47 protein-coding genes (2 of these 47 running past the window's edge) are annotated in these 57,671 nt (G+C 46.7%); all 47 read right to left on the reverse strand.

Annotated features, from left to right (window positions below; all coding sequences use genetic code 11):
• Window positions 1–813, reverse strand: the 5' portion of a protein-coding gene (fliD, locus tag LDO05_RS16465) for a flagellar filament capping protein FliD (RefSeq protein WP_251376391.1). The gene continues 699 nt to the left of window position 1, outside the view; 813 of the gene's 1,512 nt are visible here — the first part of the coding sequence; its start codon is at window positions 811–813; its stop codon lies beyond the left edge, outside the window.
• Window positions 814–825: 12 nt separating this feature from the next.
• Entirely contained in the window at window positions 826–1,224 is a 399-nt protein-coding gene (locus LDO05_RS16470) for a flagellar protein FlaG (protein WP_251376392.1), read from the reverse strand.
• Between the two features lie 115 nt (window positions 1,225–1,339).
• Window positions 1,340–1,495, reverse strand: coding sequence for a flagellin (locus LDO05_RS16475; RefSeq protein WP_481857000.1), 156 nt, complete (start codon window positions 1,493–1,495; stop codon window positions 1,340–1,342).
• Window positions 1,496–1,565: 70 nt separating this feature from the next.
• On the reverse strand, window positions 1,566–2,354 hold the full coding sequence (locus tag LDO05_RS16480; protein WP_251376393.1) for an FkbM family methyltransferase: 789 nt from the start codon (window positions 2,352–2,354) through the stop codon (window positions 1,566–1,568).
• Between the two features lie 14 nt (window positions 2,355–2,368).
• Entirely contained in the window at window positions 2,369–3,844 is a 1,476-nt protein-coding gene (locus LDO05_RS16485) for an SGNH/GDSL hydrolase family protein (RefSeq protein WP_251376394.1), read from the reverse strand.
• 42 nt (window positions 3,845–3,886) lie between these two features.
• A complete protein-coding gene (locus tag LDO05_RS16490) occupies window positions 3,887–5,800 on the reverse strand; it encodes a glycosyltransferase family 2 protein (RefSeq protein WP_251376395.1) in 1,914 nt (637 codons plus the stop codon).
• Window positions 5,801–5,820: 20 nt separating this feature from the next.
• Window positions 5,821–7,704: a glycosyltransferase gene (locus LDO05_RS16495; RefSeq protein WP_251376396.1), complete on the reverse strand. Its 1,884-nt coding sequence runs from the start codon at window positions 7,702–7,704 to the stop codon at window positions 5,821–5,823.
• Window positions 7,705–7,831: 127 nt separating this feature from the next.
• A complete protein-coding gene (hag, locus tag LDO05_RS16500; protein WP_251376397.1) occupies window positions 7,832–8,728 on the reverse strand; it encodes a flagellin Hag in 897 nt (298 codons plus the stop codon).
• Window positions 8,729–8,954: 226 nt separating this feature from the next.
• Window positions 8,955–9,851 carry a flagellin Hag gene (hag, locus tag LDO05_RS16505; protein WP_251376398.1) on the reverse strand — a complete coding sequence of 299 codons (897 nt, stop codon included), beginning with the start codon at window positions 9,849–9,851 and terminating at the stop codon, window positions 8,955–8,957.
• A gap of 158 nt (window positions 9,852–10,009) precedes the next feature.
• Window positions 10,010–10,246: a carbon storage regulator CsrA gene (gene csrA, locus LDO05_RS16510; RefSeq protein ID WP_251378764.1), complete on the reverse strand. Its 237-nt coding sequence runs from the start codon at window positions 10,244–10,246 to the stop codon at window positions 10,010–10,012.
• A gap of 1 nt (window position 10,247) precedes the next feature.
• Window positions 10,248–10,700, reverse strand: a complete 453-nt coding sequence (gene fliW / locus LDO05_RS16515; RefSeq protein ID WP_251376399.1) for a flagellar assembly protein FliW — start codon at window positions 10,698–10,700, stop codon at window positions 10,248–10,250.
• Window positions 10,701–10,791: 91 nt separating this feature from the next.
• Window positions 10,792–11,352: a DUF6470 family protein gene (locus tag LDO05_RS16520; RefSeq protein ID WP_251376400.1), complete on the reverse strand. Its 561-nt coding sequence runs from the start codon at window positions 11,350–11,352 to the stop codon at window positions 10,792–10,794.
• Between the two features lie 17 nt (window positions 11,353–11,369).
• A complete protein-coding gene (gene flgL, locus LDO05_RS16525; RefSeq protein ID WP_251376401.1) occupies window positions 11,370–12,293 on the reverse strand; it encodes a flagellar hook-associated protein FlgL in 924 nt (307 codons plus the stop codon).
• 26 nt (window positions 12,294–12,319) lie between these two features.
• Entirely contained in the window at window positions 12,320–13,879 is a 1,560-nt protein-coding gene (gene flgK / locus LDO05_RS16530; protein WP_251376402.1) for a flagellar hook-associated protein FlgK, read from the reverse strand.
• Between the two features lie 26 nt (window positions 13,880–13,905).
• Entirely contained in the window at window positions 13,906–14,406 is a 501-nt protein-coding gene (locus LDO05_RS16535) for a flagellar protein FlgN (RefSeq protein WP_251376403.1), read from the reverse strand.
• Between the two features lie 109 nt (window positions 14,407–14,515).
• Complete coding sequence (gene flgM, locus LDO05_RS16540) at window positions 14,516–14,794, reverse strand: flagellar biosynthesis anti-sigma factor FlgM (RefSeq protein WP_251376404.1); 279 nt, start codon at window positions 14,792–14,794, stop codon at window positions 14,516–14,518.
• Between the two features lie 175 nt (window positions 14,795–14,969).
• Entirely contained in the window at window positions 14,970–15,383 is a 414-nt protein-coding gene (locus LDO05_RS16545; protein ID WP_251376405.1) for a TIGR03826 family flagellar region protein, read from the reverse strand.
• Between the two features lie 299 nt (window positions 15,384–15,682).
• Window positions 15,683–16,105 (reverse strand): hypothetical protein, encoded by a 423-nt coding sequence (locus tag LDO05_RS16550; protein WP_251376406.1) that lies wholly within the window; start codon window positions 16,103–16,105, stop codon window positions 15,683–15,685.
• Between the two features lie 364 nt (window positions 16,106–16,469).
• Window positions 16,470–17,024 (reverse strand): ComF family protein, encoded by a 555-nt coding sequence (locus tag LDO05_RS16555; protein WP_251376407.1) that lies wholly within the window; start codon window positions 17,022–17,024, stop codon window positions 16,470–16,472.
• A 468-nt stretch (window positions 17,025–17,492) separates the two neighbouring features.
• On the reverse strand, window positions 17,493–19,142 hold the full coding sequence (locus tag LDO05_RS16560) for a helicase-related protein (RefSeq protein WP_251376408.1): 1,650 nt from the start codon (window positions 19,140–19,142) through the stop codon (window positions 17,493–17,495).
• 290 nt (window positions 19,143–19,432) lie between these two features.
• The gene (locus LDO05_RS18865) at window positions 19,433–19,555 is read right to left on the reverse strand and encodes a hypothetical protein (RefSeq protein WP_276575521.1); all 123 of its coding nucleotides are present in this window, start codon (window positions 19,553–19,555) and stop codon (window positions 19,433–19,435) included.
• Between the two features lie 780 nt (window positions 19,556–20,335).
• Window positions 20,336–20,755, reverse strand: coding sequence for a hypothetical protein (locus LDO05_RS16565; RefSeq protein ID WP_251376409.1), 420 nt, complete (start codon window positions 20,753–20,755; stop codon window positions 20,336–20,338).
• 239 nt (window positions 20,756–20,994) lie between these two features.
• Window positions 20,995–21,723: a response regulator gene (locus tag LDO05_RS16570; protein ID WP_251376410.1), complete on the reverse strand. Its 729-nt coding sequence runs from the start codon at window positions 21,721–21,723 to the stop codon at window positions 20,995–20,997.
• Window position 21,724: 1 nt separating this feature from the next.
• Window positions 21,725–22,888, reverse strand: coding sequence for a sensor histidine kinase (locus LDO05_RS16575; protein ID WP_251376411.1), 1,164 nt, complete (start codon window positions 22,886–22,888; stop codon window positions 21,725–21,727).
• A gap of 49 nt (window positions 22,889–22,937) precedes the next feature.
• Entirely contained in the window at window positions 22,938–25,640 is a 2,703-nt protein-coding gene (locus LDO05_RS16580) for a stalk domain-containing protein (protein WP_251376412.1), read from the reverse strand.
• Window positions 25,641–25,919: 279 nt separating this feature from the next.
• A complete protein-coding gene (locus LDO05_RS16585; RefSeq protein WP_251376413.1) occupies window positions 25,920–29,576 on the reverse strand; it encodes a SwmB domain-containing protein in 3,657 nt (1,218 codons plus the stop codon).
• Window positions 29,577–29,852: 276 nt separating this feature from the next.
• Window positions 29,853–31,331, reverse strand: a complete 1,479-nt coding sequence (locus LDO05_RS16590; RefSeq protein WP_251376414.1) for an S-layer homology domain-containing protein — start codon at window positions 31,329–31,331, stop codon at window positions 29,853–29,855.
• Window positions 31,332–31,505: 174 nt separating this feature from the next.
• The gene (metK, locus tag LDO05_RS16595) at window positions 31,506–32,708 is read right to left on the reverse strand and encodes a methionine adenosyltransferase (RefSeq protein WP_127198401.1); all 1,203 of its coding nucleotides are present in this window, start codon (window positions 32,706–32,708) and stop codon (window positions 31,506–31,508) included.
• Between the two features lie 200 nt (window positions 32,709–32,908).
• Window positions 32,909–33,190, reverse strand: a complete 282-nt coding sequence (locus LDO05_RS16600) for an alpha/beta-type small acid-soluble spore protein (protein ID WP_251376415.1) — start codon at window positions 33,188–33,190, stop codon at window positions 32,909–32,911.
• 116 nt (window positions 33,191–33,306) lie between these two features.
• The gene (locus tag LDO05_RS16605) at window positions 33,307–33,837 is read right to left on the reverse strand and encodes a hypothetical protein (protein ID WP_251376416.1); all 531 of its coding nucleotides are present in this window, start codon (window positions 33,835–33,837) and stop codon (window positions 33,307–33,309) included.
• A 135-nt stretch (window positions 33,838–33,972) separates the two neighbouring features.
• The gene (locus LDO05_RS16610; RefSeq protein ID WP_251376417.1) at window positions 33,973–36,612 is read right to left on the reverse strand and encodes a DUF4832 domain-containing protein; all 2,640 of its coding nucleotides are present in this window, start codon (window positions 36,610–36,612) and stop codon (window positions 33,973–33,975) included.
• Between the two features lie 174 nt (window positions 36,613–36,786).
• Window positions 36,787–39,411, reverse strand: a complete 2,625-nt coding sequence (locus LDO05_RS16615; protein ID WP_251376418.1) for an S-layer homology domain-containing protein — start codon at window positions 39,409–39,411, stop codon at window positions 36,787–36,789.
• Window positions 39,412–39,912: 501 nt separating this feature from the next.
• Window positions 39,913–40,254 carry a hypothetical protein gene (locus LDO05_RS16620; RefSeq protein ID WP_251376419.1) on the reverse strand — a complete coding sequence of 114 codons (342 nt, stop codon included), beginning with the start codon at window positions 40,252–40,254 and terminating at the stop codon, window positions 39,913–39,915.
• 173 nt (window positions 40,255–40,427) lie between these two features.
• Entirely contained in the window at window positions 40,428–44,363 is a 3,936-nt protein-coding gene (locus LDO05_RS16625; protein WP_251376420.1) for an S-layer homology domain-containing protein, read from the reverse strand.
• Window positions 44,364–44,581: 218 nt separating this feature from the next.
• Complete coding sequence (locus tag LDO05_RS16630) at window positions 44,582–44,938, reverse strand: hypothetical protein (RefSeq protein WP_251376421.1); 357 nt, start codon at window positions 44,936–44,938, stop codon at window positions 44,582–44,584.
• Window positions 44,939–45,118: 180 nt separating this feature from the next.
• Window positions 45,119–46,243, reverse strand: coding sequence for a glycosyltransferase family 4 protein (locus tag LDO05_RS16635; protein ID WP_251376422.1), 1,125 nt, complete (start codon window positions 46,241–46,243; stop codon window positions 45,119–45,121).
• A 113-nt stretch (window positions 46,244–46,356) separates the two neighbouring features.
• A complete protein-coding gene (locus LDO05_RS16640) occupies window positions 46,357–47,115 on the reverse strand; it encodes a WecB/TagA/CpsF family glycosyltransferase (RefSeq protein ID WP_251376423.1) in 759 nt (252 codons plus the stop codon).
• Between the two features lie 6 nt (window positions 47,116–47,121).
• Window positions 47,122–48,258 carry a polysaccharide pyruvyl transferase CsaB gene (gene csaB, locus LDO05_RS16645; protein WP_251376424.1) on the reverse strand — a complete coding sequence of 379 codons (1,137 nt, stop codon included), beginning with the start codon at window positions 48,256–48,258 and terminating at the stop codon, window positions 47,122–47,124.
• Window positions 48,231–50,261 (reverse strand): DUF5693 family protein, encoded by a 2,031-nt coding sequence (locus LDO05_RS16650; protein ID WP_251376425.1) that lies wholly within the window; start codon window positions 50,259–50,261, stop codon window positions 48,231–48,233. Before LDO05_RS16650 ends, csaB begins: the two co-directional genes overlap by 28 nt.
• Window positions 50,262–50,380: 119 nt before the next feature.
• On the reverse strand, window positions 50,381–52,105 hold the full coding sequence (locus LDO05_RS16655; RefSeq protein WP_251376426.1) for a phospho-sugar mutase: 1,725 nt from the start codon (window positions 52,103–52,105) through the stop codon (window positions 50,381–50,383).
• A gap of 28 nt (window positions 52,106–52,133) precedes the next feature.
• Window positions 52,134–52,571: a 3-hydroxyacyl-ACP dehydratase FabZ gene (gene fabZ, locus LDO05_RS16660; RefSeq protein WP_251376427.1), complete on the reverse strand. Its 438-nt coding sequence runs from the start codon at window positions 52,569–52,571 to the stop codon at window positions 52,134–52,136.
• 511 nt (window positions 52,572–53,082) lie between these two features.
• Window positions 53,083–53,283 carry a DNA-directed RNA polymerase subunit beta gene (locus LDO05_RS16665; protein WP_251376428.1) on the reverse strand — a complete coding sequence of 67 codons (201 nt, stop codon included), beginning with the start codon at window positions 53,281–53,283 and terminating at the stop codon, window positions 53,083–53,085.
• Between the two features lie 12 nt (window positions 53,284–53,295).
• Entirely contained in the window at window positions 53,296–54,117 is an 822-nt protein-coding gene (locus tag LDO05_RS16670; protein ID WP_251376429.1) for a flagellar hook-basal body protein, read from the reverse strand.
• Between the two features lie 10 nt (window positions 54,118–54,127).
• Entirely contained in the window at window positions 54,128–55,003 is an 876-nt protein-coding gene (locus LDO05_RS16675) for a flagellar hook-basal body protein (RefSeq protein ID WP_251376430.1), read from the reverse strand.
• Window positions 55,004–55,569: 566 nt separating this feature from the next.
• Window positions 55,570–56,568, reverse strand: coding sequence for a rod shape-determining protein (gene mreB / locus LDO05_RS16680; RefSeq protein WP_251376431.1), 999 nt, complete (start codon window positions 56,566–56,568; stop codon window positions 55,570–55,572).
• A 315-nt stretch (window positions 56,569–56,883) separates the two neighbouring features.
• A complete protein-coding gene (spoIIID, locus tag LDO05_RS16685; protein ID WP_127198417.1) occupies window positions 56,884–57,168 on the reverse strand; it encodes a sporulation transcriptional regulator SpoIIID in 285 nt (94 codons plus the stop codon).
• A 159-nt stretch (window positions 57,169–57,327) separates the two neighbouring features.
• On the reverse strand, window positions 57,328–57,671 hold the 3' end of the coding sequence (locus LDO05_RS16690) for a M23 family metallopeptidase (RefSeq protein ID WP_251376432.1). It continues 400 nt past the right edge of the window; the window shows 344 of its 744 coding nt (coding positions 401–744); its start codon lies beyond the right edge, outside the window — the gene reads right to left on this strand; it ends in the stop codon at window positions 57,328–57,330.

The raw sequence follows: 57,671 nt of genomic DNA on the forward strand, positions 1-57,671 counted from the left end.
CGGGCCACCTGCTGTAGTAGTTCCCATCAGCGTCAGAACCACTCCATTAACCGTAAGCTTGTTCTCACTAGGTGTAAAAGTTTTGGCGACCCCATCCGAAGTTACCTTCACTTCCGCATTAGCTGCTTTAATGAAGTTATTAGTCGTGTCAGCAGTATTAATATGAATTAAATCAAGAAATGTACTGGACTTCACTGTTTTGTCGGCAGCTGTGAACTTAAGTTCATTGGCAGAGCCATAATCCTTGGCAGAAATAGAGAATTTTCCGCTAACCTCGTCAAAGGAGGCTGTCACATTCGCATCAGAGGAATTAATTCTTCCAAGAACTGCTGAGATCGTATCTGTTTTTGAGAACGTGATGGTCTTGTCATTAATATTAAGCTCATAGGTATCAGATACTGTTCCTGTAGCCAGTTGAGCCAAGGTTGTCGATAGGGTAGCCGTTGTACCAGGAGTGGTATCTGTTGTCTTCAGTCCCGCACCACTTGCAGTTTGCAAGGTCGATTTGGTAGCCATTTTGGACACTTCCACGGACATGGAAGCACTCGAGGCTGCTGCAGTGGCTAATGCTTTTACTGCAGAAGTGTTCCCCGTTACCGTTGAGGCCTGTGTATTCATCGCGGCTTGTTTGTTGAAATTACCTATCTTTGTTTTTGCATCAATGATCTTAATATTCAGATCACGGTAACTGTCCCTTGTCCATTGAAGAGTTGTTTTCTGCTGATTCAGCTTATCTAGCGGAGCACGCTGGGTTGCCATCAGACTCTTCACCATACTATCTATATCCATACCAGAAAATCCATTAATACGCATGCCTCAACCTCCTTATACTTTCTGGTCTATTAGGATACCTGCAATTTCCATCATTTTTGCAACTAGATCCAAAGTCTTCTCAGGAGGAATCTCCCTGATCAGTTCACCGGTATCCTTGTTCAATACTTTTACCATCACTTGATGAGTTTTCTCATGCACACTCATCTCCAGAGTAGTAGAAGGGCCTTCCAATGCTTTAACCGCTCTATCTATGGCGCGGATGAGTTGCTCATCTCCTACAGAAATAGGTACGCCTTGTTTCTCGAGTTTACTTAAATCGCTTCCGTTCTTTACAGCTTGTACCAGTTGATGACTCTGATTAGTGGGAGCATTATCGCTTGGTTGACTGACATTGCTAGTAGTTGTATTGCCGCCCACCGTATTTGTCGAAAAAGAGAACTGTAGGTTCATGTGACAACCTCCGATGGCATGTTTATTATTTTTATCGGTTACTATTCCCAGGATGTGAAGAGAAAGTTAGAAAAATAGCCCTAATCTCTTGGTTTTATTGAGACTAGGACTTCTTTTAGGGTAAATAAGTAACGCGAAATTGGAGAATTTTTTGCTTTTGCTGATTAGCTTGAGCGGCCTGCAGTAGGATACCTAATTTCATCGGATTCATCATTTCTTTGGCCATATCGGTGTCCCGGAGACGCGACTTAGAAGGACTTGTACTGTTCAAATTGATTTCTATAAAAAATAATGAAATAGAAAATTAGTTATTTGCATGCTTCTCCACTTAGTTTGGAACTTCAAGTGTTCTTCATCAAAACATAAGGATATCCCTCTTTGGCTATTAACTCCTCCACTTTTACACCTATTAAACTTCCCTCTTCTGAAAGTAGATAAAATTTTTTATTTAGTAAATCTAGTTCAAGAAGTAACTCTCTAAAGTCATTCCAATCACCCTGCATCATACTCTTATTTAATTCAAATACCAAATTATTAATTTTGTTACTTTTAATTAGGCACTCCATTCCCTTAAAGGCATGATACTCTCCACCCTCAATATCAATCTTTAGATAATCAATTCTTTCGACATTTGAAAACATTCTATCTAAAACAACCGTAGGAATTTTTATCTCTTCGATGTTATCCTTATAATGTTTTTTATACTCTTCACTATGGGAGTGAATAGAACTGTTCCCCATGTACCTTCTAGATAAAAAGAAAGATATGTCTTTTTCCTCAGAATAAACAGCAAGATTGAAGTGTTCCGTCCTATCGTGCAAATAATTAATAGATAAATTATCAACTAGGAAGTCATATATAAACTTATTTGCTTCAAAAGAATATACCTTCCCCTGGCTTCCAACCAGATACCCCAATAATACAGAGAAATATCCTATATTAGCACCTACATCAATAACAAGATCACCATGTTTAACATTTTGAACAAAATATTTTGTTAGAGGAGACTCTAATACTCCACTTATGATTAAATCCGGCGCTAAACTTAGATCGTTTGACGGTATAACTAACTTGCCTCCCCATGCAGGGGAAATGAGCATTTTTTGATCACCAATGTATGTGCCTTTCATACTGTACCCCCTAATTACATGAAATACTGCTCTTTTAGATAGCTTTTTAACATCGAAGTTAATTTCTTAGAACCTTGGCTATTTAAATGAGATACATCATAAAAATCCTGATCGATAAATTCTTCAGATGAGAAAAAGTCTAATATATCAATATCGTCCTCATTTCTGATATCGCTTATGAGCTCTTCAAATTCTGTTTTAATCCTCTTAGAGAAGTGTTCCTGGTAATACTTGCTAGTCGGACACACTAATAAAATCGGCTTTATATTGTGCCTTTTTAAGAGGCGAATCATTTCTGTTAATATTCTCTTATTTAACAAGACGGTATCAGGATAATTTTTATTGCTATCTATAAGTGCAATCTCCTTACCCTGTTTAATGTCTTCATCACTCATTACTCTGCTAACATAATTAGTCCACCAAGATTCTCCCTGTGTTCTGAGAATGTCATAGAGATTCTCAGCGAAATGGTCATTCATTATCTGAGAAAATCTGTTTTCAAAAGAATTGTAGTAAGGAGTCTTCTTTTCGTCCCCCTTACCAAAGATAGGAGAATATACTTCCAATCTATTTTTAAGTTTACTCTTAGACAAGTCATATTCAAAGCTATAATAACTTAATCCTATAAATACAAAGTCAACTTTTGTTTCATTTACTATCAACTTTATCCACTGATAATCATAATATAAATCTTGACTAGAAACTGCTAAGTTAACTATGTTATAAGGTAGCATTTCCTCCTTATCAACACCAACTTCAGCGTATGATAGCCCCGTAACAAAGCCGTTCAATTCACTTGGCTTATAGGAGTTAAAGTATTGATTAGCACGATACACTTCAAAGTCATAGCAATTATCAATAAACTCCTTAAGATCAATCGAACATTCTATCTTGTTAAAAAAACTTAAACTGTCAGTTTTAATGAGGTACGAGCCTGTAAATTGTTCAATATCAGAAGAATGAAGTACAGGAACATTGTCAATAAATCCTCCTTGGTGTTCTTCTTCATCAGAGATGTATGCCACAATACGGCCCCTATTGGAATTAATGAGGTTTTTGCTCTTTATAGAGATATAATTCAGGCCACTAATAAGAACACTTTTCAACCCGGTTTGGGCCTCTATATATTTGTCAAAGTCATTTCTAAAACTTACAAATAGCGGGACTAGTCGATCTACAAAATATGATTTAATTCTAGTAGCGTGGAGAGCCTCCGAATCATTATATGCCAGAATTATGCTTTCGAAAGTCTCTCCAATCTCCCCAAACAAATCGTTTAGCTTAGTAGAGTGAGTATCTGGTGAGAAACCAACGGATATTTCATTTAGCTTTACTAGCCCGCTAACTAATGTATTGACGTTAGAAATCATATTAGAAGAATACATATCCATAGTATTCAATTTGATTTCCCGTTGGAGGTGCAGCATAAGTAATAACATATCTAAAATTAACTGCTCTAAATCAAATAAACCTTTATTTCTTTCAAGCACTGCAATTACTCTCTCCCCACAATAAGTATATAAATATCTCCCCTAATCTTTCCAAAGAACAAGATTTGGAGTCTTGTCTAAAATTGACTCATAATGATTTGCTCTAAATTCCGTTTTGTCCACATCTAAAAGTTGATAACGTCTATACTTCTCTAAACGATCCTCTTCTCTGCTCCAACCTAAATGTTTAAGTTTAAGAGAAGAGAGCAGGTTTGGCCCAACTTCTAAAATATTCTTAGGAAACCGGCCACAATGCTGCTTTTCATCCAACCACTCATATTCTGTCTTCGGAGAGTATCGGGCAATGAATGGACGGTGAGTTTTATGAGCAAACCAATATTCGTCTTCACGATAATGCTCTTCATCCCACATATCAAACAGAGGGAAGCACATAGTACTGTATTGCTCGATTTCCGCTAACTCATGTATTTCAAACTGGAATTTATCTTCAAATATTTCATCAGCATCCACGTTAATGATCCAATCTGGTGCCTCTTCAATAGTTTCCTTCCATTGCTGCTCTCTAAGCTCTACTTCGTTGCTAAATTTGGAGGTTTTGTTACTGACTATTTTGTGAGGAATCCCTATTAATATATCCTTACATACTTTGGCGCTGTGGTCACTACTTCCATCGTCAATAATTACTGCGTTATCAATATACCCCAAATGACTCTCCAAAACACGCTTTAAAAACCTCGTTGATTCATTCTTCACCACCATGGACAGCGTTAGCTTAGGAGGCTTTCTATGATGTGGAAAGATTACATTATTGTTCAACACGGAAACAATACTAAATGAAAGAATAGAGTAAGCATTATCATTCTCTAAAACTTCACATGTGCAGCTATAATGATTCTCTTCCCTCTCACCCTGCTGCAGAATATAATTATGCAGCGTAAAGGTAACCTGGTGAGTCTTAGTCTGCTGATCATTGGACACATAAGACAAATTCTCGACATAAGCTTTTACCTTAACACGGTTGATCGAATTCTGCTCCTGTTGCTCCTTTAGTTGTCCTACCAATAAATCTCTGATTTCATCTGAAAACAATGGCTTCCAGTCTACAGAATAGCCTAATTTGTAATGAAAAGTGCCTAGAGCTGTAATTGCCTCTTCGACAAATTTTTCCACTTTCTGTTCTTCTGATTTATTATAAGAACTTTTGAATTTAGCAACACCAGCCAAATCACTGTCCCTGTAAATATGATAGGCCGGCAGGTGAGTATCTACATGTAGCTCGATGCCCAAGGCAGCAGCCCGTATGCAGAAATGCCGGTCTTCTCCCCAAAAAGAGACGTTTTTAATTTCTTTAAAATTCGCTCCCTTTTCTAGGGCAGTTCTATTTATTAATGTACATGCTCCAAGTCCTCCAACCTCATACACTCCAGGAACTCTTAGCTTCTGAACAAACCTTTCTTGACGGTATAGAGCTTCCTCTGGAGTTAATTGTTCATTACGGTGTTTGTAATACATGGTGTAGTGATCCTCAAGCCAGACCTGAGGAAGCTCTGGAAAGTCAGGTTGCCATTTGGTCCAGAACACTTCTGATATGATTTCTTTCTCTGCTTTCTTCAGCTGTTCTAACGTAAATGGATGCAGTACAATATCAGAGTCGATAAAGAATAAATAATCGTAATTGAACTCCAAGGCGATCTGTATAATCATATTTTTCAAATCAGCAACCTTCCATACCAGTTGCTCATTCCAAGAATGAGTGATTTCATTCCGATTATAGGTATCGAAGCTAGTATGCTTGTGAAGCATAACATTAGAGCAACTATTAGCAAATTGATTTAACAACTGACTGGACTGTACATTGTCATTGTCATCAATCAATAGGAAGCTGAGCTCTATCGTTTTTTGCTCTAGCTCTTTAAGAGACTGCAGAAACTCCTTAAGAATCTCAGGTTTTTGGCGAACAGGACTTCCAACAAGGACGCGTTTTTTATGATTCATTTTGATCTCCTCAATTCCAGTTATCTTTTCTTTAGAATCCAGTTGGCTAGTGGAAAGAGCCTTATTACTTCTTGCTTAATTTCGTTTGCACTCTCAAAGTCATTCATCTTTTGTAGTAAATCGTAGCTCCGTTCATAAGAACTATACTGAGAGGTTAAATTCAAAAGCTTGCTGTAGAACAACTGAGCGTCCTCAAGATATCCATTTCGATAACAAAGGTCTCCCAGAAGACGGAGAGTGTCGATGTTATTAGACTGTTCCTCAAAGATCTTGACTAACAGGTCTATAGCTATTTCGTCAAACCCATATTCGCTCAGCAACTTACAGAGCCTGAATTTGGTTTTAGTTTTTTGCTTCATTAATAATTCCGAAAAACTTTGAAATAGGTCAAATTCCCTTAACACAATAAGTTGACGTGCAGTTTCTAATAAAATATCTTCTAGTTGTGTTGAAATATGAGTTGGCTTCGTAATTTCTCCTAGAATAATCTGATTTATTATTTCCGCTTCCTTGTTGCTCAGATTTAGTAGTGATTTATTGGCCATGAATAAATCCGGATCTTTCAAAATAATAGATAGCAATAAAATATCCTGTCCACTTTCCTCAAATTTTTGATCTATTAGTGACCATAAATACCTTGAAAGTTCGTATTCCTTGGCATATAGCTTAGAGCTTGCTTCAATATGACTCTGGGCATTTATTTTATACTTGACCATATAGTGATTCAATAACGGGTGACGTAGACTGTAGAGTATATTAAACATAAACTGAAGATCTTCAATACTGCCCAAATGATACAATTGATCTACATTCTGCTGGACCTCTTCATTTGAGATATTAGCTTTAAGCGTGATCTCTAGGAACTTTTTAAAACCCGGCACAAAATTTCTTTTCAACTTTAAAACATTAACGATTTCATTATAGCTATCCGCTAAACGACCCTCTTGTTCATAGATATCGGACAACTGATAGTGAGCCATATACCCCCCGCTACCCTCAGTTACAGTGGAGCCTAGATCTCCCATCTGAATACATTCATAAAAACAATCAATAGCATCCTTATGATAGCCGGCTTCTGTGTATAACCTTCCCTGTATATATCTCATCTCAGTCTCTAGGGGGAAAACTTTAACCGCATCCTTTAGTATCTGGAGTCCTTCTTCAGGACGGTTCAGTTCTCCAAGACAATAAGCAAGTTTGGTAAGCAGTTCAGGCATGAAGATTCGACCATGACTTAGTGGATAAGCCCTTTTAAAGTACTCAATGGCCTTTTCATGCTTCTCAATTCCCAGATAAGTTTTGCCCATATTAAACAAGTTATAGGCTGTAGGATTCTCTTCAACTTCCTTAAGCATCAATGGAAGGTTTCTATTAAGCTTATCCTTCTCAATCATGGTTTCATCATTGTAACCAGAGTGATGAATCAGGGCCTGTCCCTGTCCTCCCTTGAAATTTAAAGAAGTCTCAGTTATATTTAAATGCTCATGTAATCTATTCTCATAGTACAGTCGACCATCATTTCTAAATAAACGTGCTGCTAGGTGAGAAAATGTCCGCCCTAGAGATACTTCATTCCTAATTTGAAGCAAATAATAGTCCAAATTTGTTTGCAAATCTGCTTGAAGGTCAGCCCTTACATCCAGGTACTCATCTGCATCCAGTATCAAAATATAGTCGGAACTTGCATACTTTATTGACTCATTTCGAGCCGCAGAGAAATCGTGCACCCATTCAAAATCATAGATTTGCTCGGTATATTGTCTTGCTATTTTCAATGTAGAATCACTGGAACCCGTATCTACAATAATGATTTCATTTACTTTATCTCTGACACTGTCCAAGCAGCGGGCAAGTACTTTTTCTTCATTCTTAACAATCATGCATAATGATATTGTTTTATTCATGACAGCTATCCTTTCTCTGTAAAGGCTCTTTGTATCTAATACATATATCGGAGTAAGATCAGCCATTTATTAGAAAATAACAATAACAAAAAAAGGAACCCCTTGGGGTTCCTTTTTACAACAATAATTAACGTAGCAGTTGCAATACGCCTTGCGGCTGCTGATTGGCTTGTGCCAGCATTGCTTGAGCTGCTTGAGCAAGAATGTTGTTCTTCGTTTGGCTCATCATTTCCTTCGCCATGTCTACATCACGAATACGGGATTCGGCTGCAGTCAGGTTCTCGGAAGAAGTATTGAGGTTATTAATTGTGTGCTCTAAACGGTTTTGGTAAGCACCCAGTTTAGCACGCTCTGTAGATACTGTCTCAATCGCTGTGTTAATTGTTGTGATTGCTGCATTAGCAGAAGCTTGAGTCGAAATACTGATACCACCAGTCACGGCAGCAGCAGTTGTGCCTGTAGCCGAAGCGTTACCGGCACCAGATGCACTTACACCCAATGTAGAGGAATCCATCGCTTTGATTTCTAAAGTGATGCTCTGTCCTGCGTTAGCACCAATGTGGAACGTAAGATTTGCAGAACTAGTTACGCCAGAACCTGATGCAGCTGAACCATCCAACAACTTCTTGGTGTTGAATTCAGTTGTATTCGAAATGCGAGTGATTTCTTTAGCGAGTTCATCCACTTCAGATTGAAGAGCGCCGCGGTCCTTATCTGTGTTCGTATCATTCGAGGATTGAACAGCTAGTTCACGCATACGTTGAAGGATGCTGTGAGTTTCGTTCAGTGCGCCTTCAGCTGTTTGGATCAAGGAGATACCATCTTGAGCATTCTTAGAAGCCATATCCAAACCGCGGATTTGTCCGCGCATTTTCTCGGAGATTGCAAGGCCAGCTGCGTCATCACCAGCACGGTTGATACGAAGACCGGAAGACAATTTCTCGATGGATTTATTAGTGTTACCTGTATTTACCGCCAGTTGACGGTGTGTGTTCAATGCTGCAATATTGTGATTGATAATCATGATTTATTTCCTCCCTGAAATATGTTATCCCACATCCATGTGGTTAGTTTATTTTAAGCTGCTTTTCAGGTCGGCCGCCCTTTAAAATAGCTCTTATTATATTTATCGACTAAGAAGTCATATTATTAATAGCTATATTAAAATTTTCCACAAGCTTTTCTAAATAATTTGGTAAAATTAAATCTAAAAAAGGACCCACCAGGGTCCTTTTTTAGAGAAGTAAATATTAACGAAGCAATTGCAGAACGCCTTGTGGCTGTTGGTTTGCTTGAGCCAACATTGCCTGAGCTGCTTGGGCCAAAATATTGTTCTTCGTCTGACTCATCATTTCTTTTGCCATGTCTACATCGCGAATACGAGATTCAGCTGCAGTCAGGTTCTCAGAAGAAGTGTTGAGGTTGTTAATTGTGTGTTCCAAACGGTTTTGGTATGCACCCAATTTAGCACGCTCTGTAGATACTGTTTCAATCGCAGTATTAATTGTTGTAATAGCGGCATTTGCAGAAGATTGTGTAGAGATACCAATACCTTCAACTGCTACTGCTCCACCAGCGACTGTAGCAGTTGCGTTCGCTGTTGACGCCCCAGCCACACCAAGTGTTTTAGCATCCATTGCACCAACAGAAAGAGTAATACTTTGATCCTTGTTAGCCCCGATATGGAATGTCAGGTTGGCTGCACCAGATACACCTGAGCTCACACTTGCAGAACCATCCAGCAATTTCTTAGTGTTGAACTCAGTCGTATTGGAGATACGAGTAATTTCTTTAGCCAATTCATCCACTTCGGATTGAAGAGCACCGCGGTCTTTATCTGTGTTCGTATCGTTCGCAGATTGAACAGCGAGTTCACGCATACGTTGAAGGATGCTGTGAGTTTCGTTAAGTGCACCCTCAGCTGTTTGGATCAAAGAGATACCATCTTGTGCGTTCTTGGAAGCCATGTCCAAACCGCGGATTTGTCCGCGCATTTTCTCGGAGATTGCCAGGCCCGCTGCGTCATCACCAGCACGGTTGATGCGAAGACCGGAAGACAATTTCTCGATGGACTTGTTAGTGTTACCTGTATTTACCGCCAACTGACGGTGTGTGTTCAATGCTGCAATATTGTGATTGATAATCATGATTTATTTCCTCCCTGAAATATGTTATCCCACGTCCATGTGGTATTTTTTCGGCTATTTCTTCAGGTCGGCCGCCCCTCAAAATAGCTTCTGTACTATATATCGACAATAAATCAAATGATTTAATAGCATTTGACCGTAATCCCTAAAAATTTTGGTTATTTCTGAGAATCATGTATCAGATTCTTCAATGCGCTTAGATCTTGTTCAATATTCCCCGCGGATTCCCTATTCGCTTCCTTAATCGACAAGTACACTTCCTTACGGAATATATCCACCTGCTTAGGGGCAGAGATTCCTATCCTTACAGTATCACCTTCTACACCGAGCACCGTAATCTCAATGTTATCCTGGATTACAATCGACTCACCCTTTTTGCGGGAAAGGACTAGCATATTACTCACCTTCCTTTTCAGGACTGGATTGGTTGATTCCTACTTGGCGTAAAGGGTGTCTTGTCTGATAATTGGTTTGGTGCAGCACAATCTGCTTACCAGTGTATTTCTCCGGATTAAGCACAATAGGAGCTAACAGGTTAATAGTAGACAGTTCAACCTGTTTATTTACCGTTAGGACGCACCACACTTCCACATTGGATTCAATATCCAGCTCTTCTTTCTCATTCTCAGCCAGCTCAAACTCATAATTCGGATAGAACAGAAAAGGATTAACTACAACGAATGCCAGTTCTTTGTCCTCTGTAGACTGCATATAAAAGAACGGATTGTCTCCCTGATCCACCAAAGCAAAGGACTTGCTATCCTCAAAACCTGGAATTCCTTTCTCGAAGCGGTAGACTTCATTTTCATTTATTTCAAGTTCGCCCCATGTAGCTGTTTGAATAATCACCTTAATTCCTCCTTAAAACTCATTTACCCTGATCATTTATAAAAAAAAGGTTATAGACGTAAAACCAACTCATCCATAACCTTAACTTATTTTATACAGCTCTATCAATTTCTGGAGGTATATACTGCACGGAAGGGTACTGCTGCATATAAATGTCCAGCTTCCCACGCATATACTCAATCTCCGGCTTATGGACCTCAACCTGGATGTCCACTCCACCTTTGTGATACTCAATTGAAGGCGGCGTTGTCTCAATCCGCACATCCACGTTATCCATAGAGGCAGGGCCCCGAAATTCAGGAAAAGACCTTGGCTTCCAATCCTGTCCATACACATTAGCTATTGTATTACCCGGCTTAAAAAACTCAGCCATTCGGTTCCCCTGCTCTACTCGGTTGGCTATTCCCTGCAAGTAAAGCTGCTGGATACCCGAATAAATACGTTGATTCATCTCCAAGTAGTTACCGCCGTCGTAGGCTGCCCGAGCTTTAGATTGGTCTATAGAAAGCTCAGGTTGATACTGGCGTATCTCCCATTCTCCCTTGCGTGTCTGAATGTTAAGATCGGCCTTCGGCTGGCTGATGGAGTAACTGCCTGGATCCGCGTCAATACTAATTAATCCGGGGGTCTGACGTATCTGCAGGATCTGCATAAATCAAACCTCCAATTCTATCTCAAAAAGTCCACTAGTGTTGGTTGAATAATCTTCGAGCCAGCAGACAGGGAAGCATTATAAATGTTCTCCTGAATTTTAGATTTCATGATTAATTCAGCATAATCCGCATCTTCAGTCTTCGCTTGAAGATCCGTTAGGTTGGTATTCAAATCACTTAATCTCTCCTGCATTAACTCAATCCGATTAGTCTTAGCACCGAGTTCAGCCCGAGCGGTAAGAACCGTCTCCATGCGGCTGTCAATCCTCTCAAGCTCAGCAGATATACCAGGGACATTTCCGGAGGCTAGAGCTGCAGACAAGTTGTTCATGATGTTGAAAATATTACTTGAATCCGTTCCTGTACCAAATACAGCTGTGCCTGTCATATTAATTGGCAGCTGCACACTATCACCAACACTAAAGTTAATCAGGCCCGTATCGGTAGTTAATGTGCCTAGACCGGATGTGTCCGAGGTGCCGTCAGCATTTTTAGGAAAATCATACGGCTTGCGATTAAAAGCTTCACCATTGAATATATATTTTCCGTTCAGCTTACTATTAGCGATATCAATCAGTTGCTCTTTTAACTGATTAACTTCTTTATTGATGCTGTCTAGAGCGGACTGCGGATTCGTACCCGTAGAAGCTTGAACCGTCAATTCACGAAGCTTATGAATAACATCTCCCGTCTGGTCAAGCACCGTGTCATTGAAATCCAGCCAAGACAGAGCACTATCTACATTCTTGGTGTACTGCTCATTCGAAGCAATCTCACCTCTGTAGCGAAGAGAGTAGGTTATACCCACTGGATCGTCTGAAGGCTTGTTCAGCTTGCGGCCTGTGGCCAGCTGATTCTGGGTGTTATTCATGGCTTGGGCGTTGCGATTCAAGTTGAGCATCAGCTGGGAACTCATCATATTTGAAGTGATTCTTAACATTAGCGGTAACCTCCTTTACTTAAGTATTATCTGCCTACTGTTCCTGTAGAGTTGATTAATTTATCCAGCAACTGGTCGAATGTTGTCATGAACCTCGCCGCTGCACTATATGCATGTTGAAATTTGATAAGATTCGACATTTCTTCGTCCAGTGATACACCGCTAACAGATTGGCGCTGACTTTCAACCTGTTGGACCAGAATGTCCGAATTCTGTACTTGACGCTGAGCTTCTTGTGACTGCACACCGAGCTGACCTACTGCAGAGTTGTAGAAGCCATCGATTGTAGCTGTCCGTGAACCGTCTACTGCAACAAAACCAGTCTGCTTCAGGTTAGACATCAATAGAGCAAGCCCATTGCTGCCCTTAACAACCGATTCACTTGCACCTGTGCCCTCTGTACGCATAGAAGTGGCAATCAAATTTTCGTTATCTGCGATTTTGGCATTTAGACTGATGTTAGCTGCTGTAATATCCCCGCCGCCTTTAGCTTCAAAGAAAGGCAGGCCGCCATTAGTGGTACCATCCATTGTATAGCCCAGCTGGTGCAGACCATTTAGACCTTTGACCGTGACTACGGTATCTTGGGTTACATTACGCCCGGTTACCCCATCGACGGTTACGCCTTCTGGAAGCACTGTTCCCTTGGGCAGGGTGATCTTGATGTCTCCATTGGCCAGAGTGTTCGCCAGGTTATCCAGCTGCTTCTGATAGTCCTTGACATAGTTCTCGCGTGAAGCGATCATGCCAAATACTTCTCCACCATTCAAGTTGCCGGAAGCATAAGCGGCCTCAAGGAACGCGCCTCTGTCATCTGGACCTGTTCCATCGACATCCACCTGGACCTGACTGCCTTCAACCAGATTCTGCCCGCCCATAGAGATGGTGTAGCCTTGATCTGTCTCCTGAACAGTAATGTTAATAATCTGAGACAGCTTATCCGTCAGCAGATCCCGCTGATCCCGAAGGTCATTAGCCTGATCGCCGAGCCCCTCTATGCGTTCAATGGACTGGTTGAGATCTGCAATCGAGGTCAGATAGTTCTGAACCTCGCTTGCTTTTACCCCGACGTTAGTCGTCAAATCCTGACTTAACTTGGTGAGCTGTCCGCTCATATAATTCATGGCATCGGTTAATGCCGCTGCATTCTCTTTGACAACTTTACGGGCTGAAGCGCTTTCCGGATCTTTACTAAGGTTAGACCAGGAGTTCCAGAAGTTATTAAGCACCTTGCTAATTCCGGTCTCGGAAGGCTCATTAAATATCCCTTCAAGCTTGTCCAGCGTATCTGCCTTGATATTCCAGCTTCCGCTTGCATTGTTCTCGCTGCGATACTGAGTATCGAGGAAGCCTTGCCTGATTCGCTCAATCGCTTGATACTCAACCCCGGCACCCAGCTGTCCTGGAGTATTGGAACGGTTAAGTCCGTAAGCTTCTATAGATAGGGAAGGCTTCATCTTCACCGTCTGGCGGGAGTATCCTTCTGTATTTGCGTTTGAAATGTTATGGCCTGTTGTATTTAACGCCGCTGTCTGGGTGAACAGACTTCGTTTGGCGGTTTCTATTGAATGAAATGTGGATGTCATGACCTTACTTCCTCCTCAAATGAGCCTTAGGCGCGTGTATCAAAAAGACCGGGGCGGCCGCGGCCGCCGCTCTTGTCAGCCGGATGCTGGTATGTCGCTGCCTGTTCAGGCTCACCGACCAGCAGATCAAGTGAGTAATCGAGAAAAGTAAGCGACTGCTCAATCAGCTTCTGATTCAAATCGTTCAGTTCCTTGAGTCTATACAGCGTATTAGAGAGCTTCTTCTGCATATCAAGCAACGCCTTCTTCTCTTCCGGGTCAAATACCAGCCTGGAGAGTTCTGTAATCGTTAGATTCAGCTGCGACTTGACGCCTCTCTCCTGCAGAAAGGCATAACATGCAGTTATGCGGGCATCTTCAAGCTTCTCAATCTGCTTGACGATCCGGGACTCCTGATTCAGAATCCCGATCAGCTCATCCACCTGGTTCTCCATGATGGCGTTCCGCTTCTTCTCAGCCCATTCCAGCATAGTTAAATGTGCATCTTCAAGCTGTCCCAGCGAGTCAATTAATGCCTGTAATGCCATGTTGCCCTCCTATACGTATGAACTAAAGTAATGAACACATGATTGTTGGTATTCACCTATGAACCATTAAGGACATTCACCCTTTAGTTCACTCCGTCTAGTTATAATTCTAAGATTTGAAATAGGGTGCCAGCTTCTCAGCAAGCTTATCGGCATCTACTTTATAAGTTCCAGCTGCCACCTGTGCCTTCAATTCCTGAATGCGCTGCGCCCGCTGCGGATCGGAAGCCTTCTCAGTTGCCTGAGCTTGCAAAAGCTCCTGTGCTGCGGTTGAAATAGATACTTCATCTTTGCGCTTAGTCTTGTTGTCAGTCAGCTGCCGCTGATTATCTAGTTGGCGTTGATACGAATTTATCGACCCAATTCGTCCGGTCTCGTTAATTTTCATAACCTACACCTCTCTTCTCAAAAATAAAAATACCGATAATCTCTACTAAGTTTATCGGCATCAAATGAAACATTTTTAATAGTTCCAGGGAATGAAGTTTGTCTGGTTCCTCGCTGTTAACAAGGTCACAGACAACATCATTATATTAGTTCCAAATGTACAAATAACTCGTTCTCTAGTCCTTACGAAGCCGATCCACTGCCCTGTAAGCGGAACTAGACGTGGACTGTCCTGATTCTCTAGCCACCGCTTCGTCCTTGGCCGCAGCCGTGAGATCCCGGGTCAATCGTGACCGGCAGCCATCACACATATTGCCATCCCGGATCAGAATCCCACACACTTCACAGGGGTACATCATATTCGGGTTATTCTCAACCGAGATCCTGCCCTCTTTGATAAACTTGGTAATCTGCTTGATAGACACCTCAGTTGCTTCAGAAAGCTGATGAATAGTTGACCCCTTATTCTCACGGAGAAATTTGAAACACCGTTCATATTCTTCTTCAATCGCCTTAATACAGGCTGAGCAAATATTCTTGAAGTTCTTGGCGTACAGCTTCCCGCAGCGAGGACAATTGTCTAAATTCATGGAAATTACCTCTTTCATTTCATTCTACTGTAAAATACCGTGCCTAACAAATTCCAAATAGTTCTACATCCTTATTTAATCTACAGATTACATTAAAGTTACAACTTACGTCTATGCCTATTCGCAAAAAGATAATAAAAAGGCCCTACCAGCATTTCCAGTAGGGTAAGCTGCTTCCCAAGTAAACCATTGGCTACTTCTTCAGCAAAAGTGTCGGATATAAAATATATCGGCAGAACGCCTCGATAATTAATGATATTAACATCAATTTTAAGCTAGATTTCAAAAATATGTGACATCTACAGTTCAATTTGTGTGTGTTCTTCTAATCTTTCAATGCGGCGAAGGATCTGATTAAGGTCTGTCTCCATTCCGGCAACATACCTGCGCTGAGAATGGAGCTCGTCACGGGTATGGTCGTATTGGTCTGTAAGGCGGTCTAACTTCTGATCCATGCGGGTCGTTGTTTTATCCATTTGTTCCATATTGTGCTCGATGCCGGTCATTCTCTTATCCATTTGTTCCATCTTGTGCTCCATGCCAGTCATTCTCTTATCCATTTGTTCCATCTTGTGCTCCATGCCGGTCATTCTCTGGTCGATCTGATCAATCTTGAGTTCCATGTTATCCAGCTTGGACAGTTTATTATTATTCTCAGCAACCATCTGAATCAGTTGTGTAAGCATTTCATGCTGTTGTTGAACTACTATTTCCATATCCATTTTCATCCAACTCCTTGTCCTAATAATTAGAATTGCTCCGTCCATGTATAGTTGACCCTCATTATAGCAGAGTGAAAATAACACGTACACTCGAAAGATCACAATCGCGGATGGTTAATTATTTCAAACATCTTTTTCACTCAGCAGCACTCATCTCACTACCAGAGTAGGGCTCTCCAGGAAATTGAACATAACCGTTAGACCAGGCACCGCTGTCAAAATATTAGTTTCCGAACTCGTGCCAGTCCTCGATTTCCTAACAATGACATCTAGGCTAGCTGGATAGTCTGCGGCTTCATGAAACTAGCTTTGAGACATGCACTGGGACATGCTGAGAGACATGCTGAGGGAAAAGCGTCTTGGCTCATGATCTCGCCCAGGTCAGGCAGTATATCTCCGCTGGTATTCCTGCCTCCCGGCAGGTATCCAGAATTGCTTCGGAACAGTACCCCACCGTACTTCCCGTTGTATAAATATCGTCCACCAGCAGGAGCCGCAGCCGAGCTCCCTTTCTTGATGAATCCCTGTTACTTCTCTTATGTAATACGGATAACAAGACTTCTTCGGTCTGCGGCAGCGTGCGAAACACGCCCTGCATACTATGTAGTCTCTGTCCTCTGCCTTTGAGACTCATTTTCTCGGTATTACGTGTACGCTCGAGCATGGCGATGAGCGGGGCCTTGGCGGCTGCGGCCGCACCGGAGGCGAGCAGCTCCGCCTGATTGAAGCCGCGTTCAGCCAGCCTCTGGCTGCTTAGCGGCACACATGTTACGGCGTCGATCCGCCAAGGTCTGCTGCTGCTGGAAGTAGCAGCTAACTCTGACGCCAGCAGCTTGTAAGCTTGGCCCATCATGCGGGCCAGCATAGGGGCAAGTGTCTCTTGGCCGCGGTACTTGTACGCGGCAAGCCATTCACGCATTCGCGGGTCATAAGCAACCGCGCTGCGATTCAGCAGGAAAGGACGTGCCTTCGCTCCCGGACGGGTACAGTCTGGACAGCCAATATGCCGTCCACAACTGGGGCAACGCGGGTGCCAAATCCAAGGAATCGCCGCGGCGCACTCGTGGCAGATCTCGGGGTACTCTCTTGCTCCTCTCTGCATAAGTTTTCCGCATGTCAGGCAGTTCGTCCCCGATGGAGCGAGAAGTCCGTTCAAGGGCGCAAACAGCTGGGCCCAGTTCATAACCATCACTCCTGAATGGGGTATTTGTATTTGGGTGTTGGGTGCTTGTGTTGGGTGCTTGTGTTGGGTGCTTGTGTTGGGTGCTTGTATTGGGTGCCTGGTGCCTGGTGCTTGTGCTTGGTGCTCAGTGCCGGCCAGTGGTGGTGTCGGAGTAAGTGTTCCGTAATCGTGGTGTTCAAGTGCTCGTACAGCTAGAATCCATAATTATCGTTCATTTGTTCTAGCATTTAAGTATCCATTCTTCATGGCTATTTTGTTCATATGCTTAATTTGGCGAATTGCTCCCCGCTGGGAGGCTGTCCACTGCGGCGAGGCGAAGATGACCTTGCCATTCGGATCCTCCTTGGAACGTCCTGCCCTACCCGCCATCTGCACAAGGGAAGCTTCATCGAAGAGCCCACTGTCCGCGTCCAGAATAAACACATCACTGCGCGGAACAGTAACCCCTCGCTCCAAGATCGTGGTTGTAATTAGTACGCGAATCTGGCCTGAGCGAAAGGCAAGCACTTTGTCGGCCCGCAGTTCATCCTTGGAGGAGGTGCCATCTACCGGAATTCTGCCTCCCAGCGATATGCGGATCAAGTGAACCAGTGGTTCGATATGCCGGATCCGTGAGACAAACAGGAAGATCTGGGCGCCTCTGGCGACAGATTGGTTCAAGGTTTTCATAAGGTTTGTAGGTAATCGTCTGCCGCCTAGGCAGCTCTCCACTGTATCTACCGTAAGGTGCATCGGCACAGGCAGCGGATGTCCATGAAAACGCGCAGGAACCTTGGCATGAGGCATACGCTTTGAAGCGGCATCCCGCTGGATCGGCTTCGGTGGGGTTGCCGACAGAAGAATGAACCGTCCCTCCGGCTTGCAGCATTTCTCAGCGGCGTAGGCCAGCATTGGGTCATTATGATACGGGAACGCATCCAGTTCATCGATAATGACGAGATCAAACGCGCCGTGAAAGCGAAGCAATTGGTGTGTTGTTGCCAGCACCAGCCGGCTCTCTTCCCACCTATGGGAACTTCCTCCGTAGAGTATAGCCACTGGCTCATCCGGAAAAGCCTTGGCGATCCGCGGCGCCAATTCCAGCACCACATCCCGCCTTGGCGTAGCTACCAAGGCGCGTCCGCCCTGATCCAGCACATGGCGCAGCAGTGGAAAGATCATCTCGGTCTTGCCTGCGCCGGTGACCGCCCAGAGCAGGAACCGCGGCGGCCCGCAGACCTGCCGCCGCCCTGCTGAGCGGTCGCCCCCGGCAGGCCGCTCAGCCAAGAACCGCAGCGCGGCGTATGCCGCCTCGCGCTGCGCAGAGCTGAGCCCCCACCGGTCAAGCGCAGCACCGGTGGGGGCTTCCCGGCCGGCCGCGCGGTGAACCGCGGCCGTCTCCGGCGCGCCGCGCAGCAGCAGCGCGCAAGCCCGGCTGCGCCCGAGGGCGAGGCAGGCCGCGCAGTAGGCGCAGGCCGGGCTGCCGCACGAGGCGCAGGGTGCCGCGGTGAGCGCGGCGCTTCCGCAGCGGCGGCAGCGCGGGGGCTGCCCGCGGCGCAGCAGGCTGCGGCGGACGGCCGGAGCCACGCCGGATGTGAGCTGCACTTCGCCGCGCAGATGTGCCAGCTGCGCAGCTCCCCGCCAGCCGTCCGCAAGCTGTGGCAGACGGCTCTCCAGCAGCTGCTTCAGCTCAGGCACAAGCAGCGAGCGCCCTTGAAGAGCCCAGGCGAGCAGTCTCGCAGCTTCGAGAGCATGACCGAAGTCCTTCCAGTAAGGCTCCTCCCCGAAGCAAAGGTCCCTCCCGGCAGGACTGTATCCTCGCTCCTTCGCCCACAACCAGACAGGCTGAGAGTCCTTCTCTTTCAGTACATACATTGCACGATCCTTATCCCTACCTCTGTCTATTCCCCAGCTTCTAACCCGATCTCTATCCCAATCGCCGTCCCTACCTCTATTTATCCCTCGGCCTCTATCCCGATCTCCATCCCTACCTCTATCTATCCCTCGACCTCTATCCCATTCTCCATCACCACCTCTTTCTATCCCTCGACCTCTATCCCAATCGCCGTCCCTACCTCTATCTGTCCCTCGGCCTCTGCCCCAATCTCCGTTCCCACCTTCGTCTATCCCTCGGCCTCTGCCCCAATCTCCATCCCTACCTCTGTCTATTCCCCAGCTTCTAACCCGATCTCCATCCCCATCTCTATCCATCCCTCGGCTTCTATCCCGATCTCCATCCCCACCTCTATCTGTCCCCCGCTCTCCATCACAATCTCCGTCCCTACCACGGTCCCTCCGCTTATCCAGCTTCTCTCCCCCTACACCGCTCCCTTCCGACTCTGCACGATGCAGCCAAGCTGCCCACTTTGCGGACGTATAATTATCCATCTCCGGTCTACTGACCATTTCATCCCGTAAAGCCACAGCCTTACCAAGCGGGGTCTCGCGAGCAAGAAGCAACAGACTTCTCGCATCACTGTCGCCCCGGTGTATCCACCAGTGAAGATCGGCCTTGATATCCAGGCTTATGTAACACTCCCATCCTACTTGTCTGTGAACCACATATAGCGCAGCTTTCATCTTCTTCCCTCTCCCCTCCGAACCTTCCTACCAAATCCCAACTAACCGACCACTCTATGCAGCTGGCACCACGCAATGAGCTCCGTAGCAGCGCTCCAGGACTTGCGTAACAGTACTCTATAAGCTGCATAGCAGTGCTCCATAAGCTGCGTAGCAGTGCTCCATAAGCTGCGTAGCAGTGCTCCATAAGCTGCGTAGCAGTGCTTCATAACCTGCGTAGTACCACGCCATGACCTGCATAACACCACGCAATAAGCTGCATAGCAGCCCCCCCACCATACCTCCCAATACCCGAACGCCACCTTCCAGGTTCACGTCCCCTCAGGCAGAGGAACCTGCCTTTGCACGCAAAAAAGCACACTCCCGGCCGCAGCCTAATGAGTGTGCTTCACACTGAATTATCGTATATTGGAGCTTGAGCTTGGCGAAGGAAGCGCTCCGGTTGGAGGTATGCCAACGCTTTGTCAGCTCCGTGCTTTTGTAACCGTTCAGACATGGACATATGGGATTTTGGCCGCCTCCATAGGCACTCTCAGATCGATCAAGAGCGCGGTCTCTCCTTCAGCCGGAGCCGCTTGACGTCTGAGGTCCTCTTCACTCTGCTGTCCGGACAACCCGTACACCGAGAGCTCCAAATTCCCTGAATTCTTCATCCGCCGGGTTATGGCCAAGGTATCGTCTTCCGATCCCTCATCTAACACCGTAATCCGGCAGTCTCTCCCCCTCAGCCGGGCATACCAGGAGATTGCCCGAAGGTACCACTCCATCTGCTGCCCATGATTGCGGGTAACAAGAATATAATGCTCCCGATCAGGAGCTCCGGTTCTTCCCCGGACATATATTCTATGCATAAGATGCACCAGCACTGCGGCCAGACCATAGCACAAAAAGATCCATACAGGGACCACCCTGCTCACCTCCTTATAGCGACAATATATGCCGCCATAAGGCTGTCGGTTCCATAGCGTGCCAAGCAAATGCCCAGTTCCCCATCAATCCGGCTGCTACCTCGGTTCCCCTTGAATCGAAGGAAGAGGGAGAGACTGACTGACTTATAATTATTCACATAAGTTAATGCCCATCTTCACTAATCAACTCTGCTGGCGAATCAGCTTCCGCTGATCACCTTCTAGGATGCAGATATGTATTAGAGGGTTACCCACCCGTACTTGATGGCATTAATAACAGCCTGAGTCCGGTCGTCCACTTCCATCTTCTGCAGAATGCTGCTGACGTGGTTCTTAACCGTCTTCTCACTGATGAAGAGGAATTCCCCGATCATCTTGTTGCTGCGTCCTTCAGCCATCAGCCTAAGTACCTCAGCCTCGCGGCGGGTCAATGGATTGTCATCGCCGGCTACAAATTTCACGCCCGCTTCGCGAATCGCACCATCCTCGGCAATTGCTCCAGTCTCGTTCAAGTATTCCATCCGGCGAAGCTGATGAATCAGCTTGCCCGTCACCTTAGGGTGAATGAAGGCATGACCTTCAGCCACGGAACGGATCGCATTAATCAGCGATTCAGCCTCCATATCCTTCAGCAGATAACCCGTTGCTCCCTTGCGCAGGGTCTCAAATACATAACTCTCATCATCATGGATGGAGAGGATAATCACTTTAATATCCGGATGAGAGACGCGAAGCTTCTCTGTAGCATCCACGCCGTTCAGAAGCGGCATATTAATATCCATCAATACGATCTCCGGGCCGAAGCGCTGACAGCATTCCAGTACCTGGGAACCGTCGCTGCACTCGCCCACAACCTCTATATCTTCTTCCATATTCAGAATACGCTTGAGGCCCTCCCGAAACAGTTGGTGATCGTCAGCTAAGAGAACTTTAATTGGTCGTTTACTAGTGTAATTGTGGTTATCCATCCTATTGCTCCTTTCTCTTATCTACGTTAGTCGGGATATGAATAATGATTTTGGTACCTTGGTTCTCGGCGGATTCAATCTCCATTCTTCCATCCAGCAGTTCGACACGCTCACGCATGCCGATCAGCCCGAAGTGGGAATGTTCCTTGGTCTTCTGCTCCAGTGATTCTACTCTAAACCCAAGACCGTTATCCTGCACCATAATTTTGATCATTTGAGCCTGGTAAGTTATCTCAACCCCAACAAACGTAGGGTAAGCATGCTTTGCCGCATTGGTGAGGGCTTCCTGCACCAACCGGAATATTGCTGCCTCCATGGCGGAGGACAGGCGCTGCTCTTTCCCTCTGGTCTCGAAAGTTGCACGAATTTTCGATTTTTCTTCATAGTCATGAACGTATTTACGGAGAGTCGGAATCAGTCCAAGGTCGTCAAGTGCCATAGGCCGGAGATTGAAAATAACTTTGCGCATCTCTTCCAGGCTGGCCCGAACCTGACCCTTCAAGTCTACTATTTCTTCCTGGACCATCTTAAATTCCTGCTTCACAATCATTCTTTCAACAATTTCCGTCCTAAGAACTAGATTGGCCAGAAGCTGGGCAGGACCATCGTGAATCTCTCTTGAGATCCTTTTTCTCTCTTCTTCCTGGGCCAAAATAATCTTCAGGCCGATAATTTGACGATTCTTGGCGGATTCCAGAATGCGGGTGACTTGTCCGAGCTCACCGGACAGATACTCCAGAACTACTCCGATCTGACTACCTATGGTCTCGGCGCGTTCCACCGACTTTTCTATATTCCTCGCCCGTTTCTGAAGCTCGTCCCGCCGGGCTTTGAGATAGTTCTCCTTCTCACGGTAAATCATCAGATCCAGCTGAAGCTGTGTAGCCACTTCATAGGCCTGCTTGATGTCCTCTTCCTTGTACCGCACAAAATCCCGGCTGACTTCAGTCAGCCGGATTCGTGAACGACGATAATTGAGTTCAAGCTGATCAACCTTCTCTACGGTCTCAGCGGTCTCTTTCATAATCAATTGCACTTCGTTATTTAGCGTCTTCAGCTCTTGACGGGCTGAATCGAGTATTTCGAACATCTGGTGCTTGCTGTTCTCCATCACGTTGATAGCGTTCTTGATAACGCGGTCGATCGCGTCGGCTTGAAAATCCACTTGGGCAATTCTCCATTTCTTTCTTCCGTGATATGTCAAACCTATCATATCATGATTGGAGGGTAATCGACTTCGTTTTCTGTTCCCATTTTACAGCTATACCTAGCTGCTCGGAGACGAGTCTTAATGGGACTAAGGTCCTATTATTGATCAAAATCGGCGAAACCGCAACCTGTTTTCTTTTTCCATTCACAATAATGTCTCTGCTGCCAAGGGTTAAGTCGATCAATGTCCCGCCACGAAGTACGGTGATTCGCTGACTCGCTCCGTCCCAATTCGACTGTCCACCGAAATAATCAACGACATAACGAATCGGCACATAAGTGACATCGCCCTTAACAACCGGTGCCACATCTACAGCTATGTTCTTCCCGCCTGTCGCGATCGTCTTCTGCCCTACCGTCATAACAACTGTTGTGCTCTTCGAGCTTGCGGCCCCACTAAGGCTCGGTACGGAGAACTGAATATTGTCAAAAGCCACGCTCCCTGCAAGCGCACGTTCATCCTGACCCTCAGCCAGGTTGACCAGGTACAGGCGCTTCAGCTTGGCTGATGAGCCCAGCCCCAAGGAGGCAAGATCGATATTCAGGCTCTTCCAGCCTGTCCAGTCAACCTGCTTCGCCAAATCCGCATAGACCGCTTTGCCGCCAACTTCAAACTCCGCGCGCGCCCAGTTCAGACTGGAATCGCCCATGACATCGATGGACATCGAGGTTGGATTCGCCGGCACACTTCTGCCGGATGTTCCATTAAGCTGAGCGTAAGCATACTTGTTCCCCGTTCCTCCGGTCAGGTCATAATCCAGCTGAAGCACCTTGGAGCCTGCATGGTCGCCTGTTCCTTGTACAACCTGCGCTTTCCCTTTCGCTTCTGCCGGAAGTCCTGTGAACGCAACCGGGTAAGACACGTTCTCGAAATTCTCCCAAGCCTGCTGACCAGCCTGGCTGAGGACAATTACTGTACTGAAGCCGTCATATCTGGCGATGGCGTAGCCTACCTGGGCTCCCGGCTTGACAGATTGCACGGTTAACGTGCCGTCTTTCGCGCTGCCGCTGAAGCCGATAAATTCCCATTTGAGCGCTTCAGCAGGGACTCGTACCGAGCTGCCATTCTTAAGCTGGGCTGTTACGGAAATATTGGCAGTCGTACCCGCCGTCAGAGGCAAGGACTGTGTGCTGGCTGTGAGGCTGCTAAGGTCCGCTCCGCCGAGGACGTTGACCTTCATGCTGGTCTTGGCCGATCCGCTGATCGCTGTAATCTCCGCTGTTCCAGGCTTTGCTGCCTTGAAGCCTTGGCCTGTCCAGACCAGGCTGCCTGTGCTTGATTTCCAGCTCGCCTGAATCCCCGATGCATCCACAGGATTGTAGTACGTATCATAGCCTTTGAGCTTGTAAGCCGCTTCCTGACCGATAAGCAGCGAGCTGCTGCCACTTACCTTAAGGCCCTTCAGAGTACCTTGAGGCGCCTCGCTGTACACACCTAGACCACTCGCCACCAGGCGCTGGGTCGTTCCCCCGTTGGATGTGCCAGAGGTAAGCCCCACTTCGGTCTCGGCAAGCGGACGGCTCACCATAGTCGTCGAACCTCCCCCATCGAGGTTAAGGCCTTTCCACACGCCAATGCTGGTCATGAAGCCCTGAAGCTCGCTCAGCTTCATTCCGCTGCTGTTCTCGTTCTTCTGGGCCGTAATCAGGTAGGCGGTGCGTCCATCCTTGGAATATCCTACAGCCGTACGGGCAACCGGACTGCTGCCGCTGATTGAAGTAGTTGAACGGGTGAAGGAGGCGGCGGCCCCATTGCTTACGAGCAGGGTATGACCGCCAACCATCATGGCCTGGGCATTCGGATCCAGTGTCTTCCCTGTAGTCAAGGAGCGCAGCTGGTAATCCGCGTCAACCCGCTGACCTACCGTCAGGTGGGAGGTAATATAGCTCGCCGCGGTGCCGTGGGCACGCAGGATATAGGCTCCATCCGGGATCTCACCCGGAATAGCCGCACCCGGCGAGATCTGCTGTACCACATTGTTCTGGACAAGAACCTCGGTTGGGGTCGTAGAGCTGTCTTTTGGCCGATCCTTGGACTTCCAGGCACTTGTATAAATATACATAGCATTCACATGGCTGAAGCCCTTGTCCGGCTCTGTACGGTAGGCTTCCTTATTAATCCCGGCCAGCGGGAAGGTCGTCCCGTCTTGAGCGCGAATGCTGCCATCGAATGTATACTCATCAATCGTCGGGGTTCCACCCTTACTTACCGCAAAAGCATACATGCCCTGCAGATCAGACGGACTTGTAATCATCGTACCTTCCGATATGGAGGCGCCCATAGGGACCCCCTGACCGTTCACATTGAAGAAGTCGGCATTGACGCCGGCTACCGCGCCGGTCTCTTTGGCCATACCCTGCACGGACTGACGGGTGGTTACCTGTCCTCCTTTACCGGTCATAACATCCAGCTTGACATAAGGATTGGTTAAATCGACCTGAATCACGTCCGCGAGTACTTTGACCGCAGCTCCGGAACGATTGACAGCATATTGGTAATGGACCAGCTTCGCGCCCGATGTAATCATCTCTTCTCCCAGCTTCACGACTGAACTTGATGCCGCGTAGACACGTTCACCTGGAAGTGAGAGGGGACCCACACTTAGTACAGGCTGAATCCAGATCAGCCCCGCTAAAGTGATAATAGCCAGACGCTTCCCCCGGCTGACGACGAATCCTGCACGTTTCCCTTGATTTCTATCACTCATAATATAAAGCTACTCTCCCATCTTCATTACAAAATCTAGTTGTAGTACTTCTCGCATACTATTAATAGACTTCATTTAGGCGGAAAAGTTACGAAATATAGCGAATTTTCTCCAGCTGCATTTTTTTCCAGGAATTTGTTATTTTATTGAAATGGAGGGAATTCAAATAGAGGAGGTAGAGTGTGAAGCTATCGATCCTCACTCATACACTATGGTTGGCTGAATAGATAGAACAAGGGCGCCCTGCTGTAAAAAACAACAAAGCGCCCTTTGAATTTCTTATAAATACCCCAGCTTCGTAAGCACCCGCTTCAGCATAACCGCGGCTTGAGCCCGCGTAGCATTGCCTTTGGGCTCAAAGGTTGTCGTACTTGTACCCTGGATGATCCCTTCCTGGTAGGCCTTCGCCACGAAATCCTGGTAAGTGATCTTTTTGCTGTCCTTGAATACTCTCAGCGTCTGCGATGGCGTAGTACCGAGGATTACGTTATACCCGGTTGAACTCAGCGCACGAACCATCATGATGGCCATTTGTTCCCGTGTGATCGGGCTGCCTGGCTGGAACGTGCCGTCCGTGTTCCCCGTGATGATCCCCGCCTTAGCAGCAGCGTTAATATATGCGGCTGAAGATGACGCTGGAGACACATCACGGAATTGGCTGTTAGATGATACAACCGGAGTCAGGCCTAATCCCTTGGCAATATACACGGCGAATTCAGAACGGGTGATACTCTGATTGGGCTGAAATAGATTAGGACTACGACCGTCGATGATGAGTTTGCTTGCAAGTTCATTTACATCGTTACGGGCCCAGTGTGTGTTCAGATCCGAGAATAATGTAATACCTGTAGCAGGTCCTGCAACGATATTCGCTGGTATGGATGCTGTCAGAACAGTATAATTTCCCAATTTAGAAGTCTTTGAAGGAAGAAAAGAACCCGTTCGCGTATTGGCATCAAATTTCAGCATGCTCGTCTGAGCGGTTGGCGCATTCTTGCTTGTACGTAGAATCATTTTACCGTTAAGCGTCACAGCTTGATCCGCTGGCAGTGTTGAAGACATCACACTGATATAGGCTTCAACCGGATCTTCAACAGCCACGTAGGACACACCGGCTCCCGTACTTGATGATTGGCCCATTAACGACGTCTTGGATATCCGCTCCAGCTGTACAGTCAAATAGGATGACGACAAGGTGGAGCCCCCTGTTAGCCGGGAGATATCAACGAATGATATTTTGGCCAGAGGCACTTCATAGAGAACATCCCCATACCTAACCACAAAAGAGGGATTCCCGCCGCGTGTATAGGCCTCTAATAACGGCTGCAGCGGAATGGCTACCTTTGCTGCTCTCTCGGTAGAAGGCACTTCAAAACCTAGCGTGCGTTCGAGACCGGATGCTGCCAGATAGCTATAAGCTTCTGACATTTTGCTATTATCCAAGGTGTATCTCGAAATATCCTGTCCCATACGTGAGCGGTCAGTTAATCTGGCAGACGTAGTAGAGTTCATCATGAAAGCCGCTCTACCGAACTCACTAGACTGAAGCAGGGAGAGATAAGTTGGAAGACCTGTATGGATAGCCGCCGCATCGGTTATATTCTGCAAGCCCATACGGCTGAAGCTGGCAATCAGAGCATTGGAGCCGTCATATATCAATGTGCTGCCTTGAGCATAAGACAGGTCTACAATCTGCCCCGCCGTGACTGGTGAAGTAAGCTTAATAACCAGCGTGCTTCCATCCAGGACAACGGATTGAATACCCTTGGACAGCTGATCCGCTGTCACATAGAATTGGCTGGCCGCTATTGCGGATGAACTAGATCTAAGCGATCCATTATATACAAGAGTTACGGTGTCTCCCTTGACCGTAGCGGAGCGAATGCTTGGCCCTGTCGTTAGAGAACTGTTATTAACCCGCTCCTGGTTGAGATACCCCGCCAAGTTACCGTTCAGATCACTTATTCCATCTGTCGACGGAACATAAGAGACCGTCACATACTGCGATACACTAAATGAGGAAGCCAAGGTTAAGGTAACCTGATTGGAGTTAACCGCTATTGCAGTAACATAGACCGGCGCATTATTGACGAGAACCGAATATTGGCTTTTCATAGGAATCCCGTTAGGCTTAAGCGCTTCGTTATAAGTAAGAACCAGTGAGTTACCGGTTCCCTCAACCTTGGTAAATACAGGTGCCTTCGTATCATTCATATTCCGCACAAACATATTATTGAACGCAGGTATGTTCTGCCCTCTATAGTCCTGAACAGGATATGAACCCGGCGAATAGGATACCTTCACTACTTCTCCGCTTGCTATAGGGGTTGATAGATTAAGATATATCCGGTTCCCGCTCTGCGAAATACTGCTAATCCCCCGGAAGGCTCCATCCGAGCTCACTGAGAACTGGCCGGTCGCATAGCTGGATACGCTCTTGAGCGTGTCACGGAACGCCAGTACAACGGTGCTGCCGCTAGCATACCCATCCTCTGTCTGAGGCAGGGAGGAGTCCACTCCGTTGGCCACCTCGCGTAGAGAGAAGGCGGAAGCTGTATTTTGGTAAATATCTTGAATGGAGCTCCCCGCGCTGCCCGTGTAGCTGATTCGAACATTTTGGCCCAGAGAAACCCCTGTCTCCAAGACAACATGGACTGAATCTCCGCTCACATAAGCACTCGAGATTCGACGCGACTCCCCGTTCACATAGATCTGGAAACTCGACGGCTGCAGATTCACCGTGGAATCCAGCGTTTTGTTATACTGCAAGCGAATCGTTGTACTATTATACATTTGGGTACTTTGCAGAACCGGTGCCGTTGTGTCCTGCGCACCCGTAGTGAAGCCCCAGCTATAGTCCACACTGCTTGGGAATTGATTCTTGTCACTGTCGGTAAAAGCTCCTACAGGTACCGTTACGGTGTAACTTGTCCCTGAGAGCAATGAAGTCGGGGGCGTAACCGTAATCGTATTGGTGCCTCCGCCTGTTACACTCGATGAAGTCATGGCTATACTCTGTGCCGCTTGTCCAGACGGCTTAATCGTGATGAACCCCTGATCCGGATAGACCGGACGGCTGAAGGTTAATTTGAGACTGCTTGAAGCCGCTACATTGGATGTAAGATTGGCCGGACTTACAGAGACCAGCTGTACCGCCGTCCCCCGCACATTGAAGACCCATCCCTGAGCACTGGTAATTCCGGCAAAAGCCTGATCATCCTCGTCCAAGAACGCACCAGAATCAATGAGGACATAATAACGCTCTCCTTGGGTTAATCCCGTTACAGGGAAAGAAGCCGTGTCTCCCCCGCTCAGAGCTACCTGAGTTGAAGTCACGGGAAGGGACAACGCTGTTGTGTTGTCTGAAGCCCTTTTTACCGTAATATTGCCGCTCTTCCCCTTGGTAATCGGCTTGCTGAAAGTGACGCTAAGTGTCTGGGAAGTCCCATTCACTATAGCGTTATTCACTGGCGTAAATGTACTTGCAGTTGGCGGTACGCTTCCGCTTGTAAGTGTCTTAAAGGTATACGAATAGGCCGCAGAGGTATTCCCCGCTTCATCTGCAAAGGTACCTCCAGACAGACTCACCCTGTAGAAGCTGCCCGGCGTATAGGTAATACCGGAAGTATCAATATTCCGAATAGCACTATAAGCATCTACCACACTTGGCGTCACTGGTATCGTTCCTACCACCGTCGATGCCCCGGCGGGATCCTTGGTTACCGTAATCGTACCTGTACCCGCTTTCACTTTCCTGTCGAACTGCACCTTCAAATCTACCTTCGCCGGATCGATCCCCTTCGATCCGTTAGCCGGTGTGGCAACTACAGGAATAAGCGTTGGATCCTGCTGAATTGGCGCCGCACCGACAGCCGCTGCAGTCAACACATTGAACCCCATGACCAGTACCAACCATAAAGCAATTCTTCTCCTCACTCTAGTAACTTCTCCCTTCAAGTCAAGCTTATATATTTGAAATATGTATAATCTGCCCACAACCTAAGAACAGTCGTATACTTATTTTCGGCTTATATCCTGTAAATCTTTAGGTTCTTAAGGAGATTCTTTGAATTATCACATCAAGCAAACTACTTACCAATGTAAAAAAACCTCACTGTAAAGTGAGGCTTTTTTACTGAAGATTACGGTAGAGGACAACATTTGTATATACGAATTGCAAGTTATACTTACGTTGAAACTTAATAAACTTTCTTAAGGACTTGGTGTAACCGTCACATCAAATGACCCTACACAAGCTACTTTATTGCCCTTCTTAATTTTCACATTTATAGTTTCGGTAGTCTCTATATCAGTTGGCAAGCCTTCAGTCTTGATATAGAGCGCATATTGTCCGTCTGCTATATCATCTCCGGTTGTAACTTTAACTGTGCTAGGATTACTGGAAGACGAAGTCTCAATTATATAATCAGAGGTTAAGCCTATAATAAACTGACTCTTCCAATATCCTACGTCAACTGAAACATTCTCCAGAAAATCTAATTCATACGGTACGACATCTACGGCAAAGCTTCCTTGTTTAACTATGATTCCATCTTGGTTTTTAACAGCTACATTGATAGTTACTGAACCCTCTGCCAATGGGAATACATCAATTTGCCCAGGTAACGACTCATTCTCCTCAACAAATGCAACTTCTGTGTCAGTCGAACTCAATTCGAGTGTCTCGCCTTCACTTAATGTTACTTTATTGGTCTCGTTAGGATTATAGAGTGCTATAAGATTGCTATCCCCGGTAAGGTTACTAAATTCTAAAGTTTGCAGTACCGGCTCTGGGTCAGTAGTTGGATCCGGTGAAGGTGTCGGTGTTGGATCGGGTGTCGGCACTGGATTCGGTATTGGCACTGGATTCGGTATCGGTGTTGGATCCGGTATTGGCACTGGATTCGGTATCGGTGTTGGATCCGGTGTTGGCACTGGATTCGGTATTGGCGTTGAATCCGGTGTTGGTGTTGGATTTGGTGTTGGATTTGGTACCGATACTGGACTTGGTGTTGGGATTGGATCAGGTACCGGTGCTGGCACAGGCACTTGTTTCACCTCGTCTTTAACCTTAATAAAATTTGAAGCAACGGCTGCAACAGACTCACGACTAGCAGTTCCCCCTGGATTAAAGGTCCCATCCTCATTACCCTTGATTAACCCCTTCGCCAGTGCATAGCCTACGGCATCTTTTGCATAACTAGAGATTTTATTCGCATCTCTAAAGGTCAGTTTGTCCCCATAGCCCTGTGCGTCAACACCTAGACCTCTTACAAAGAGCGTTGCCATTTGCTCCCGGCTAAGGATATCCCCACCACCAAATATGTTGTATGTGTAGCCTTTAACCAGTCCTGACTTGGCCGCGGCTTCTACATAGGCAAAAGACCAATGATTTGCAGGCACATCTTTAAATGTAGGAGTACTAGGAATATTGCTCGTATCCAGTCCCATTGATTTAACAAGAATCTTCACAAATTCCTGTCTCGTTATCTGACCTCTCGGGTCAAACCCCTCTTGACTCTTACCGTTAATAATTCCTGACTGCACCAATTCCAATATAGCTTCTTTGGCAAAAGAATTATCAATATCTGTAAAACTTGATGATGCAGCTTCTGCTTTAGGTCCAACTGCAAAATTCAACAATAGTGCGGAACAAGCCAAAATTCCCGAATACTTCTGTAATCTGTTCATTTGTGTCCTCCAAGTAGATTCGTTAGATGCATATAATATAAACCCTACAAGTTATATATCGGGTATTTATGGATATTTTGAATAAAGGAGGTACTAAATTCCACTAGATATTTTCCCAACACAAAAAGCACTGAAGCCATAACAGCTCCAGTGCTCTGATATTACGTATTTGTCTTACAGACCCGCTTGCTCTTTAAGCAGCTCGGCCTTGTCCACACGTTCCCAAGGAAGATCCACATCGGTACGGCCAAAGTGACCGTAAGCTGCAGTCTGATGGTAGATTGGACGACGAAGGTCAAGCATACGGATGATTCCGGCAGGACGAAGGTCGAAGTTATTGCTTACGAGTTCAACCAGCTTCTCTTCGGACACTTTGCCAGTTCCGTATGTATCAACGTTAATGGATACTGGTGTAGCTACGCCAATCGCATATGCGAGCTGGATCTCCACTTTGTCAGCAAGGCCAGCGGCTACAAGGTTCTTCGCTACATAACGTGCTGCATAAGCTGCGGAACGGTCTACCTTAGTAGGATCCTTACCGGAGAATGCGCCGCCGCCATGACGCGCATAACCGCCATACGTATCTACGATGATCTTACGGCCCGTCAGACCCGCATCGCCTTGAGGTCCGCCGATAACGAAGCGGCCAGTAGGGTTGATGAAATATTTAGTATCTGCATCCAGAAGCTCAGCTGGAACTACAGGAAGGATAACCTTCTCTTTGATATCTGCTTGGATCTGTTCCAAAGTTGCTTCTTCAGCATGCTGTGTGGATACAACAATGGTATCGACACGGGTCGGCTTGCCGTCCACATACTCAATTGTAACTTGTGTCTTGCCGTCTGGACGAAGGTAGTCCAGTGTGCCGTCCTTACGTACTTCGGAGAGACGACGAGCGATACGGTGGGACAGAGCAATCGGAAGAGGCATAAGTTCAGGTGTCTCGTTCGTAGCAAATCCGAACATCAGACCTTGGTCCCCTGCACCAATGTTAGCTGTCTCCTTATCCACTTGGGCAGGATCGCGGTTCTCCAGTGCCGCATTCACGCCTTGGGCGATATCCGCGGACTGTTCATTTAGTGACGTCAGCACTGCGCAGGTATTATAGTCAAAACCATACTTCGCGCGGGTATAACCAATATCCTTGACGGTCTTACGTACGATAGACGGAATGTCTACGTATTCGGAACTCGTACTAATCTCACCAATTACGAGCACCAGGCCCGTCGCAACGGACACTTCGCAAGCAACACGAGCATTAGGGTCATTAGCCAGAAATGCGTCAAGTACCGCATCAGAGATCTGGTCACAAATCTTGTCCGGGTGTCCTTCGGTAACGGACTCGGAAGTAAACAAATGTCGCCCTTTAATGGACATGAATTCTCAACCTCCCATATGGATAGTGTGGCAATCGCCAACCGATCCTACACAAAAAATGAACCTTTTCCGCTCGGAAAAGGTCGAAGTACAAGCCTCAAAAGTCATATTAACGTATTTGCAACCCCCTGTCAATCAAGGGGAAGAGCATATTATTCCTTGTATCCGATTAATAATTGCAGAGTATCTGAAAGTGCTCTTTATAATGTAAAATGCTGCTCCGCATGTGCCACCAACCGCTTTGTAATCTCTCCGCCCACGGAACCATTCTCGCGTGAAGTCAGATGGCCCCAGCTGCTTGTCGTATGGCCATTACCGATGCTTCCAAGCTCTCCGGCGAACTCAGTATCGGCCGAGCCCATAGGTCCAGCACCATAACCTACCGGCAGACCGAACTCGGCTGCAATCTCATACTTCATTTGTCTTAGCGCTTCCCGGCTTTGCGGTACAATTTGACGATTGTTACGACTACCTCTTGCCATTAGAATACACCTCCTGAGTAAATTGTATACAGGATTAGTATCTCTGACTTGCACACTTGTAGCCGTACGAATGTTTGTTAACAGAAGTAATTATTGGAGTGCCGGCAGCACACCGATTACTTGATAACATAACCTCCGCGAACCATAACAGTCACGCTCATCTTTTGCCCATCAGCAACCTGAATACCCCGGCCTTCCCTTGGAAAAGATAACAGATGATTAGTTACAGCTGCTCCTCCATTCGCGACATCCTTGCCGTCGGTCAGATCCGCCACACCGTTGGCATCTGTACTATAGATAACGGCTTTGCCGCCGCGAACAATGAACTCGGCACCTGCTTTTGCGATCAAAGTCTGACCCGGCTTCAGAGTGACCACTTCAATTCCCTCACTAGCAGAGGATCCTCCCGTGGAAGTGCCTGTTCCGCTTCCCGTGCTTGGTGTTGTTGTCGAGCCGCCTCCAGATCCACTGCCAAGCACCTTCTGAATCTGCTGATCTACATAACTCTTCGTTACTACCGGATCATCTGCAGTACCTGGCTGGTTCGTTACTCCCGCACCCTCTGCTTGAAGGTTCAACAAGGACCCTGCTATCAATCCACCACCAATTAAAACGGCTGCCGCCGTGACTTTCCACATTCTGTTCATGAGCTGCCTCCTGCCATTTTGGAAATCTTCTATTCCTCTTAAGTTCATATCCTATATCTACTAATGATAGAGGTTTTACTAGGGAGAGACAAGCAAAATCCCCCAAGCGGGGGATTCGGAGCTTTTATCAACTTATTAATTGTACATACGTGAAGTATTGTAATACGCATTGTGGGTTGCCAGCATCACCTTCTGGCCTTGGAACACATCATAGACAGATAGAGAGTAGGCACCGTAACTCATTCCATCAAAAATTGCATCGTCCACAGTATATGCAAAACTGCCATTCTCACTAAGTTTCAATTCTGTCTCAGGTGCTACCTCTTTCTCAAATATACGACCGGTTGAATCTTTCAATTCAATTAGCAGTTTGTGTCCTAACTCCCCAACGTTGTAGCTTGTATTCTTGCTTAAAGTGTAATTCATATCCACATTCACTGTGGTAGAAGCAGTTAGATACACATCTAACTTATTGACACTCAAAGTATACGGGAACAGCTGAATATCCTTCAAGCCAGCTTTTAAGACAGTAGGTTGGAAATTAACCTCCATCTCAGCCGCATTAATATATCCAGTAGGATCTCCCTTTACTGGAGTAAGCTTGTTGTCGGTGATACCTTCACCTAGAATCAGCTTCATATCAGAGACACTATTTTTGCTAGGAATCTTCGTCCAGAAGGCAACGATACTTTTTTCCTGCGGTCCTGCAGGGGTCTCTATCTGAATAGCTTTAGCTTTATAGCTCTGGCCACTAGAAGCTTTGTAAAAACCGACCATCTGGGAGAGATCGATCTGGTGATCCTCCAAGTTTTTGACCTCAACTTCCGAATATACAATATCCGAAGAAGCCCCTGGGTATACAGCTGTCCTCAATACTTTGAATTCCTCTTTGCGTCCATTCGTTGATATTTGGTAAGCAGCGTCCTTATTAATTTTATTCAATCCCGGAAGAACACCAAAGTTAGAGAACTGGAACCAGGGTGAAGTAGTTGGGGATGCAGGATCGCCCGACTTCTCGAGCAGAGCAATCTGCAGCTGGGCGAAATTAAGATAAGACGGCACTTTCCCTACAATATATAAGTCCGTCGTCATTCCTACTCCAAGCAGACTCGCGCTTTGGGTACTTATCAGCTTCGTATCCGCACTCAATTTGGCGGAATCTACCGTGAGCTGTCCAGCCAGATCCGGCAAATTGATGGTCTTGCTCCCACGATTAGCAACGACAATCTTCGCTGTCACCAAGTCGCCATCCGTCCATGGTAATCGTTGAATATTCGACAAGGTTAGACCAACCAGGCCGTTATTTGTCTGCATGTACTGCTCTACTCCGGTAGTGTTTTCAAGGAGCTTGGCTTCTGGCAGGGCGAACACGCCTACCGGATAAGTGAACACCGGATCTTTACTTACACTTGGTGCCTGACCCGTTGCATCCTTAGGAATGTCCCCGGAGGATTGAGGAATATTAACGAATAATTGAAGTGAACTGTTCACCAGCTTGGACGGAACCGTAATATTCATTCTTATATTTTTCTCTTCTTGCGGCTTCAATGTCATGTTGTCTATCCCAGTTACGGTAAAAGGAATGGTATTCCCGCCTGCCGTATGCAGTACAAAATCATATTTTGGTACAGCAACGGTAGTTGTACCGACATTTCGGATAGCAAATTGAACAGCCAGATCGCTATCATCATAGCTTTGATTCACCCATGCTCCCTTAACGCTTGCAGCTATCTTGCCGGCGGGAAGAACAATTACTTTCTCCGCATAAGGCTTAACCGTAATTGATTGATTCTTAACAGCAGGCAGTTGAAGGGTTGCGAGCGGTAGACTCAGCTTGGTTGCTTCATCATCCTGAATAATTTGAAGCTCCAGATTCTTAAGAGACACACTCTTAGGAATGGACGCCATTAAATTCAACTTCTTCGTATCCTGAGGTTGAATTCGGTAATCTGTTCCCAAAGAATCGGCTGTTAACGGGTAGCTGGAACCACCGGCTGTCTTGACCACCATTTTCACCTTCGGGTCCTCAAACAATTTGTAGCCAATATTCTGTAGATCTACATTCACACCTACATAATTATAATCTCCTGATAAATAGCTTGTGACTTGGCTTATCTTCATCTTCACAGGTGCTTCATTAATCCGAAATGTCTTGGACTGACCGGCTGGTGTAGATATCAGATAGGATGCCGGTATCTTAAATGCGCCCAGGCTGCTCTCATAGTTAGGTTGGCTGAAATCCCACTTAACTATCTGAAAAGCAAAATCATTAATCTTAACATTTCTGCCAACCTTCACGATGTAGGTTAAGGCTGCTGTAGATCCGGGAGCCACACTTTTCTTGGCGGCATCGGCAGACTTAAGTGTTGCACTATACACAGAGCCGCCTGCTGAACGCACCCGGGTCCAGTAATCTGTCAGATCAAGGCTTTTGGAGTTACCGTTGTTAAAGCTAAGTGTATAAGTAAGAATGCTTCCCTCATCCTGTGCCAACAAATTTACCTCAGACAAGCGAACAGAGGCCTTACCGCCTAGCTTGATGGCTGGCAAAGCATTGATGGTATGAACGACAGGAGCGGACTTTTTCTTTGCGGGTTTTGCTTGGGTATTCTTTTTGGCTGCAATAGATGAAGAGGACTTAGAAATTGAGGTTGAAACTGTAGATTTAGTCGATGTGTTGGGTGCGGCTTCTACTAGCGGTCCTGTAGCTAGACCTCCGACAAGGAGACTCAAGCCTAATACAGTCGATGTAGTTGTATATGTAATCTTATTCAATTTAACTTCCTCCTATGGGAAAATTATGCTCTAACCTATAAACGTATAGATTTGGAGAAAGTTTCTATAATTATCTAATATAGTGTTATTGCTAATAGATATTATGCTTATTTCTATATAAATAGAAAAACCCTGATGAGATTACTCTCATCAGGGTTTTCGCTGTAGAAGTTATTACTTAACGTCTACGTTTACAGAAGTTGCTGCAACTGCAGTAGTTGCATCGTTAGCATCTGTCAGAACTTTGAACAAGATAGTACCCTTGTCTCCACGTGCTGTTGTTACAACGCTGGAGATTGTTGGTGTTGCAGTTGCAAGGTTACCTGTACCACCGGAAGCAATGCTCGCTACAAGTGTACCAAGTACGGAATCAGTTCCTGCATCATAAGCACCGTTACCGTTTGTATCCAGGTACAATTGAGCAGAAGCTACATTAAGGCGTACTTGATATTGGGAAGCTGTCTTCAAAGTAACACCGTTAACGATTGGATCAACAGAAATTTGCTCTGTTACGTTCAGAACATCTTTGTAAGATACAGTTTTGCCAATGTAATCAATTGTAGGAACAGACTTGAATTGTACAGATGCAATTGCAGGCGCGTTGTCCACTACAGTTACTGTTGCTTGGGCAACGAAGTTACCAGCAGCGTTCTTAAGAACGATTTGAGTTGTACCCGCTTTAATAGCAGTAACAACAAATGTTGTACCAGTTGGTGCAGCAGCAGTTGCAACTGAAGTGTTAGAAGAAGTTACTGTGTAGCCTGTCAAAGTCTCAGCAGTAGTTTTAACACCATTAGTAGTATAGTTATTCAGTGCGAAAGTAACAGTGTCGTCATCAGCTTTAGCCTTATCAAGTGTAAGGTCCGAGGACTCTCCACCAGAAATTTCAAGCTTCTGAGAAGCAACGTTGTTCACATCAGTTGCATTCACATAGAAGGAACCAACAATATTTCCATCTTTGTCTTTGAAGTACACAGTACCTGTGCCTGTTGCATTTGGAGTGAATGTCAATGTTTGAGTACCAATTTTGTTAGCTGTATCAGTTTCAACTTGAACTGCGCCAACAAATGCTGGAGTTACTTCATCAACTTGGTTACCTGCACCAGCACCAGTGACAAGCTTGAACGGATCGCCATATTGGTCTTTTGCAGTCAGCTTAACGCTTGTTGCAACACCTTTAACAGCATTTACAGAAACCGGATCTGCAGTGATAGATTTAACAGCACGTGCAGAGTTAGTTACTGTAACGTTCACAGTCTTAGTTACGTTACCACCAACAGTGATTGTAAGTGTAGCTGTACCAGCTGATTCTGCAGTCAAAACTTTGCCATTAACGGATACTACAGCAGGGTTAGAAGTAGTTACAGATACGCTGCCTGCAGGAGCGGATCCAACTACACCAGCAATTGTAGCTTTAACATTGTAGACTTGAGCTTTCTCACCAGCAACAAGCGTAGTGCTGTTCAGAAGGAAGTCATCGCCTGCAAGTGTGCCATTGTAGTTAGCAGAAGACTCATCAGTTTTATCAGCGCCAAAGCTGTAAAGAACTACATCACCAACTGCTGTAGCAGCTGTGCTCAAGTTAGCAACAGTGATCTTCTCAGATCCAGTTACAACTGTGCTTCCTTTAACGATTTGTACTTCGATGTTGTATTCGCCAGCCGGGATAGCTGTAGCAGAAAGCAATGCACCAGTATTGTTAGAGTTAGTAGCAGTCCCTGCACCGTTATCTAAGATATTAGCAACAGCACCATTTTTAGTTGCAACGAAAGTTACGCTGTAACCAGCAAGTGCCAGGTAATCTACATCAACAGGTGTAGATTGACCGTTGATTGTGAATTTAACTTTTTGACCTTTAAGTTGTTGGTCATAAGCAGCTTTTTGAACTTGTACGGAGTTAACTACAACACCGTTAGTTACTTTGTACTCAGTAGCTTTACCATCAAGTGTTACAACTACAGTGGACTCTGCGTTAGGAAGCAGGTTGCTTGCAAGTGTAACAGTTGCAGTCTTACCGTCAGCAGATGCAGAGATTGCTGTAGCAGCTACGCCGCCAACAGTAACTTGTGCTGCAGTCAGCTTGCCAAGACCAGTACCAGTAACAGTCAATGTATTAGGGCTAGCAACAGATACGCCAGTTACAGTTGCCAATGTGTTCTTTTGATCTACTACATAAGCGGCTACAACTACTTGGGAACGAGTTGCTGCTGCTTGGAAGTTAGTGGACTTCTCAAGAAGGCCAGCGTTGATTGCTGCTTGGACATAACCTTTAGCCCATGCAGTTGCACTGTTGTCGATGCCAGTAGTAGGAACTTCAAGTTTCAAAGCGCGAACCAAGACAGTTGCCAATTCTTCTGCAGTAACGTTGCCGTTAAAGTCGAAGATTTTCTTAGCAGTGTCTTTACCTTGCATGATACCCGCAGCAGTTACTGCTTCGATGTAAGGAGCTGCCCAGTTCTTAGCGTTGTAGTTCTTATCTTTGTAAGAGAATACGCCAGTAACTTCTTTAAGACCAAGAGTCTTAACGATTACTTTAGCAAGCTCTCCACGAGTAACTGTTTTCTCCAGGTGAGCGGAACCATCTGGATAACCATTAAGAATACCTTTTGCGCTTAGAGCGTCAAATTGTTGTTGCGGTGTAAGTGTAGATTCAGCACCGAATGCTACAGATGCAAACATGGAGAATGCCATTGCTGTAGAGAGTGCTACGGATAAAATTTTCTTCATAACCTTTTTGTCTCCTCCTTGAATATCTTTCATATAAGAGTTTTCTTTAAATGTATAGCTCGTGTTACTCATTAGCCGATACACCCCCTTTCCCGAGTTGAGCGAATTACTATAAATTATGTCTGTGAACGGTGCCACAGAAACTTGTAAACTTTGGCACAGGTAGAAATAGAGTAGTTACCCAATCCTACTTTGACATTATACAATGGGTCTCTAGAGGCGTAAAGAACATTTTTCTAGTTAATAGACAAGTTTCCCTACGAGGGACATATTGGATTGTCTAAAATTGCTCACCATTGTTCGTGTTCTACATCTTAAACGCAAGTAATCTCAAAAAGTTGCGGGTTGCGAAAAAAAATTAAAGTATTGTTAACACTTACTATTCGCATCCTTTAATTCAACTTTCTTACAGCAATGGGTCTTAACGGTTATTAGTATACCATGGGGTATTATACCAGTCATTAAGCAACTTTTCCCAATCTAATACCCTAAATAGTTCCACTCTAAACACATAAAAAAGACGCCCATGACACTGGACGTCTCTACTATATATATTACAAATAAATCGGATTATTACCTTACTTTCATAGCTAGTTCAATAATGCGTGCACGCATCTGTGGATCGGAATTCAAATTCGCGTACATGTTCTCGATCGGCTGCTTGTTATCCTTGTAAGACTTCTCATGCTTCATCGTGGCATGTGACCAGTCAATTAGAGCATTCTCGGCAACGGTGAGCTCATTGAACGCATCATGAAAGCCTGTCTCTACTACAAGCCCTTCCATAACCTCTTGAGTAATCTCTTGCAATTTCTGAGTCTCTTCGATCTTCTTCTCTAACACTTTCGCTCTATCCTCAAATTTCGTCTTTGCTTTCATATAATCCAATTGAGCTTTTGATAATAACGGTTTCATGTGCATATTCACCCTTTTGCAAAAAATGTCTATTACTCTGTTATTGTATCCTAATCTCTGTATAATTACAAAAAGATGTAATTGGTAATTACAGATTGTCCCTATTTGTACTGGATATACAATAGAATACCCGCCTGTAAGCTCGCGCTCACAAACGGGTATCCAAGTTCATACTAGCTCAAGTTCTTAGGGAAGATCTTGGTGCTCTTCAGAAGCAGTGCAACTGCGATCTTACCGGCTTCAGCACGAGTAAGTGTACCCTTAGGGTTGAACGCATAAGTTGGTTTCTTCTGCCCGGCAACCGTCTGAGGGTTACCGCTCATAATCTTTGCTTTGCTTACCGCATCAATGGATGGCATAGAGTAGCTATCCATGGTGCCTGAATCTGTGAAGGCTTTGGCAAGTGTCGCCTTTAGCTTGGTGTCATTCGTAGCTGTCTTCAGCTTCAAGGCTCTTGCAATCATCACTGCAGCCTGCTCTCTGGTCAACGGCTGGTCTGGACCGAAGAATCCATCGCTAAGTCCTGTAACGATACCCGCTCTAGCTGCTGTCTCCAGATGTTCGAAGTCCCACGTTGGCGCTTTGACCGTAGGCTTGATATCGAAGAACGTCTGTTGATTATTATCATAGTTCAGCGGGAGGTTAAGCCCTTTGACAATCAGAGTCGCGAATTCGCCGCGAGTTGTGCGGTCATCGGCCCCGAAGGCGTCCGAGCGCAGGTTGTTCATAATTCCTTTGGCATAGAGTCCGTTCAGGTAGTTCCTTGCCCAAGGATGATTCGTGATGTCGTTGTAACCCAGACGAAGCTTCATAACTGTATAGTAGCCGAACTCGTCGAAAGGTACGGAGATAGTATGAGATTTCATGTCTACTTCCCCGCCAATGTTCTCCCATACACCTTGATCCGTATAACGGAAGGCTGTAATGGTCGATCCCACTTCATCAACAATGCTCTTGTTGAAGCCAATTTTCATCGTTCCACGGTTGGAAGGCACAATTTTGCGCTCAGCTTCGAATTTGGTGAACTGACCTTCCAACGAGTAAGGAGCCACACCATTCGTCGCTGGCTTGTAGCCGGAGCTTCCCAAGTCACCCTTCTCTCCTACACCACCACTAACCCAGAAAATATCGGATACACGGCTGAAGTTGCTTGTGTTGGCATTGGATGTGAATTTAAGCAGCAGCAGATCATCGAGTGCTACGCTAGGGAATCCACTCACAACTCCGGTGTTAGGAATACCCAGCAGATTACCGTAATCGTTACGCCGCTCGACAACGCCATCCTTCGGATCGGCGATACCAAATAACAGCTTGGTGTTCGGATAGAACTTGGTTACGCTATTCCCGTCGGGACTAGCTGTCTTCATAAGAGTTCCCTTAGGGAACGATAGTTCTAACGACTTGTTAAATACACTGTACTTCGTAGCTACTTTCTCGGCCATGAACTGAGAATCCACGGCAACTGTACCTGTATAGTACACGGTGATCGTATCGTTAAGGGTAACACCGTTGCGAACGATCTGGATCTTGATGGTTGTGGCTTTATCTGGCTTGAGCCCTACATAGTCATACAAGAAGCGGTTCCCTGTGCCCAGATCAGGACGCTTAGTCGCTTCCTCTTTACCGATAATGACTTTTGTAGCTCCTTCTGCTTCAATATCGAAATGAACGAAGTTCTTGTTAACAATATACTGCTTGCCGACAGTTGGCTGCGGAGCAAGGATCCGATAAGGAGATACTTCCCGGACTACCTCAAGACGCTGGTTAGCACGTGCTCCTGTAGCGTTAATCATCTCCAGATTGTATACATGGCTGCCTGGAGCATCGAAGGCGATATTACGGATACGAAGAATAAAGTCATCTTTATTACCCGAGAAATCGTAAGTGTAAGTAGTGCCTTTGTAAGAGAACGTTCCTGGTGCTTTCAAGATTTTAGGATCACCGAGGAGGCTATCTGTGCTGGAGCTGAAGAATAAGTCTGTTCCCAGATTCAGGTTCAGGACTGTAGCTCCGCTTCCTCTTAGCACTAAGTCATACTTCTGCTGAGTTGTTGTGTACTTTCCATCTGCAAACACAAATTCAGGAGAAGGTGCTAGGATATTGGCAATATCATTGTCCCCAGCTACATCCTTGGTGAACGGTGTCCGTGTATCCAAGGCTGCATTCGGAAGGAATGAATCAATTTTAGAAATATTTTTATCAATAATGTAAATATGCAGTTCCTTAGTGATAACCCGTTTATTACCTGCTCCATCCATAGATGTGCCTGAGAATACAATCTTGTTGTCCCCATAGAAGAGCGGTCCTGAAGCGGTAATGTTAAGATTCAGAGCAAACGATGGAGTTGTTCCGGTTACGCCTAGAACTGTGTCATCCCCATCTACTCCAGCGTTAAGGGTCGTACCCGCTATCCCGTTCACAAAATATTCAGCATTGGAAATATTCTCGAACCCGAGATATTTACCGCTGATTGGAAGCCGGTTCGTGGTGCGGGAGTCGAATTCGAAAGTCTGTCCATCTGTCAGGTTATCGATATAGATATAATTCTTGGATACATAGGAGATGTCTGCGTTATACCATGAACTGGATCCAGAATACTGGAAACGAACCTTCTGCTGTCCATTAGAGAAGCCTGTTACATGGTAGACCTCTTGATTGACTGGCAATCCAGTTACGCTAACTTTGCTTAAAGTTACCGCTTTGGTTCCAAGCGGAAGATAATTCGCTATGAGTGCTTGAGAAGGAACCGTATTAGACTCAACCAGGATGTAGAAGTCCTGGGAGTCCACATTGGCCCCATTCAGCGGAAGCTTAGTTGCCTTGGTAATGTCATCCCCGACTTTGAACTTCTCCAGATATTTCATATCGGTAATAACCGTATCGCCAGGCAAGTAGCGGAACGAAGCAGGGTAAGCGGCAGTAAGTGTGCCGTAAGTTACAGCAATCGTTGCCTTCTGCTCAGTCAGCACCTTGGCTGGTGAACCAGAATCGGTCTGAAGATTATACGGAACATTGGTTCTGAACTTAACAAGTCGATACGCTGGAGTAATTCCATCGGGACCTGGAATGATCTTCTCATCACTTGCCGTACCGATAGACCCGTCATCCTTCAATATATCGAAGGACAGTTGGCTGCCTCCGTTAACTGTAATTATCCCTTTATCTTTGAAGCTATCCGATACATAAGGCACCAGGACTTCCCCTGTAATGTAGCCGCTCGTAATATTAGAATCCTTAGTGAACGTTGGCTTATTATCGAGAATCGGTAATGTCTCTGTTCCTACAGTTGCCTGCAGACCCGTGAATGGCTGGATCTTGTCAAAGAAATATACCGTACGGGCTATAGCCACGGCATCGGATCCGTTCTGAATGGATACCTTCAGATCATTCTGCCCAGACTTAAGATTAAGTGTTGGAGAGAAGAAAGTGCCATCCTGAAGAACTGTAGCTACAAGCGCTGTTCCACCGTTAACAGACACGGTTACTTTATTTGTATTCTGTGCTACCCCTTGCAGGGTAACCGTCTTACTATCCACAACAACCTGTGTACCTTCATTCAGAAGGATTGCCCCCTGGCTGCTGCCGTAAATCTTCAAGGAATCCACGTAAGGCACTTTATCATAGAGAACGTAGAAGATATCAGAACGCTCGATGCTTCCTTGCATCCCTGTGAAGGTAATTTTGTTAAAGCCTGCGAAGAGTCCCAAATTAGTTGCAGTGAACTTCTGAAGATTCACCGGATCTGCAGTAACAGAACTTGTTGTAAAATGTGTACCATCCGGTACCCAGCGTACACCGTTCCCAACTACTGGCTCGGACACTAGCTGCTCGACCTTGACCTTCATTGTATCTTTAGCGACATATGAGAACGTACCGCCAATCGTGAGCGCTGAGTTATTGGTTGCATATACGTTGCTCCGGTTAATCTGCTGAGCTCCTGGTTCAGTTGTGAGCAAAGCGGTTTGACGTATGCCGGTCGAATCCGGAATGAAATAAGTAGCCGCCGAAGAGGTAGCTGCTGTTGCTATCCCGGTCAATCCCACCGGTATCAAAGAAACTATCATTGTCAACAACATAAGCCATACTAACGGCTTCTTAACGCGCTGCATGTATGAATCTCTCCTTTTTGAAGTCAGTTATCTTATTTATCGGACAAGGGAGAGAGATTATGAAGGAAAAATGGAAAAATAAATCCAGATTAATGGAATTTCGCCTTCAATATGGATGATTCATGTGCTATTTCTTGAATTCTGATATACAAAAAGCCCAGCTGTGTTAATACACAGCCGGGCTTCTTAACTCGTGTGAGAATTGACTTACATACGACTCACTTGATTCGGCGCAGTTCTGAAATATCAGCTTCATGTTCAATAGAGCGCACGGACAACTTCTCCAGAAGCTTGTCATGCCTTTCTTGACCTTCCTTGAGGCGGGTGAACTGTCCGTGCAGCTTGTTGACATCCATACTTAGGGCATCAAGCTTCGCATCCGTCTCCTCCTGCCGATCCCGAATGGCCTTGACAATCTCATTTGTCTCACTCAGCTGCGTCCGGAACAACTCCTGCGTATCCTTAATTGCGATGACTTCTGCCTTAACGTCCTGTATTTCTGTCTTCATGAATTGCTGCTCACTTTCGATCCGTCCCAGCTTGTCCAGAATCTGACGAAGCAATTGTTCACTCAAAAACAAACCCCTCCTTAGAGTTGTTTTCTCATCTGCTGACTGTTTTCCTTAGTATACATCACTTGTGCTGTTTGAGAAACTTCATTCTGCTGATATCCTAACAACCGAAATTATAAAAGACACCTCCCGTAACCGCAGACGAGAGGTGTTCTTACCAGTAAAACATCTAAATATTCAGAATTACTTCGATCCCCGTTCCGCGCTCTCCTTCATCCGCAGCCTTGCGATGAAGTTAAGGACAGGACGCTTCGTCTTGCCAATCAGTCCGATTACCTCCGCACCAATCTGCAGGAAGAAGACCATGATACAGATGACCACGAAGGTGACCCAGTTGGCCGAATAGAGCGCGGCCGAAGACTGGATAATGGCAAGCACTCCGAAGAATGCGGCGATTCCGTAGATGATCAGTACGGTCTGGCGATGGCTGAAGCCCAGCTCACGCAGACAGTGATGAAGATGGCCTTTGTCCGGCGAGAAGATTGGCTTCTTCTGCATCCAGCGGCGCACAATCGCGAACATGGTATCCGACAGAGGAACACCAATAAGAATCAGCGGCGTCAGGAAGGATACGATCGCGACCTGCTTGAACCCTAGCAGGGATAACAGCGCCAAGCTGAATCCGAGGAATAAGGACCCCGAATCTCCCATGAAGATCTTGGCCGGATGAAAGTTGAAGTATAAGAAGCCTAAGATACTGCCCAACAGCAGTAGACACAATACGGCTGTGATCTCATTCCCCATAATAAAGGCCATTACCGCAATGGTACCAATTGCAATCGCAGATACCCCAGCAGCAAGCCCGTCAAGTCCATCAATCAGATTGATCGCATTGGTTACCCCAACAATCCAGAGGATGGTGAACGGAATCGACATCCATGCCTCAACAGATGAATAAGTATGGAACGGAATATTAGCGAACTCAATCTTAATATCAAATCCAAACACCACCACACACGCGGTTGCAATCTGGATTAGTAATTTTAATTTAGCAGACAGATCAAATCGATCGTCCAAAGCACCCAATACTACAATCATAGTTCCGCCGACTAGAAAAGCTCCTACAAAGCTGAGGTCTCTGGAAGAGATATAACTATCCGGGATAAAAGGAAGTAGCGCGACTAATCCGATTACGAAAGATAAATAAATGCCTAGTCCACCGAGTCTCGGCATCACTCTGGTATGCACCTTGCGTGCATTCGGAACGTCAACTACGCCAACCTTAATCGCGAATTTCTTCACCAGCGGCGTCAAGCCGAGCGCCAGAACGAGCGAGACGATAAACCCGATGATATAGATCATCAACATGTCAATTTTCAACCCCCATTTTATCTACCGAATGAATTATACTCCGAATGCGAACAAACTACCAACTCTGTATTTCAGCAAAATTCCGCTGATTTTCAGAGGATTCCGCCTAATTACCGAACTTTCGTGAGGTTTTCTCCCTCACGCAGTACTTTGACGGTGAATTTCGGCAGCGCAAGCATTCTTCGAATCCTTGTAGGTTCGCGGAGAAGACGGTAGAACCACTCCAGATGCATCTTCTGCATGATTTTCGGTGCCCGTTGGGTCCGCCCTGAGATCACGTCAAAGCTTCCTCCAACTCCCATCATAACAGGGACACCGAGTTGTTCCTTATATTTGGCGATCCACGGCTCTTGTGTGTCTGCCCCCCGGGCTACGAACAACAGATCCGGCTTCACCTTAACAATCTCCGCCACAACTTCAAGATCCTGCTGTGGACCGAAATAACCATCGCGGGTTCCCACGATCTTCACTCTCGGATATTGCAATTGTAACCGTGCAGATGCTTCCTGAATCACTTCAGGCGCTGCGCCGAGCAGAAACACGGTCCACCCGAGCTGCTCCCCCTGCTTCATCAGTTCATGCAGCAGATCGAATCCGGCTACACGCTCGGCCACCGGCTGACCGCCCTTCCGGGCAGCCCATACCACTCCGGTTCCGTCAGGCACGATCAGATCGGCATTCTGCATCATCGTCTTATACTCAGGGTTCTCCAATGCGGCCATCACCATAATGGGATTAGCGGTAATAATCTGGTGCGGCTTCCCGGACTGTACGGCCTCCGTCAAGTACTTGACGGTATCTTCCATTCCCCACTTGCAGACTGGGATGCCAAATACAGATACGGTTGGCACATTTGCCGGCTGCTTCATGTTGATTCACCCTCTGTTCTTGAAAAATTCAGCAATCCGCTCCGCCGGCTGGCGGGCCTCCTGCTTCAGTGTATCGATTCTGGATGCATTCCGGCTGCGCCAGGACTCTCCATCCAGGAGCAGGCCTCGAAGCTCGGATGCCACGATCTGGGGATCAAGCTGATCACTTGTTCCTACAGGAACGGAGCCCAGGCGCGCCAGGAAGTGATCAATCTTCGGATCATAGGAAATACCAATCAGAGGAACACGCTGCGAAGCCGCATAGATCAGACTGTGCAGCCTCATGCCAATAAGCGCTTGGCAGCGGCTCACCTCGGCAAGCATTTCCTGCGGATCTACTGTCTCTGGCGCTACACTAATGATGCTCCCCGGTGCGGTCACGCCCTCCATCCGTTCGATAACATAGCGTGACGCTTCATCATCCCCCGGTATGTGAAAGGGCAGAAAGCGGAAATGAACCGGCATGAACGAAGCAAGCGCTGTAAGACCGGCTGCAAGCTGAGTTAGCTCCTTGCGCTCTGTGTTCCAATAGCGAACCGAGATGCCGACTACAGGCAGGTCCTGCCCGTTCTGCCCAGAGGCACCTGTCATCTCCATACCCTCAGGCAGCGGAAGTCCCATAACCGGATCCGGCACAACCTCGATCTTGTCACGGCTTAGCCCCATCGTACCCAGCAGCCCCGCAGACTCATTGTCTCGAACAGAGATGTAGCTGCATTTGCGGAATACTCCTCTAATCAACGGATGAAAGAATCCCTTGTTCACGGGTCCAATACCTTGAGCGTAGATGAAAGTTGGCTTACCGAGCCACTGCGCTATCTTAATGATGCCCAAATAATAGGGAATTGTGGTCATTCCTGTAGCATCTTGAAGCAGGCTTCCGCCGCCGCTAATCAGACCATCGCTATCCTTCAAGGCCCGCCGGACCTCTCCAAGCTTCATACGGTGCACAGCCTGCACACCGTACATGGAGGTGGTCCATTCCGGGTCAATAGACAGAACAACCGGTTCTATTCTAATTCCTGCCCGGGCGCTTTCCTCTTCCAGCGCGGTCAGAATCGACTTGAGCACCGCCTCGTCCCCGCTGTTGCGGAAGCCGTAGTAACCGGAGATGACTAGTCTTGTAACAGACGGGGTGACCATTTTGTCCAGCACCTTTCAATAATAATCCATATTCCAACTGCAATAAGTCCGATGATGATGCCAAAGCCCATGCCCAGCAGCCCGCGGATCAAGGAGATCAAGACTGGGGTATGAATATGAGCGAAGGTATCCACCATAGATAACTGGCCAATAGAAGCGATAATCAGCACATAGATCAGCTTAGGGAAACGCAGGGCCGCGAATACGCCCATAATGAACAGCGGATGGAAGGCCAGGAACTCCTTGTTCCTTGGACGTACACCGATCGTATTCTCCAGGAATGAACGGAACGCCGCCTCACCCGGCAGAAGACTGCCCGAGTTCCCTGTCCGGGACAGGTAGTAGAGCCCAGCTGCCGCGAGAATCGCCGCACAGACTACCCATAGGACAGTGATTGGCATCCGAAGCCATCTGCGGAGCTCGCTGTATACGGTGTTCCCTTGATACAGGAAGACATACAGAGCTACCAGGAAGACCGGAAGCAAGTGCAGCAGGCTTACCCCGCGGAACTGATTCAAGACCAGAGCATAAGTGATATTATTCAGCAGCGCGATCACGAAAGGCACGGCGCAAAGTGACAATAACGAAGTCTTAATGAACAGCACAAGGCTGTGTGTCAACCTGCGGCCGGCTGACATTGAACGGTTCGCGCCTTGAATCTCCTGTACTTTCCTGATTGCAAGCAGCATAGCGATCGTTGGGGCGCTAATCGCCACAAGCAGGGACAGCATTTGTTCAAGCAACTGCTGTTTGTGAATGACGAACAACCCGGCACAGCCAAGCAGACCTATGATCAGAGCTGCCAGCGTTAATGATGGCAGGAAGTAGGATACAAGGATGGAGACGAAGGCGACTCCGCCCAGTACAACCAAGGCTTTGAGAATCTTATCCCAAGAGTGGGAATTGACTGTGAAAGGCTCTGCTTGTCCAAGCTGGTAACCGTCCTTCTCCATCCGCTTGACCGCATTCCCCGGTTCACCCAAGGTCTCTACGATGTTGTCCACTGAATCCGTGATTGTGGACTTCGACGTATCCTTGCTTGGCATACTGTTGATGTAGATCATGCGGATCTTCCGGTCCTTAACAGCCAGAGCGAAGCGGTCGGCAAGAACGTCGGTGTCCAGCTTCGCATCCTTATCGCTTAAGGAATATAGACGTACCACATTGTAATCCAGGTCATAAGCCAGCTTGTTAAATCCAGCCTGTGGCTTCTTAAGACCTTCAATGGTCACAATACCCATTCCATGAGCCTTGAGCGAGTCGGCAAAAGCCTTCAGGCTCTTCTTCTCCGGATCATCGGTGAATCCTTTGACCGCGTCTCCTTCAAAGAGAATGTGCTTCACATTGTTCTCCTGGAACATCGTAAGCAGCTTGTCTACCGCTGCCTGATCGTAAGGCATATTATCGCTCATACGCGGAAGGATGTTAAAGCCTTTATCCCGCAGCATCTTCATGGCAACCGGATCAGGAGCGAAGGATTTAATTAGAGCATTGGCTGGTGATGTATTAATGCGCACAGCCGTTACGCCCGGTTCCCAGCTCCATGGAGCCACAGCGATATCGAACATTTGGAAAGTTTCTTCAATCAGAGGCTGGAAAGCGCGTGCGTTCTCCTCATTCGTGAATACGACATAAGTCTGATTCCCGGCTGCCGCACTGGATACAGGCAGCTTGTTCATGTTGATCAGATCCTGTGTACTGTACACCAACACACGGCGGGATCTGGACAACTCGTCGAGATTGCTTTCAAACATCGCAATCGTGCCGACACCGGCTCCTTGCAGCTTATCAAGCTGCTCATTCATATAGGCTTCAGGGTTGGGTTGATAATAAGAGCTCTCCAGCAAGCTGCGATAATTGAAAATAAGCTCCACGTTCTTGGCTGTCTGCTCGGTCTGAATACGTCCGTAGATCAGCGGCAATGAAGCTACCATGCCTACTACGACCAGAATCCAAAGCCACTTGCGGGACGCTTTGTTCCACTTCTGCCATCTTTGATACACGAAGGTACCTCCTCATGAATAAACTCCGAAGTCTCATAGCCCAGCCCATAAGCCGGAGCATCCCGAGACTTCGGAATATTAAGTAAACACGCTATTTCTTTGTTGCATTCCAATGCGAACTAAGCGTCAACTCTAGCCATAACCTCATCCTGCAATTTGCCAAGCGTGCTGAGTGACTCCTCGTTGGAGTCTCCCCGTACGGCGAAATACACTTTAATCTTAGGCTCTGTGCCGGATGGCCGCAAGCAGAACCAGGATCCGTCTTCCAGTATGAACTTAAGCACATTCTCTCTAGGGAATCCATAGAGCCCCTTGGAAAAGTCCTCAACTTCCTTCACCTTAATGCCCGCAACTTCCTGCGGACTGTGATCACGCCAGTCCGTCATAAGAGACTGGATCTTGGCAACGCCGTCCTTACCCTTGAGCGTACGGGAGATAAGAGACTCACGGTAGTAACCGAACTGCTGATACAGCTCTTCAAGAACATCGAACAGCGTCTTACCTTGTGTCTTGTAGTATGCCGCAGCTTCAGCAATTAGAGTCGATGCCACAACCGCATCTTTGTCGCGGGCATAGTTGCCAGCCAGATAGCCATAGCTCTCTTCGTATCCGAAGAGGTAGGTATGCTCACCGGACTGCTCGAATCGATTCATCATTTCACCGATGTATTTAAAGCCTGTCAGCGTGTTAAATACCGACACCCCATAGTGGCGTGCAATTACTGCACCAAGCTCGCTGGTTACAATCGTCTTGACTACAGCCCCGTTCTCCGGGAGCTTGCCTGCAGACTTCAGCTGGCTGAGCAGATAATGCACCAGAATGGAACCCGACTGATTCCCCGTCAGGATCTGATACTCCCCGTTCGCATCCTTAACCACGGCACCCATACGGTCCGCGTCCGGATCTGTTCCCATGAGCAGATCAGCGCCTACTTTCTTCCCAAGCTCAATGGCCAGGGCAAAAGCTTCACGTTCCTCCGGATTCGGGGATTTCACTGTGGAGAATTCCGCATCCGGCTGCTCTTGCTCGGCTACAATATGGACCTGTGTGAATCCAAGCTTATCCAGCACGCGCCGAACAGGAACGTTACCGGTTCCATGGAGTGGAGTGAAGACGATTACCACATCTTTGGCAGCACCTGAAGCCAGCATCTCAGGGTTCACACTCGCAGCTGCTACGGTGTTCGCGAAATCTTCATCTTCCGCCTCACCCAGCCAGACTAACAGGCCTTGGGATTCCGCTTCTTCCTGGGTCAGACGCTTGACCTGGGCAAAAGAAGACACTTCCTTGATCAAAGCAATGACTTCCTCAGCTTCCTGGGGAACAAGCTGCCCGCCCGAGGCATTATAGACTTTGTATCCGTTATATTCAGGCGGATTATGACTCGCGGTAATGACGATGCCTCCCGTTGCTTGAAGGGAACGCACAGAGAAGGACAACTGCGGAGTTGGACGAAGGGAAGGGAACAGCTTCGCGGTAATCCCGTTGCCCGCCAGCACCAGAGCGGCCTCCAAGGCGAATTCCGGCGAGAAATGCCGGGAGTCATGAGCAATCACAACAGAAGGTTGGCCTTCTGCTTGCGATTTGCTGTGCGCATCCAGAATATACTGTGCAAAGCCTTGAGTAGCCTTGCCCACGGTATACCGGTTGATCCGGTTGCTTCCTGCGCCAATTAATCCACGAAGTCCGCCTGTACCAAATTCAAGCTCTCTATAAAATCGATCTTCGAGCTCAGCCGGACTGCTCTCAAGCGAGCGCAGCTCCTGCTTGGTCTCCTCATCAATGCTTGCATCCTGCAGCCATGCCTGAACCTTCTCCTGAATTGACTGATTGATCTCGCTCATGTGTCTCTGCTCCCCTTCTATTGTTGGACTATTTCAATTCTCCATCCGAGAGTGCAAACATAATCTCACCTTCAGCCACCACTTTATCTCCAACCTTGGCGGTAGCGCGGCCTTTGCCGATAGAACCCTTCAGACGGATAATCTCCACTTCAAGGCGAAGAGTATCTCCCGGGAACACCATATCACGGAAGCGGAATCCATCCAGTCCCGCAAGGAATCCAATCTTCCCCTTGTTGCTCTCCACACTTAGCATAGCGGCGGCTCCCACTTGCGCCAAAGCCTCTGTAATAAGCACACCCGGCATTACCGGGTACCCTGGGAAGTGCCCTTGGAAAAATGGTTCATTAATAGTTACATTCTTAATGCCTACTGCACGCTTCCCCTCTTCCATCTCGATAATCCGGTCCACCAATAGGAACGGGTAACGGTGAGGGATAATGTCTTGAACCTGCCGATTGTCTAACATGATTATGTACTGCCCCTTTCTGATTTGCCCACTCTCCGGGTAATTGTATTTAAACGGGAATTCCCGTATAAAAACAAGTGTCCACGGCCACACTGTAATTATCCTTCGTCTCTGCAGATACGAAGGTTCAGATAAGGGGTTTATTCGCAGGGCTGCTCTTGAGCCGTCCTGCGGATAGAACCCTTTTGCTATTGCTGAAAAAGATATGGGCTGCCTAATGCGGACATTCCTCCCCCAATTATACCTTCTCCCTGTTCAAAAATAAAACTCCCGCTTACGCCGGAATTTCCACTGTGTTTCAATGTGGTAATCCGCTTAGCGGGAGTTAATACAGAGTTCTTGTGAAAGAAGCTCCCGCATGAGCGGGAGTTATTACAGAGTCTTTGTGTAAGAAGCTCCCGCATAAGCCGGAGTTATTACAGGACTTCTATGTAAGCAGCCCCCGCAATGAGCGGGAGTTGTTACGGCCGGCGGAGCAAATCGCCTCGCTCTTACCGGGATGCCGCATTCCTTAAGGTGCAAAAATCAAATCATACACATGACGCCAGGTACTCCACTGGAAGACACCGCCGAGACTCTGCTTCCCGAGTACAACATATCCTACAACCATACCCGCAAATAACGCCAGGAAGAGGATAAAAAGGAGCAGCAGAATGAACAGGCTTCTACGCAGAGCAGGGCGCTTGGCTGCCGGTTTACTCTCTTGACTCATCGATTCATCCACCTATCCACGCAAATTGTTCGCCAGATTCGTCATCGTATCACTCGATGTCAAGGCACGTGCCGAAAGCTGATACGCCCGCTGAACCTGCAGCATCTCCGACATTTCTGTGGTCAAATCCACGTTAGACTCCTCAAGCGCGCCTTGACGCAGAGATGCCTGCTTATTCTGTGGGAGCGTATCGTTGCTTGCAAGGACATCAGCCTCATTAGCGCCTGCTGTAAGCACAAACAGATTGTCCGCCCGTTGTTCAAGCGCCTCTGGCCGCTGTGGAGATACCAGCTGAATGGCCTGTCCCAGATTAGACGTAGTCTGACCGAGAGTGGCTTTGATATTGCCATTGGCATCGATCTGGAGCTTCGAGCCCGCAGGAACGGTAATCGGCGCATTATTCTTATCCAGTACATAGTGGCCCTGGCTGGTAACCAGATAGGCCAATCGGTTGTCCATCGGGTCCGGCTGGATATGGAAGTCGCCTTCTCTTGTCCAGGCCTTCTGACCATTCGCTTGTACCGCGAATAAGCCGTTGCCCTGGATCGCTAGGTCAGTGTCCTTCCCTGTATCCTTGATGGCCCCCTGGGAGTAGTCCCGGGTAATACTAGTCATACGGGAACCATATCCCACCTGAATTCCAAGTGGAGTGGCTCTGCTTGTCCGGCCCATCCCTGGTTCCTGCTTCACAATACTGGTTAGGGTGTCCTCAAAGGTAGCTCCCTTGCTCTTATATCCGACTGTGTTAACATTCGCAATATTATCCGCAAGCAGATCCAGACGCTGCTGAATTCCAGCCATGGAGACCGCGGAACTAATCATGGAGTTGTTCATTTAGTACCTCCTACACGCGGCCGACGTCATTGACGGCTTTGTCCATACTTTTATCGTAAAACTGAATGACCTTCTGATTCGCTTCATATGCACGCTGAGCCGTCATTAGGTCGACCATCGATTGGGCTGTATTCACATTCGAGCCTTCAAGAGAACCCTGACGTACGGTTACCGCATCGGCGGCTTCCATATTACGAAGCCCTGCCCTCTGCGGATCAGCCGCTTCATAGACACCATTTCCGTTACGAACAAGCTCATAAGGAGACGTGGCTACCGTAATTTGCAGCTGCTGATTGGTAGGGATTCCATTATACAGGAAGTTCCCCTTGTTATCTGTCTGCAGATCATGAATAGGACGATCAAGAACCAGCGGCTGACCGTTGCTGCCGAGAACCTTAAAGCCCGTGGAACTCAGAAGCTCTCCCGCTCCATTGACATGGAAGCTGCCATCCCTTGTATAACGGATATTCCCGTTATTGTCCTGGACTGTGAAGAAGGCTTGAGGGCGGTACACCACGCTGCCATCTTCCTTCACGAACTTACCTGACTGGTCAAAAGCATACGGCTGATTTGTCGCTGGGTCAACCAGCTCCAGGCTGGACTCCAGTCCAAAGTCCGAGCTTTTGCCGGTCTCTCTGAGGTCTCCCTGCGTATAAGTAGGTTGTGTCTCTTCGGCGAACACGCCGGTATTCAGCTTGCCAATTTGTGCTGTGCCGGGTCCGTTCCCGCCAGTCAGAGAAATAAGCACCTCTGGAAAGGAGCGGGCTGCTTCGTTCACCGACTTGTATCCTGGTGTATTGATGTTGGCTATATTCTGGGTCACCGTATCGTGCATCCGCTGCTGGGTCATCATACCCGCGGCAGCCGTATAGAGTCCTCTTAGCAAGTGGGAAACCTCCTTCGTTTTCTACAACCTTAACTAACTAAATTTAGCGAGTTGACTGACTTGAATGAACATATTGTGGCTGGTTACTGGCTAGGACATGCTGATTGATTCGTTGCCATTCCTGCTTGTGGTGGTTAGTTGGCTGCAAAGCCCTGTTCTTACTGTCAATTGCTTAGTTACTTGTTGTGTTAGTTGCTAGAATTAGTTACTTGTCTACTGGCTTGGTTACTAGCTTGTCTGCTTACTTACTTACTTACTTACTTACTTACTTACTTACTTACTTAGTTACTTACTCGGTTTACTTACTTGTTGTACTTTCTCGGTGTTCTTACTCGGTGTACTTCCTTGTCTAATTGCTAAGGCTGATAACTAGGCGGAAATTCACTTGCAGGCTGACTTTGTTATGAGCTATTACTTGAGACATACCTTATCAGCACTACTGTAATAAATTACCTGTTTCTATCGAACTAGTCATGGTTAGTTGTACATAAGACAGACCATGATGTATATGATTTATATTACAATTGCCCTTGGGGCAAGAAGGTTCTTAAGTTTATATCGGCTGGTCAGAACTTTTTCTTAATGACTTTGTCCAAATTATCCAGCATAAGTCCCGTACCCTTCACGACGCAGTGCATCGGATCTTCAGCAACGAGAACAGGCACACGGAGTTCTTCAGCCAAAAGCTCGTCCAATCCGTTCAGCAGAGCGCCTCCGCCAGTCAGAATGACCCCGCGGTCGATAATGTCCGCTGACAATTCTGGCGGAGTGCGCTCCAGGACTGATTTTGCTGCTGCTACAATGGAAGATACAGGCTCCCATAAAGCTTCCTGTACTTCCGCAGAAGAAATTGTAATGGTAAGCGGAAGTCCCGATACCATATCTCTTCCCCGGATGTCGAGTTCAGCCTGACGGCCGCCGGGACGAACGGTTCCGATTCTGATCTTGATATCCTCGGCTGTACGCTCGCCAATTAACAGCTTGTACTTTGTTTTGATATAACGAATGATGGCGGAATCGAACTTGTCGCCTGCCATCTTGATGGAAGACGCGGTAACAATGTCTCCCATAGAGAGTACGGCTACGTCTGTCGTGCCGCCTCCAATATCCACAACCATATTTCCGCTCGGTTCATATATATCCATTCCTGCTCCAATAGCAGCTGCCTTCGGTTCTTCTTCCAAGTAGACTTCCTTGGCCCCGCTGCGCTCAGCGGCCTCACGAATCGCCTTCTGCTCAACGGAGGTAATGTTCGTTGGGGCACAGATGAGAATTCGGGGGTGACTATACCAGCTCTTGCCGCCAACACGGTTAATGAAATACTTCAGCATCGTCTCCGTAATTTCGAAATCCGCAATGACTCCATCCTTAAGCGGACGGATTGCCACAATATTCCCTGGTGTTCTGCCGACCATCCGCCTAGCATCCTCGCCGACAGCAAGCACACGCTTGGTATCGCTCTCAATGGTAACTACCGAAGGCTCGTCGAGCACTACACCTTTCCCTTTTACATGGATAAGCACATTCGCCGTGCCCAAGTCAATTCCGATATCCTTACTCATCATTACAAAGCTCCCCCAAAGCGTATTTTAAATGGTAAAAGAAATTCTCATCTATGGTAACCCGTAGTCGACAGAAAATCCGTTAGTTTTACATAGAAAGACCTGAAAAACACATCTTAAGTCCGTTCTGTAAACCTAAATTCCGGGATGAATGGATAAATTACCCGCATTCTCATACCATATTTAAAAATATCATACTTTGGGGGACGTATTCAATCACAATACTGTCTTTTTTAGCAGGATCACAGCCTTGATCTTGTCGATTCCATGACATCCATGACTGCTGCAATCTGAGACATTTGGCATACAAAATTAGGCTTAATTGACTGCCGAGATCACCTCACGTTTGGAGGGTGTTGTTTTTTTATATTTAATTTTGGTCGCCTCTCCTCCGCGCAGATGCCGAATAGACTTGTGGTACTCCAAAATATGCTTCACCTGGTCAGCCAGATCCGGGTTGATCTCCGGAAGCCGTTCGGTCAGGTCCTTATGCACCGTGCTCTTGGACACGCCAAATTCCTTGGCGATAGTTCTCACTGTATGCCTCGTCTCCACGATGCAGCGGCCTATCTTAATGGTACGTTCCTTGATGTAATCATGCACGCTCCCGCCTCCCAACTCGAGATAGTTTGGTACAGTATATGAGGGGCGTGCCTATATATTCTTTGTTTCCAAGCGTGACAAGCCTTACTAAGACCTATTTTTTGAATGGGGACAGGAAAAAGACGAGGAATCTCACGATTCCCCGCCCGGGTACAGCCATTATTTTTGCGGAAGAAGGGTTGCCGGGTTCACCGGTGCGCCGTCCTCATATACAGCAAAGTGAACATGATTGCCAAGATCCTTCTCCAGCTCGCTGCTTCCAGCGCTAGCCAGCGTGTCGCCTTGCTTCACTTCGGCATCCTTCTTCACTTTCACATCCGTCAAGCTTTCGTACACCGTCTTGAGATTGTTGGCATTCGTGATCTCCACCACATACCCCGTAAGCGGAGTCTGCTCCACTCGGGTAACTTTACCACTCAAGGCAGCCTTGACTTCAAAAGTCTTGTTATCCCCGCGCGCCAGGTCAATACCTGTGTTCGGGAAGAACGTATCGTTGTACTTCA

This window comes from Paenibacillus sp. YPG26 (assembly GCF_023704175.1).
Taxonomy (GTDB): Bacteria; Bacillota; Bacilli; order Paenibacillales; family Paenibacillaceae; genus Fontibacillus.

Coding starts and splice junctions, on each gene's coding strand:
- LDO05_RS16470 (WP_251376392.1), bottom strand. CDS start 1,224: ATGAACCTACAGTTCTCTTTTTCGACAAATACGGTGGGCGGCAATACA.
- LDO05_RS16480 (WP_251376393.1), bottom strand. CDS start 2,354: ATGAAAGGCACATACATTGGTGATCAAAAAATGCTCATTTCCCCTGCA.
- LDO05_RS16490 (WP_251376395.1), bottom strand. CDS start 5,800: ATGAATCATAAAAAACGCGTCCTTGTTGGAAGTCCTGTTCGCCAAAAA.
- LDO05_RS16495 (WP_251376396.1), bottom strand. CDS start 7,704: ATGAATAAAACAATATCATTATGCATGATTGTTAAGAATGAAGAAAAA.
- hag (WP_251376397.1), bottom strand. CDS start 8,728: ATGATTATCAATCACAATATTGCAGCATTGAACACACACCGTCAACTG.
- hag (WP_251376398.1), bottom strand. CDS start 9,851: ATGATTATCAATCACAATATTGCAGCATTGAACACACACCGTCAGTTG.
- csrA (WP_251378764.1), bottom strand. CDS start 10,246: ATGCTAGTCCTTTCCCGCAAAAAGGGTGAGTCGATTGTAATCCAGGAT.
- LDO05_RS16520 (WP_251376400.1), bottom strand. CDS start 11,352: ATGCAGATCCTGCAGATACGTCAGACCCCCGGATTAATTAGTATTGAC.
- flgL (WP_251376401.1), bottom strand. CDS start 12,293: ATGTTAAGAATCACTTCAAATATGATGAGTTCCCAGCTGATGCTCAAC.
- flgK (WP_251376402.1), bottom strand. CDS start 13,879: ATGACATCCACATTTCATTCAATAGAAACCGCCAAACGAAGTCTGTTC.
- LDO05_RS16535 (WP_251376403.1), bottom strand. CDS start 14,406: ATGGCATTACAGGCATTAATTGACTCGCTGGGACAGCTTGAAGATGCA.
- flgM (WP_251376404.1), bottom strand. CDS start 14,794: ATGAAAATTAACGAGACCGGACGAATTGGGTCGATAAATTCGTATCAA.
- LDO05_RS16545 (WP_251376405.1), bottom strand. CDS start 15,383: ATGAATTTAGACAATTGTCCTCGCTGCGGGAAGCTGTACGCCAAGAAC.
- LDO05_RS16550 (WP_251376406.1), bottom strand. CDS start 16,105: ATGGATATGGAAATAGTAGTTCAACAACAGCATGAAATGCTTACACAA.
- LDO05_RS16555 (WP_251376407.1), bottom strand. CDS start 17,024: ATGCGTGAATGGCTTGCCGCGTACAAGTACCGCGGCCAAGAGACACTT.
- LDO05_RS16560 (WP_251376408.1), bottom strand. CDS start 19,142: ATGTATGTACTGAAAGAGAAGGACTCTCAGCCTGTCTGGTTGTGGGCG.
- LDO05_RS16570 (WP_251376410.1), bottom strand. CDS start 21,723: ATGGATAACCACAATTACACTAGTAAACGACCAATTAAAGTTCTCTTA.
- LDO05_RS16580 (WP_251376412.1), bottom strand. CDS start 25,640: ATGAGTGATAGAAATCAAGGGAAACGTGCAGGATTCGTCGTCAGCCGG.
- LDO05_RS16590 (WP_251376414.1), bottom strand. CDS start 31,331: ATGAACAGATTACAGAAGTATTCGGGAATTTTGGCTTGTTCCGCACTA.
- metK (WP_127198401.1), bottom strand. CDS start 32,708: ATGTCCATTAAAGGGCGACATTTGTTTACTTCCGAGTCCGTTACCGAA.
- LDO05_RS16600 (WP_251376415.1), bottom strand. CDS start 33,190: ATGGCAAGAGGTAGTCGTAACAATCGTCAAATTGTACCGCAAAGCCGG.
- LDO05_RS16605 (WP_251376416.1), bottom strand. CDS start 33,837: ATGAACAGAATGTGGAAAGTCACGGCGGCAGCCGTTTTAATTGGTGGT.
- LDO05_RS16615 (WP_251376418.1), bottom strand. CDS start 39,411: ATGAGTAACACGAGCTATACATTTAAAGAAAACTCTTATATGAAAGAT.
- LDO05_RS16620 (WP_251376419.1), bottom strand. CDS start 40,254: ATGAAACCGTTATTATCAAAAGCTCAATTGGATTATATGAAAGCAAAG.
- LDO05_RS16625 (WP_251376420.1), bottom strand. CDS start 44,363: ATGCAGCGCGTTAAGAAGCCGTTAGTATGGCTTATGTTGTTGACAATG.
- LDO05_RS16635 (WP_251376422.1), bottom strand. CDS start 46,243: ATGTTGATGATCTATATCATCGGGTTTATCGTCTCGCTCGTTCTGGCG.
- LDO05_RS16640 (WP_251376423.1), bottom strand. CDS start 47,115: ATGAAGCAGCCGGCAAATGTGCCAACCGTATCTGTATTTGGCATCCCA.
- csaB (WP_251376424.1), bottom strand. CDS start 48,258: ATGGTCACCCCGTCTGTTACAAGACTAGTCATCTCCGGTTACTACGGC.
- LDO05_RS16655 (WP_251376426.1), bottom strand. CDS start 52,105: ATGAGCGAGATCAATCAGTCAATTCAGGAGAAGGTTCAGGCATGGCTG.
- fabZ (WP_251376427.1), bottom strand. CDS start 52,571: ATGTTAGACAATCGGCAGGTTCAAGACATTATCCCTCACCGTTACCCG.
- LDO05_RS16665 (WP_251376428.1), bottom strand. CDS start 53,283: ATGAGTCAAGAGAGTAAACCGGCAGCCAAGCGCCCTGCTCTGCGTAGA.
- LDO05_RS16670 (WP_251376429.1), bottom strand. CDS start 54,117: ATGAACAACTCCATGATTAGTTCCGCGGTCTCCATGGCTGGAATTCAG.
- mreB (WP_251376431.1), bottom strand. CDS start 56,568: ATGATGAGTAAGGATATCGGAATTGACTTGGGCACGGCGAATGTGCTT.